Consider the following 55828-nt stretch of genomic DNA (forward strand, 5'->3'; position numbering starts at 1 on the left):
TGTGGCGGCCCGCGGCGCGGCTAGACTCCACCTCTCCACCCCCCCCGCCGCCCGCCCGCCCCCGCCCCGCGGGGCGGCGCCCCCCCGCCCCCCCCCCCCGGCGCCGTGGCGGCCCCTCCCCCGGTGCGGCGTCGCCGGCTGCCCCCGGCCCGGCGACGCTCATGGATCAGCAGACCCGGACCGCCTCGATCCGCTGGTTCCAGTTCCCCCCGATCGCGGCCGAGTCGTACGCCAGGTTCGCCCGGTAGCCGTAGGCGTGCTGGTAGCCGAGCAGGCCCGTGGCGTTGGCGTTGTCCCAGAAGGTGGAGACGGTGCCGGACGGCCGGTTGTTGATGATCGACTGGGCCCGGTTGCGGAAGTACGAGGGCAGCGGGACGTCGTTGCATCCGTTGTACGGTCCGTCGAGCAGGAAGATGTCGCCGCTGAAGTTGGCACCGGCGTACAGGCAGAGCAGGCCCGACGGGCAGGCATAGTTCGCTTGGGCCGGGCTCGGGGCGACGCCGATCACGGCGGCCAGGGCGACCGTACCGAGCAGGGCGGACGCGAACCTTCGCAGAGCACTTCGCACGATGATGACCTCCGGTGTCGTCACGACCGGGTCCGGCCGCGAGTCGAGTTGCCGACATCACGTTGATCGATGTCCTTGTGCCAACGATGATCTGCGCGGAAGGTCGACGAATTCCTGCCGGAACCTCAATCCGGCTGTCCCGGGGGTGCCGGTGGGGCGACCGGCGGTGCAGCGAGTGGCGGTTCATGGAGATTCGGGTCCTCGGGCCGGTCGAGGTCTGGGCGGACGGCCGTCCGGTCGATGCCGGAGCGGCCCGTCAGCGCGCCGTTCTGGCTGCGCTGGCGGTCGACGTGGGTCGACCGGTGCACCTGGACGCTCTGGTGGACCGGGTCTGGGGCGACGCGTCGCCGCCCAGGGTTCGCCACAACCTGCACGTCTACCTCGCCCGGCTCCGCCGCGTGCTGGCCGACGCGGGCGCACCGGACGTGCTGGCGCGACGGTCGGGCGGTTACCTGCTGGACCTGCCACCGGAGACAGTGGACGGCCCGCACTTCGACGCGCTGCGGCAGCGTGCCGACGGGCTGCCCGACGGGGACCCCGAACGGGTGGAACTGCTGCGCAGGGCGCTTGAGCTGTGGCGTGGCGAGCCGCTGGCCGGGCTGCCGGGCGAATGGGCGGCGCGGGTCCGGCAGGACTGGCACCGCCGGCACACCGACACCGCCGTGCAGTGGGCCCGTGGGCTGTTGCGACGGGGCGAGCCGGATGCGGTGATCGATCCGCTGACCCGGCTCGCCGACGAGCATCCGCTCGACGAACCGGTCGCCGCGGTGCTGCTGCACGCGTTGGCCGCGGCTGGTCGCGGGGCGCAGGCACTGACGTACTACGCCCGACTGCGGGACCGGCTCGCCGACGCGCTCGGGGTGGACCCGGGCATCGAGCTTCGCCAGCTGCACGAGGCCATCCTGCGCGGCGAGGTCACCTCGCCGACCCCGGAGGTGTCCCCCGTGCCGGCCGGCGCGGTCATCGTCGCCCCGTCGCGGCCGGACCGCCTGGTCCCCGCGCAGTTGCCGTCGGATGTCCGGGGCTTCGCCGGGCGGCGTGCGGAGCTGGCCCGTCTGGACGCGCTGCGGGCGTCCGCCGAGGAACGACCCGGGGCCGTCCCCCTGGCCGTGCTCTCCGGAGCGGGCGGGGTCGGCAAGACGGCCCTCGCCGTGCACTGGGCGCACCGGGTCGTCGGGCACTTTCCGGACGGGCAGCTCTACGCCAACCTGGAGGGCTACGGCCACAGCGGCGTCGTCCGAAGCGCGGAACAGGTCGTCCGGGGCTTCCTGGCCGCGCTCGGGGTGCCGCCGCGCGAGGTGCCGGCGGACGAGCAGGCGCAGACCGCGTTGTACCGCAGCCTGCTCGCCGGTCGGCGGGTACTGGTGCTGCTCGACAACGCCCGTGATGCCGCGCAGGTGCGGCCGCTGCTGCCGGGCGCGGCCGGCTGCCTGGTGCTGGTGACGAGCCGGGACCGGCTCACCGGTCTGGTGGCCACCGAGGGCGCCGAGGCGGTCGTGCTGGACCTGCTCAGCGCCGAGGACGCCCAGGCCCTGCTGTACGCGCGGATCGGGGCGCGGGCGGAGGCGGAGCGGGCCGCGGTCGACGATCTGGTGCGACTCTGTGACCGGCTACCGCTGGCCCTGGTCGTGGTGGCGGCCCGGGCGGTGGTCCGGCCACAACTGCCGCTGGCCGAGTTGGGCGCGCAGCTGCGGGCCGGCGGCCGGCTGGACGGGCTCGACACGGGCGACCACGACAGCAGCGTGCGGGCGGCGCTGTCCTGGTCGTACCGGCTGCTGTCGGCGCCGACCGCGCGGCTGTTCCGGCTCGTCGGGGGCAGCACCGACGTGACGGTGAGCACGGCGGCCGGCGTCAGTCTCGTCGGTGCCGGACGCCGGGCCGTCCAGGCGGCGTTCGCCGAGCTGGCGGACGCGCACCTGATGCTGGAGCGCGCCCCGGACCGGTACGCCATGCACGACCTGTTGCGGGCGTTCGCGGCCGAGCTGTCCGCCGAACACGATCCGGCCGGTGACCGGGCCGAGGCGCGCGGCCGGCTCTTCGACCACTACCTGCACAGCGCGCACGCCGCGGCGGTGCTGCTGCATCCGCACTGGGATCCGATCATCCTCGCCCCGGCCGTCGCGGGCGTACGGCCGGAGAAGTTCGGCGACCACGACGAGGCGGTGGCGTGGTTCACGCGCGAGCGCGACGTGCTGATCGCGCTCGTGGAGCGGTGCGCCGCCAGCGGCGCCGACCGGCATGCCTGGCAACTGGCGTGGAGCCTGACCAGTTTCCTGGACCGTCAGGGCGGCTGGCACGACCAGTTGGCGGTGCAGCGCTCGGCGCTGGCGGCAGCGCGACGCGCCGGGGCGGCGGTCGGGCAGGCGTACGCGCACCGCAGCCTGGCGCGGGCGCAGGCCCGGCTGGGCCGGCTCGACGAGGCCCCCGGTCAGCTCCGGCGGGCGCTGGAGCTGTTCCGCGAGCTGGGTGACCCCGCCAACCAGGCACACACCTACCTCGATCTCGCCGAGGTGGCCGACCGGGAGGGCCGGCGAGCCGAGGTGGTCCGGCATGCCGAGGCGGCGTTGGCGCTGTACCGGGAGGCGGGGCATCGCTACGGGCAGGCGATGGCCCTGAACGCGGTCGGCTGGTACCGGGCCCAACTCGGCGAGCACGACGCCGCCGTTGAGGCGTGCCAGCAGGCGCTGGAGCTGCTGGGCGAGTTCGACGACCGGCAGGGCCAGGCGCCCACCTGGGACACCCTCGGCTACGCGCAGCACCGCGCCGGACGACCAGCGGAGGCGGTCATCGCCTACCGGCACGCGCTGGCGCTGTACCGGGAGTTCCGGGACCGGTACTACGAGGCGGACACGCTGACGCACCTGGCGGAGGCGTTGGTCGACGCCGGCGATCCGGCGGAAGCGGCGCGGAGTTGGCGGACGGCGCTAAGCATCCTGGACGAGCTCGGCCATCCGGACGCGGAGCGGATCCGTCAACGACTCACGGCAGCCGACGGGTCGTGACGGCGGGACCGCCCGGCCGCTGACCGGTGACGACGTCAGGCCTGCCGACCTCGTCGATCATGGAGTCATGGTGCCCGCCAGGCACCGTGATGGGCGCTTTGTCACCCACCACAACTCCATGATCGACGAGGCGAGGCAGTTCGCGAGAAGGCTTACAGGGTGCGCGCCAGCCGGTCCGCCAGCGTACGGGTGAACCGGGCCGGGTCGGCCAGCTCGCCGCCCTCGGCGAGGACCGCAAGGCCGTACAGCAGCTCGGCGGTCTCGGTCAGGGCCGGGCCGGAGTCGCCCTGCTCGTGGGCCTTGCGCAGCCCGGCGACCAGCGGGTGACCCGGATTGATCTCCAGGATCCGCTTGGTCGAGGGGACCTCGTGCCCCATCGCCCGGTACATTTTCTCCAGCGTCGGCGTGAGGTCGTGCGCGTCACCGACCACACAGGCCGGTGAGGTGGTCAGCCGCGAGGACAGGCGGACCTCGCGGACGCTGTCGGCCAGGGTCGTGCCCAGCCAGTCCACCAGTGCGGCGAACTCCTGCCGCTGCTGCTCACGCTCGGCCTCGGCCTGCTGCTTCTCCTCGTCGGTGTCCAGGTCGACCTGGCCCTTGGCGATCGAGCGCAACGGCCGGCCGTCGTACTCGCCGACGCGCTCGACCCACACCTCGTCGACCGGGTCGGTGAGCAGTAGCACCTCGTGGCCCTTGGCGCGGAACGCCTCCAGGTGCGGGGAGTTCTCGATGGTGGTCCGGGAGTCGCCGGTGGCGTACCAGATGTCGGTCTGGCCGTCCTTCATCCGCGACACGTAGCCGGCCAGGTCGGTGGGCTCCGCCGCGTCGTGGGTGGACGCGACCGACAGGATCTCCAGCAGGGTGTCGCGGTTGTCGGCGTCGTCGATCAGCCCTTCCTTGACCACCGCGCCGAACTCGGTCCAGAAGGTGCGGTAGCGCTCGGCGTGGTTGGCCTTGAGGTCCTTGACGGTGGCGAGGACCTTCTTGACCAGGCGGCGGCGGACGATCTGGATCTGCCGGTCCTGCTGGAGGATCTCGCGGGAGATGTTCAGCGACAGGTCGTGGGCGTCGACGACACCCTTGACGAAGCGCAGGTAGGTGGGGACCAGCGCCTCGCAGTCGTCCATGATGAACACGCGCTTGACGTAGAGCTGCACGCCACGGCGGCCCTGCGGGGAGAACATGTCCAGCGGGGCGTGGCTGGGCAGGAAGAGCAGCGCCTCGTACTCGAAGGTGCCCTCGCCCTTCATGTGCACGACCTCGAGCGGGTCGGCCCAGTCGTGGCTGACGTGCTTGTAGAACTCGTTGTACTCGGCGGCGTCGACCTCGTCGCGGGGACGTGCCCACAGCGCCTTCATCGAGTTGAGGGTCTGCACCTCGCTGGTGGGCGGCTCGCCCTCGGCGCCCGAGCGCTCGACGCTCATGCGGATCGGCCACGCGATGAAGTCGGAGTAGCGCTTGACGATCTCGCGGATCGTCCACTCGGCGGTGTAGTCGTGCAGGTTGTCCTCGGTGTCGGCCGGCTTGAGGTGCAGGGTCACCGAGGTGCCCGCCGGCGCCTCGTCGACGGACTCGATCGAGTAGGTGCCCTCGCCGGTGGACTCCCAGCGGGTGCCACCGGTCTCGCCGGCCTTACGCGTCAGCAGGGTGACCCGGTCGGCGACCATGAACGCGGCGTAGAAGCCGACGCCGAACTGCCCGATCAGTTCCTGCGAGGCGCGGGCGTCGGCGGATTCGCGTAGCTGGCGCAGCAGCTCGGCGGTGCCGGACTTGGCGATCGTGCCGATCAGCCGGACCACCTCGTCACGGGTCATCCCGATGCCGTTGTCCCGCACGGTCAGCGTGCGCGCGTCCCGGTCGACCTCGATGGTGACGTGCAGGTCGTCGGTGTCGGCGACGAGGTCCTTGTCGACGAGCGTCGCCAGCCGCAGCTTGTCCAGTGCGTCGGACGCGTTCGAGATGAGTTCCCGCAGGAAGACGTCCTTGTTCGAGTAGATCGAGTGGACGACCAGCTGGAGGAGCTGACGCGCCTCGGCCTGGAACTCCAACGTCTCGGCCTGGTTGCTCACACCGTCTCCCTTCTCGGCTCGTACGGAGGTTCGCGCAAAGGATACGAGCCGTCACGGGCGCAGGTGTGTGCGCCTCCGGGTCGTATTCCCGATTCCCGTGCGCCCGTCGCGTGACCTACCTGACTTTGCCTAACAGAAGTCAGCCGGATAGCGTTCCTGTCCAGAAGCCGCCACGAACCCTGGAGCACTCCATGAAGATCGCTGGAAGCACCGCCCTCGTCACCGGCGCCAACCGGGGCTTCGGCCGGCACCTGGCCGCCGAGCTCGTCGCTCGCGGAGCGACGGTCTACGCCGGCGCGCGCAACCCGGACAGCGTCGACCTGCCCGGCGTGACGCCCGTCCGGCTGGACATCACCGACCCCGCCTCGGTGGCCGCCGCCGCGAAGCTGACCGGCGACGTGAACCTGCTGGTCAACAACGCCGGCATCGACAGCCGGGCGGACCTGCTCGAGGGAGACCTCGACCTGATCCGGCTGGAGCTGGAGACGCACTACCTCGGCAACCTGTCGATGATCCGGTCCTTCGCGCCGGTCATCGCCGGCAACGGCGGCGGAACCATCCTCAACGTCCTGTCCGTGCTGTCCTGGGTGAATTTCCCCCTGCACGGGTCGTACGGCGCGGCGAAGTCGGCCGAGTGGGCGATGACCAACGCGCTGCGCCTCCAGCTCGCCGAGCGGGGCGTCCGGGTCGCCGGCCTGCACGTCGGCTACATGGACACCGACATGGCCGCGACGGTCACCGGCCCCAAGTCCGACCCGGCGGAGATCGCCCGGATCGGCGTCGACGGCATCGAGGCCGACGCGTACGAGATCGTCACCGACGACATCAGCCGGCAGGTGCAGGCCGGGCTCGCGGGCGGGGTCGCCGCCCTCTACCCGCAGCTTCCCTGACCGCTTCGGAATCGAGCGGGCGACGGGCCGCCGCCGGCAAGCACCGGCGGCGGCCCACCCCTTTCGGGTACGCGGTCAGCTCCCGCCGCGTACCCCGTCACACTCGCGGTCAGCAGCCACCGCAGGTGTAGAAGAGGATGTCCCAGTGGCTCCCCTCCTTGGTGTAGAGGTTGCCCGACGGCGCCCGGTACTGGTAGCCGAAGCCGGAGATGTAGCCGACATAGGCGTAGTTCGCGGAGATGTAGTTCTGGATGCACGTGCTCAGCGCGATGTCGAGCTTGTAGCCGTTCCAGTGGCTGTACGTGCCCCCGGCGTGCCCGACCTCGGTTCCCGCGGTGATGGTGACCGCGCAGCCGCTGGCCCGCTTGAAGGTGATGATGCCGTCGATGGTGGCCTGCCGGACCCCGTCGAACGAGGTGCAGGTGGACACGTTGCGGTCGCTGCAGTTGCCACTGGAGGTCCAGGAGATGCCGGCGGCGCGCAGCTGCGAGGTGGCGCTGGAATGGCTGATGGCGAAGGCCGGGGCGGCCAGGCCGAACGTGACGCAGACCGTCGCCAGGGTGGCCACGAGCAGCGTGAGCACGCGGCGGCGCAGGGTGGATCGAGTGGGTGACATGGCACTCCCGTTCGCGTGCGGGGCGGAATTCTGCGAATCAGGGGCCGGCCTTGGAGGATTTCTACCAGAGATGGACGGGCGTGAACAGATGTCGGGTGGGAGCGCGCGACGCACGCCCCCACCCGACGCTCCTCAGCTGGCCTGCAGCGTCACGTCGTCGATCACGAAGCTGGTCTGCAACGACGAGTCCTCGGTGCCGGTGAACTTGAGGGTCACCGTCTGCCCGGCGAACCCGGCCACGTTGAACGTGCGCTGGGTGTAGCCCGAGGCGGCGTTCAGGTTCGAGTACGTCGCCAGGGTGGTCGAGCCCACCTGCACGGTGAGCTTGTCGTACGCCGTGGAGGTGGTCGTCTCGGCGGTGTCGATGTGCAGCCAGAACGACAGCGTGTAGCTGGCGCAACCGGCCGGCACGGTCACCGACTGGGACAGGGTGTCGGTGTGGGTGCTGCCGTACCCGTCGAGCCACGCCTTGTACGACCCGGTCCGGGCCGCCTGGCCGCTGGAATTGGTGATCACGCCGGAGGAGGCGGTCCACGGCGTACTGCCGCTCTCGAAGCCACCATTGCCGACCACCTGCCCACCGGCGCAACCGCCGCTACCGGTCACCGTCAGGGTGAGACTGGCGGTCCGGGTGACCGAGCCGGTGCCGGTGACCGTGACGGTGACCGTGCCGGTGGTGGCGCTCGACGACGCCGTCAGCGTCACCGTGGCCGAGCCGCCGGAGGTCACCGACGACGGGCTGAACGAGACGCTCACCCCGCTGGGCGCGCCGGACGCGCTGAGGCTGACCGTCTGCGCCGAGCCGGAGGTGGTCGCGGTGCTGACCGTGGCGCTGGTGCTGGCGCCCCGGGCCACGCTGAGCGCGGTGGGGCTGACCGCGACCGAGAAGTCGTTGGTCGGGGTGCCGCTGCCTACGGCGAGCTGCCACAGCGCGTACGCGACACCGTCCGCGGCCCGGTTCAGCACGGTGGCGCTGACGTTGGCGGTGGTGTCACAGGACCGGTGGTAGCAGGAGTCGTACGCCGCGTTGGCGGTGCCGCCCCACTTGGCCGCCTGGCTGCTGGTCTTGCGGGCGCTCGCGCCCGCGGCGTACCCGGAGGTGGGGATGCCGGCCTGCTGGAAGTAGTAGTCGTCGGACCGGCCCTGGCCCTCGACGTTCTCCTCCGGTTGCAGCCCCAGCGAGTCCCAGTACGCCTTCAGCGGCGCCGCCGTGGTGGAGCTGACCCGGTTGATGAAGTAGCCGCCGTTGGTGGAGCCGACCATGTCGAAGTTGTAGTAGCCCTTGATGTAGCCGCGCTGGGTGGAGTTGAGCGAGTTGACGTAGAAGCGGGAGCCGTTGAGCCCCTGCTCCTCGTCGGTCCACCAGGCGAACCGGACCTTCTTCGTCACGGTCGGGTTCTGCGCGGCGAGGACCAGGGCGTTCTCCAGCAGCGTGGCCGAGCCGGAGCCGTTGTCGTTGATTCCCGGACCGGCCGAGACGCTGTCCAGGTGGGCGCCGAACATGACCACCTGGTCGGCCGGGCCGCCGGGCCACTCGGCGATGAGGTTGTTCGACGGGTACGTGCAGCTGGAGCAGTACTGCTCGCTGACGGTGTAGCCGGCCGCCTGGAGCTTGCCCTTGACGTAGCTGAGCGAGGCGGTGTAGCCGGCGGACCCGGCCCGCCGGTTGCCGCCGTTGCTGCTGGCGATGGAGTTGAACTGGGTCAGGTGCGCCTGGACGTTGGTGACGGAGATGTCCGGCGCCGCCAGGACGGCGGCGGACGCGGCGATCGGCCGGCCCGCTGTCGTCGCGGCGGTGGGTGACGCGGTCGCCGGCTGGGCGGCCAGCGTCACCGTCATCCCGGTGAACACGGCGAGCGCGATTCCCGCGCTCAGCGTTCTACCTCTCATGGGGGCTCCTCGGGGTCGGAGAGATAACCGAGACACTTACAGATATCTATGTGTGTGACATCGGTCGTTCGTCCCGAACCCCCGCCCGTTAGACGGTGGGTACCGGCGTCGGCACAGGTGAGTAGAGGTGCCAGGATGGGTAGGTAACGCCAGCAGGGGTCGTCGGGCCCGGAACGGGGGGCTAGCGATGAGGCCGGGTCGAGCGTGACACGACCCCGCAGCGACCTGTTCGACGGCGGCGGGGCCACCGGACGGCTGATGGCGGAGCTGGACTGGGCCGACACACCGCTCGGCGCGGTGTCCGACTGGCCGCAGAGCCTGCGCTCCGCCGTACGGATGGTGCTCTCCTCCCGCTACCCGATGCTGCTGCTCTGGGGCGACCGCCTCTCGCAGCTCTACAACGACGCGTACTCGGCGCTGATCGGCGACAAGCATCCCGGCGCGCTGGGCGACGACGTACGGGTGACCCTGGCCGAGGGCTGGGACGTCCTCGCCCCCCTGATCGAGCAGGCCATGGTGACCGGGGTGGCCAGTTGGGTACCCGCCCTCCAGCTCCTGCTGGAGCGCGCGGGCTACCGCGAGGAGGCCTACTTCAGCGTCTCGCACGCACCGGCCCGCGACGACGACGGTCGCACCGTGGGTGTGCTGACGGTGTGCAGCGAGGTCACCGAACAGGTCGTCGGCGAACGGCGACTGCGGCTGCTGCGCGACCTGTCCCTGCGCGGCGACGGGCGCACCGTCGACGTGGACGCGACCTGCGCGCGGCTGATCGACGCGATCGGTGGCCACCCGCTGGACGTGCCGTTCGCCGCGATCTACCTGCGCGACGGTGGAACCCTGCGGCGGATCGCCCACGCGGGCGGCGACCCGCGCGACGCGACCATCAACGGGTCGCTGCCGACCGTCGTCGACCTGGCCGACCCGGGCCCGACGGCCCGCGCCTGGGGGCTACCGTACGCGACGGCGGGGCGGCCCACCGACGTGACCGGCCTCGACGGGCGGCTGTCGCTGCCCGCCGGCCCGTGGGGCGATCCGGTCCGCGCCGCGCTGGCGCTGCCGCTGCCGTCGGGTGCCGAGGACCGGCCGCTCGGCGTCCTGCTGGTCGGCGTCAGCCCCAACCGCTCGCTGGACGAGGCGTACCGCTCGTTCTACCAACTGTTGACGCAGCAGGTCTCGACGGCGGTGCGCAACGCCCAGGCGTACGAGCGGGAGCGACGCCGGGCCGAGACGCTGGCCGAGCTGGACCGGGTGAAGACCACCTTCTTCACCAACGTCAGCCACGAGTTCCGTACCCCATTGACCCTCATGCTCGGGCCGTTGGCCGACGCCCTCGCCGACACCGCCGCGCCCCTGACACCCCCGCAGCGCGAGCGGGTCGAGACCGCCTGGCGCAGCGCGACCCGGCTGTTGACCCTGGTCAACAGCCTGCTCACCTTCTCCAGCCTGGAGGCCGGCCGGGCTCGCAGCGACGCCCACCAGGTCGACCTGCCGGCGCTCACCGCCGAGCTGGCCAGCGTCTTCCGCGCCGCCGTCGAGCGGGCCGGGCTGACCCTGGACGTCGACTGCCCACCGCTCCCCCACCCGGTCACCGTCGATCCGGTCAACTGGGAACGCATCGTCACCAACCTGCTGTCCAACGCCCTGAAGTACACGTTCATCGGTGGCATCCGCGTCGCCGTGGACGCCGACCACGACGAGGTACGCCTGACCGTCGCCGACACCGGCATCGGGATCGCCGAGGCGGACCTGCCGAAGCTCTTCGAACGCTTCCACCGGGTGCAGGGCGCGCGGTCGCGCAGCCACGAGGGCACCGGGATCGGCCTGGCTTTGGTCAACGAGCTGACCCGGCTGGAGGGCGGCGAGGTGCGGGTGGCCAGCCAGGTGGGCGCCGGCACCACCTTCACCGTGGCCCTGCCCTGGTCGGCGGCGCGGCGCGCGGCGACGACCGGTCTCTCCCCCGAAGGGCGGGGCGACGCGGCACGCGCCGCCGTCCAGGAGGCGACGGGCTGGCTGACCGACCCGGCCGGAGAGGTCGCCGAGCCCGCCCCGGCGCCCGGTCCGGCCGCCGACGAGCTGGCCGGCGCACGGATCCTGCTCGCCGACGACAACAGCGACATGCGCGCGTACCTGAGTCGGCTGCTCGCCGCGCAGGGCTGGCGGGTGCGGTCGGTCACCGACGGCCGGCAGTCCCTGGACGCGATCCGCCGGGAGCCACCGGACCTGGTGCTCACCGACGTGATGATGCCCGTGCTGGACGGCTTCGAGCTGGTCCGCCGATTGCGCGCGGACCCCGCGACCCGGTCGCTGCCGGTGCTCGTGCTCTCCGCGCGAGCGGGCGAGGAGGCCAGCGTGGCGGGTCTGAGCCTGGGCGCCGACGACTACCTGGTGAAGCCGTTCGCCGCCGCCGAGCTGATCGCCCGGATCCGGACCGCCATCCGCCGCGCCCGCAGCGGCGCGTCCGACCACGACGGCCCCGCACCGGCAACCGTCGGCGACCCGGCCGACGCCGACGCCCCGACAGCGACGCGATCCGCCACGCCCGCGGAGGCCGAGGCCCCGCCCGGACCCGCCGGGGACCAGCCCGCGCCAGCCGAAGCCGCACCGACGGAGAGCGCGGCACTCGGGGACCGCGCCGACGACCCGACCGGCGCGCCCTCGATCGCCGTGCCCGACGGCGACGGATTCGTCGGCGGGCTGGACAGCCAGTGGACGTACCCGTCGGTGCCCACCTCGGCGGCCGCCATGCGCCAGGACGTCCGGCTGGCGTTGGACGACCTGGACGTCGACGGAGAGGTGGCGGAGGATCTGCTGCTCGCCGCCTCCGAGGCCATGAACAATGCGGTCGAGCACGCGCAACGACCCAGCCGCCCCGAGGTGCGGGTCCGGCTCCAGGTGGGTGACACGCTGGTCCGGATCTCGGTACGCGACTTCGGCACCTGGCGGGACCGTCGACCGGCCATGGACCGGGGCCGGGGCGCGCTGTTGATGAACGCCTACGGCGACGTACGGCTCGTCTCCACCGGCGAGGGAACGACCGTCACCATCGAACACCGACTGGACTGAAACCGGGCGACCGTCTCAGCACCCTCTCGCGTCGATCATGGACTTGTGGTGGGCGTTATGCACCCGCTCACACCCTTCGTTCCCACCACAACTTCATGATCGACGGGGGCGGGGGGCGGGAGTTGTGGGGGGTGCCGGTGGACGCCAAACCTAAGCGTGCGTGCGCCCGGCTGGATACGAACGGCGCATGGGCTGCGCCAACGGCCGTCAAGCAGGCACTGCGCTAACGGCGTAAGCAGTCACAGGCGAACGGTCCCATCCCTGCTCGGGATGGGCCGTTTCAGCTTTCGCCCAGCCGGACCTGCCCATTTATGGGAGGTAGAGCCGTGTCGATGGACGACGGACCCGTAACGCCCGCACTGCTGTTGTGGTCGGCCATGCGTGTGATCAACCAGCACGCGGAACCGACCAGCCCGCACCGGGAGACCGGGCGGTGTGCTCAGTGCGGTGAGGGCGCGTGCGGGATGCTCGCGTGGGCTATCGGGGAGGTCAAGCGCCAGCGGATGGCCGGCAACAGGGCTGCCCGGTACGGCATGACCGGTACCCGCCGATGATCGAGCGGGAGTTGCCCCCGTCGGTGTGGGTGCCGATGGCGGCTCGGCAAATCATCAGGCAGCACCAGGCGCACGGATTGTGTGGGCGCTGCCGGCCGGACGGGTGCCCGGCGCTGCGGTGGGCGCGGGACCGGATCAAGGCGCACCGGCTGGCCGGTAACCGGCCGCAGCGGTACTGACCGGTTTCCCTGTCGCGCAATGGCGTGTTTCACGGCTGTCCCAGGGATCAGAGCTGGCGACCCGCGCCGTCGCGGGCGGCGATGGCGTCCAGCCGCTTCCCGGGAGGGAGCGTGGTCGGATCGAACCAGAAGATCACGACCTGCTTGTCCAGACTCCACCGCGCGACCGTGGCCTCGACCTGCCGACCGTCGACGGTGCCGATGATTCGCGTCGCCGGGCCGACGAAGTAGCCGAAGGTGGGCACCGGAGAGGCCGACTCGCTCTCGTCGTACCCGATCTGGTGGAAGCCGGGGCTGCGGTCGGCGCCCTCGACGTCGTTGACCAGGATGTCCGTGCTCACCGTGCCGTCCGCGGCACGACGACCGGCGGCCAAACCGATGGTCACCTCGGGTACGCCCGGAATCGTCACCGCGACGAAGAAGTAGACCCGCCGGTCGGTGCCGTGCACTGTTCCGGAGTCGACGACCTGACCCAGGGGCTTCGGATCCGGCACGCCGCGAGGATTCGCCGGCGGTAGCGTCGGCTCGTTCGACGTCGGCGCGACACCGACCGAGGGCGAGGCGACGGCGGCCGGGGACGCGGGCTCAGCCGGCGCGGGATCGCGCGACGCGCTCGGGTCGACCACCACCGTGGTCACGGCGACCAGCCCGGCCGCGAGCGTCGCCGCCGCCGCCCCGCCGAACCGTCGACGGGTACGCAACCGTCGCCCGTCGCGCATCACGCTGACCAGGTCGAGGACGACGTCAGCGCGTTCGGTCGCCCGCATGGCGTCCCGCAGCCGATCCAGCTCGCTCATCGGCGCGCCCCCTCGTCGGTGGTGTGCGGGGCGGCGGTGCGCAGCTTCTCCAGGGCCCGTGAGCTGGTGCTCTTGACGGTGCCCACGGACACGGCGAGTTCTCGGGCCACCTGCGCCTCCGGCAGGTCGAAGTAGTACCGCAGCACGACGATGGCCCGCTCCCGAGGGCTCAGCACGCCGAGGATGGCGACCAACCAGCGCCGGGTGGCCACGTCGTCGGCCACGTCACCGCGTCGCTGCTCCGGCACCTCGTCGGTCGGGTACTCCCGCATCGGCCGTCGCCACCGGTCCACCAGGTGGTTCACCAACGTGCGACGCGCGTACCCGTAGGCGTCGTCGTCGTGGATCCGCGACCACGACGCGTACGTGCGGACCAGGGCGGTCTGCGCGGCGTCCTCGGCCTGGTGGTGGTCGCCGGTCATCAGGAACGCGGCGTGCACCAGCCGCGCGGACGCCGCCCGCGCGAACTCGACGAACTCCGCGTCACCCCGCGCCACCGTGAACCCTCTCCCGTGCCACATCTCCTTAGACGGATGCGGCCGCCGAAAGGTTGAGATCCGGATCACTTCAACTTTTCGTCGCCCTGACCCGTCTTCTTCTCTGCGCGCGCCTCCAGGCGACGCGCGAGGGGAGAGACATGTCGACGAAGGGTACCCGCCGGTGGCATCTGGCCTCGGCGGCGTCACTGCTGGCGGTGGCGCTGCTCGCCGGATGCACGGGGCCAGCGGCCGGAGACCCTGCCACCGGACCGCGGCCCGGTGACCACGCCACGGCCTCGCACCGGCCGACCGGCGTCGGCATCCTCGGCACCCGCAGCACGCCCAACCGCCCGGTCAGCTATCCCGCCACCGGCGGGAACCGCTGGACGATCGCCGCCGCCGAGACGACGCGTGGCGGCGCGGAGAGCGGCACCCTGCTGCGCTACCGGGTCGCCGTGGAACGCGACATCCATGGTCTCGCGGCGGGTGACATCGCCACCGCGATCACCGCGACGTTGAACGACCCGCGCGGATGGACGGCGGGCGGAGACTGGCGGCTGCGGCGGGTGGGCGCCGACGACCCGGCGGACTTCACCATCTACCTGGCGACGCCCGGCACCCGCGACACTCTCTGCCAGGACGTGCCGGACGGCTACACGTCCTGCCGCAGCGGCAACAAGGTGGTGCTGAACGTGGCGCGCTGGGTGTCCGCTGTGCCGGACTACGGCGCGAGCCTGACGGCCTACCGGCAGTACATGGTCAACCACGAGGTGGGGCACCGGCTCGGGTTCGGCCACGAACGCTGCCCGGGATCGGGCCGGCCGGCGCCGGTGATGCAGCAGCAGACGTTGGGCCTGCACGGTTGCCGTGCCAACGCGTGGCCGTACCCGAACGGCGCGACCCGCTACCACGGCCCGTCCGGGGCGTACGACGACGCGATCCCCCGACGCGAGGGCGCGTACCCGAAGCACTGAGACCGCCGGTCAGGGTCGGCGGCGGCGCTCCTGCTCGAGTCGCTCGTCCAGCCGACCCAGCTCGTAGATGGCGTTGAGGCTGGTCGGCAGGCGGCGGACGTTGTCCGGCCCGGGATCGGGATTGGGAGGTGGCGTCGGGTCGGGAGTCGGTGCGGGAACGGTCGAGGGACCGGCACTGCCACGGCGGCGCAGCAGCAGCACCGCCAGCCCGACCAGGACCGCCGCCACCAGGAGATAGGACACGGGCGGCCAGCCGTCGCGGACGGGGTCGGCGATGGCCGGCGCGACGATCGGCGCCGGAGTGTCGCCGCCGCGCACGGGCACGGCCGGGTCGCGTCCGTTGGTGCCCGCACGCCCGCCGGGGCGATCGGGCGGGACCGTCGCCCGGGCACCGACCGAAGACTCGGCGGGCCCGGGGTTCGCCCCGGGCCTCGACGGGCGGGACGGCTCGGTCGCCGGTGGTCGGCTCGGCCCCGAGGTCGGGGCACGGGTGCCGCTCGGCGTCGGGACCGGTGTGGGCGTACCGCGGCCGCCCAGCAGGTCGCCGACGATCCGGCCGACACCGCCGACCAGTTCGCCGAGCGGACCCGGTGTGGCGGACACCGTCGGCGCGGGCGTGGGCGTGGGCGTGGGCGCGAGGGCGAGCGTCAGCGCGAGGACGACGACGGCAGGCATCCATCCACCTCCGATGTGCCGATGCGAGGCACCGTATCGCAAGGTGGGATGCCGTGGGGTGCCACGCCACGCCACGGTGCGCCACGGCGCGGCTGACGCCGATCGCGGCCGGGGCGTCGGCTGTTACCCAGCGGTTACCCGGCGGCGAGGTGCCCGTGTCGGGGCGGGACGACGGTGACGACTGAGGGTCACCGGCAGGGCCGCCGCGACGTGACCCCGGGACACCGAACGGAGAACCACGATGAGGATCAGGAGCGCGCTGACCGCGACGGCGGTCATCCTCGCCGGAGTGCTCGCCACGGCGGGCACCAGCGCGGCGGGCGCCAGCAGCGCGACCGGCACCGGCTCGGCGCGCGCCGCCACCGAGGCGGCGTACTGCGGGATCACCTGGGGCAGCGGGGAGAAGTCGGCCGGCGCGCTGAGCGACGCTCCCCTGGTCGACGTCCGCACGGGCCGGCACGACTGCTACGACCGGGTGGTGTTCGAGTTCGCCGGCCCGGTCGACGGGTACACGATCGGCTACGGCGAGACCTGGACCGAGGGCGAAGGGCTCGCGCTGTCGCCGTACACGGCCGGAGGCGCGCTGCTGCGGGTCTCGCTGCGGGCACCGGCGTACGACGCCGACCACCTCGGCACGGTGCCGTACCCGGTCGGCACGCACGTCACGAACCTGCTGCGCTACCCGACGCTGCGCGACGTCGTGTTCGGCGGCAGCTTCGAGGGCTACACCACCTTCGCCGTCGGCGTACGGGCCCGGCTGCCGTTCCGCGCCGTCGTGCTGGCCGGTCCGGGCACCCACAGTCGGATCGTGCTCGACGTCGCCCACCAGTGGTGACCGCCGCCGGTCGGCCTCCGCCATGATCCAGGCGGAAGCCGGCCGGCGTCGACCGGCTAGCCCTGCGGGCCCGCCTCGTCGGCCAGGTGCCAGACCTCGCGCATCGGGGCCCACCAGTCCCCCGAGCCGGGCTCGGCCAGCGACTCCTGGCACGGGTCGGTCAGCTTCCACCACTCCTGGGTCTGCGGGTCCGCGGCGATCAGCCGCAGGTCGGCCTCGTAGTCGTCGCCGACGTACTCGTAGTAGCCGAAGAGCAGGTCGTCGTGGAGGAAGATCGTGTAGTTGCGGAAGTTCGCCTCGCGCAGCGTCTGCTCGACGCTTGGCCAGACGGCGGCGTGTAACCGCAGGTAGGTCTCCCGCTGCTCGGGGCGGAGTCGGATCACGCAGCCATGACGTTGCACGTCGTGCCCTTTCGTGTGAGGGGGATGCCCGGAGGCACCTGACCGTAGCGGGTGGACGGTGCTCAGATGAGGACCCGACCGGCCGCCGATGACGACCGTTCCGCCAGGGTTACGCACAGTGGTCACGGGTCTACCCTCGACTGATGGAGGGCCGCGTACTGGTGGTCGAGGACGACGTCTCCATCCGGGAGGTCACCGCCCTCGGTCTGCGCCGCGCCGGCTTCCGGGTCGACACCGCCACCGACGGACGAGCGGCGCTCGTGACCTGGCGAGCGCACCCGGTCGACCTGATCGTGCTCGACGTCATGCTGCCCGAACTGGACGGCCTGGAGGTGTGCCGGGAGATCCGGCGCACCAGCCAGGTGCCGATCCTCATGCTGACCGCGCGCACCGACACCCTCGACGTGGTGGTCGGCCTGGAGTGCGGCGCGGACGACTACCTGCGCAAGCCCTTCGACCTGCCGGAGCTGGTGGCCCGGGTCCGCTCGGTGCTGCGGCGGGTGAGCGCGCCGACGCCGTCGCGCACCATCGCCGTCGGCGACCTGGAGATCGACCCGGGCGCATTCGTGGTACGCCGCGACGGCCGGGAGGTGGAGCTGACCGCGACCGAGTTCCGGCTCCTGCTGGAGCTGGCCCGACGCCCCGGCCAGGTCTTCACCCGGGACCTGTTGCTGGACCTGGTCTGGAACCACCGCTTCCTGGGTGACTCACGGCTCGTCGACGTGGCGGTGCAGAGGCTGCGCGCGAAGGTCGAGGACGATCCGGCGCACCCGCGACGCATCCGCACGGTACGCGGCGCGGGCTACAAACTGTCCGGCGGTTGACGGGAGGTCGGCGATGGCCGTACGCCCGGTGCCGCCCGGCCGGCTGCGGCACCGACTGACGATCGCGTTCGTGCTGGTCGCCGGGGTGTCCGCCGGACTGCTCGCCGGCGGGACCGGGCTGCTGCTGCGGCAGTCCTGGTGGGACGCGTCGCTGCGCCAGGCCGCCGCCGACGCCCGCTACCAGCTCGTGCTCGCCGGACAGTTCCCGCCGTTGACCGAACAGCGCGACGCCGAACTGCTCACCAGCTTCGAGGGCAGCGGTCGGCACGTGATCCTCGTCGACGGCGTCACCCGTCCCTCCCACCCCGGGTACGCCCCCACCCTGGGCGCGCGCCTGCGGGCGTCGGTCGCGGACGGGCAGCTCGCGTACCAGCGGTCGACGTCGGCGCAGCGCCCTCGGCTGCTCGTGGTCGGCGGGCGTATCCCCGGTTCGACCGCTGAGCTGTACGTGATCACCGTGGAGGACGACATCGCGGCCGACCTGAACCAGGTGTACGCCGCGCTGCTGGCCGGCTGGGTGGTGGTCGTCCTGGTCGCCGCCGCGGTGGGCAACCTCCTGGCCCGCCGCACCCTGGAGCCGGTGGGCCGGGCCAGCCGCGCCGCCCGCGCGCTCACCGAAGGGCTGCTCGCCACCCGTCTGCCGGTACGCGGGCGGGACGAGTTCAGCGCGTGGGCGGCGTCGTTCAACGAGATGGCCGAGGCGCTGGAGGCGAAGATCGCCGCCCTGTCGGCCGCGCAGGCCCGGGAACGGCGGTTCACCGCCGACGTCGCGCACGAGCTGCGTACCCCGGTGACCGCCCTGGTGGCGGCGGCCTCGCTGCTGCGCGAGCAGCTGGACCGGCTGCCCGACGACGCCCGGCCGGCCGCACGGCTGCTCGTCGGGGACGTGGTCCGGCTGCGCCGCCTGGTCGAGGACCTGATGGAGATCTCGCGGCTGGACGCCGGGCGGGACCGCCCGAGCGTCGAGCCGGTGGACGCGCTGGCGCTGTTACGCGCGATCGTCGCGGCGCGCGGCTGGTCGGACCGGGTGCTGGTCACCGGCGATCCCGTCGCGCTGCGTACGGACCCTCGCCATCTGGAGCGTGTCCTGGCCAACCTGGTCGCCAACGCGGTCGAGCACGGCGGTGGTGAGATCTCCGCGAGCGTGCGCGCGGCGGGCCGTGGCGTCGTGTTCGAGGTGGCCGACCAGGGACCCGGCATCCCGGACGCGCACCTGCCGCTGGTGTTCGACCGGTTCCACAAGGTCGACGCCGCGCGCTCGGCCTCGGGCAGCGGCCTCGGTCTGGCGATCGCCCGGGAACACGCGGCGGTGCTGGGCGGGGTGCTGAGCGTGCGCAGCGCGCCGGGTGTCGGCACGCGGTTCCGCCTGGAACTGCCCGCGCGGGAGCCGGACGGCGGCGCGCGGGAGGGGGTGCGGGATGAGCGGCCGTGACGGGGCACGCGCGGCAGGCGTGGCACTGGTCGCCGCGCTCGTCCTCGGCGGCTGCGGCACCCCCCGCTCCGGCGCCCTGGGCGCGGCGCCGACCGCACCGCCGCCCAGCACTTCACCGCCGACCGTCGCGCCCGCCACGACCGCGCCGGCCGCATCGACGCCGCCGACGCCGCAGGCCACCGGCACCCCGCCGCGTCCGCCGACGCCGACGGTCACCGGGACCCGGCGGCCGGAGACGGTGACGATCGAGCTGTGGTACGTCCGCTCCGGTCGACTCGTGCCCACCCGGCGCACCCGACCGGCCACCGTCGCGACGTCCCGGCTCGCCCTGAGTGAGCTGTCCGCCGGACCGACGCCGGCCGAGGCCGCCACGGGGATGGTGACCCTGCTGCCGGCCGGCGTCGAGGTCACCCGGATCGCCGACGGGGTGGCGACCCTCGGCCCCGTCCCGTCCGCCGACGACCCGGCGGACCGTCGGCGGCTGCGCGAGGCGCAGGTGGTGTGGACGCTCACCCAGTTCCCCACCGTCCGGCGGGTCCGCTTCGCCGGTGGCGGCGCACCGGTCGGTCGGGCCGACTATCCCGGACTGCTCGCGCCGATCGTGGTCACCGGACCGAGCGTCGGCGAGAAGGTCACCTCCCCGCTCACCGTCAGCGGCACGGCGGACGTGTTCGAGGCCACGGTGAGCGTCCGAGTGCTGGACGACGCCGGCCGCCAGGTGGCCGCCGCCTTCGCCACGGCGAGCTGCGGCAGTGGCTGCCGGGGCGACTACCGGGTGGTGGTGAACTGGCGTACGACCAGGGAGCAGCACGGCACCATCGAGGTGTACGAGGTGTCGGCCCGCGACGGCACACGGATCAACACCGTGACCGTGCCGGTGCTCCTCGCGCCGCCCGACAGCTGAGCGCGAAACGTCACCGTTTCGCTCGCTCGATGCGACGCACCTCATAAAAGCCTGCAGGAACGGTCCCGAGCGAACTATGGTCAGTACGACATCGTTTCACGGGGGGTGCCAGTGCTTGAGGGTCAGCAGGTGAGCGCGGGCGTCGGCGTGCCGGCCGCACGGTCGGCCCGGTGCACGAGCACCGACCTGTTCAGCGTGGTGATCGACCTGCTGCGCGAAGTCGGCTACGACCGGATGACCATCGACGCCGTGGCCGCCCGCGCCCACGTGAGCAAGGCCACCATCTACCGGCGGTGGGACGGCAAGGCCGAGCTGGTCGTCGCCGCCCTGAGCGATCGCCAGGTCGGCGTGCTCAACCCACCCGACACCGGCTCGCTGCGGGGTGACCTGCTCGAGCTGCTCCGGGCCACCGCCGCCATCTGCGTCGCCGACTGCGACCTGATGCAGGCGCTGACCTTCGCCATGCGGACCAGTCCGGAGCTGGAACGTCTGGTACGCCACCAGGTGCTGCCCGCCGGTCGGGTGGCCAGCACCGCCGTCCTCGTCCGCGCCGCCGCCCGTGGGGAGATCCCCCCGGAGGCCGGCGAACGGGACCTGTTCCACGATCTCGCGCCCGCGCTCCTCATGTCCCGACTCGTCGCGCACGGTCTACCCGCCGACGACGCGTTCCTCACCCAGGTCGTCGACCAGGTGCTGATCCCGGTCCTGACCTACCGCCACGACCGCCCGTCCCAGGCCTGATCCATCAACATCCGCACCACGGAAGGCTTCACCATGCCCGGAACCACCTCGACCTCCCCCGGCGCCCCCGGCGCCGGAACGTCGACAGGCGCCCCGCACCCGCGGCGCTGGATCGCCCTGGGGGTCATCGCGGTCTCGCAGCTGATGGTCGTCCTCGACGCCACCATCGTGAACATCGCGCTCCCCCAGGCCCAGGCCGACCTGGGCATCACCGACGCGAACCGGCAGTGGGTGATCACCGCCTACACGCTGGCCTTCGGCGGTCTGCTCCTGCTCGGCGGCCGGATCGCCGACTACTGGGGGCGCAAGCGCACCTTCATCGTCGGCATGACCGGTTTCGCGCTGGCCTCCGCGCTGGGTGGCCTCGCCACCACCGGTGGGATGCTCTTCGCCGCCCGCGCGTTGCAGGGCGCGTTCGGCGCGCTGCTCGCGCCGGCCGCGCTGGCGCTGCTCACCGTGCTGTTCACCGAGGCCACCGAGCGCGCCAAGGCGTTCGCCGTGTACGGCGCGATCGCCGGTGGCGGCTCCGCCGTCGGGCTGCTGCTCGGCGGGGTGCTGACCGAGTACGCCGACTGGCGCTGGTGCCTGCTGGTCAACATCCCGGTCGCCGCCGTCGCGATCGCCTTCGCCCTCCCGCTCGTGCCGGAGAGCCGGGCGCACGGCAACACCCGCTACGACGTGCCCGGCGCGGTCGTCGTCACCGCCGGCCTGGTCTCCCTCGTCTACGGCTTCACCAAGGCCGCCGAGGACGGTTGGGACGCGACCGCCACGCTCGGCTTCATCGCCGCCGGTGTGGTGCTGCTGGCCGCCTTCGTGGTGATCGAGCTGCGCACCAACCACCCGCTGCTGCCGCTGCGGATCATCCTGGACCGCAACCGGGGCGGGGCGTACCTCACCTCGACGCTGATCGGCGCGGGCCTGTTCGGGGCGTTCCTCTTCCTGACCTTCTACTTCCAGGTGGTCCTTCAGTACAAGCCCCTGGAGGCCGGCCTCGCGTCGCTGCCGGTCACCGCCGGTGTGCTGATCGCCGCCGGTGGCGCCAGCCAGCTCATGCCGCGACTGGGCGCCAAGCCGCTGATGGTCGCCGGTGCGGTGCTCGCCGCCGCAGGCATGCTGGTGCTGACCCAGATCGACGTCGACACCTCGTTCCTCACCCACCTGCTGCCCGCCCAGGTCATCCTGGGCCTGGGGCTCGGCTTCACCTTCGTCCCGCTCTCCAGCCTCGCGCTGGTCGGGGTGCCGGAGCACGACGCCGGCGCAGCCAGCGCGACGCTCAACGCCACCCAGCAGGTCGGTGGCTCACTCGGCACCGCGCTGCTGAACACCTTCTACACCAGCGCGGTCACCGCGTACCTGGTCGGCCGGGCGCCGAACCCGGCGACGCAGGTGGAGGCGCTGGTGCACGGGTACCGCGTCGCGTTCGCCTGGGGCGCGGTCCTGATCGTGCTCGCCGGGCTGGTCACCCTGGTCCTGGTGAAGGTGCGCAAGGAAGACATCCCGGCCGGCAACGCCGTGCACATGGGATGAGTCGGGTAGCGTCCCGACCATCGTCGAAGATCCGTTGAGGAGACACATGTCCACGGCTGCCGACCAGATCATCCACGCACTACGGGCGGGCCACGAGGAGCTCGCCGCACTCGTGCGCGACCTGAAGGACGACGACCTGCGCCAGCCCTCCGGGGCCAGCGAATGGCAGGTCTCCCAGGTGCTCAGCCACCTGGGCAGCGGCGCCGAGATCGGCCTCGCGGGCCTGAACGCCTCCATCGAGGGCACGCCCACCCCGGACGGCGACTTCAACCGCAGCGTGTGGCAGCGCTGGGACGCCATGTCCCCCGAGGAGCACGCCGCCGGCTTCCTGGCGTCCAACGAGCGTCTGGTCGAGGCGTACGAGGCGCTGGACGCCGAGACCCGCGAGACGCTGCGGATCAACCTCGGCTTCCTGCCCGAGCCGGTCGATGTCGCCACCGCCGCCCGGTTCCGACTCAGCGAGTTCGCTTTTCACCAGTGGGACGCCGAGGTGGCGTTCAACCCGTTCGCGGCGGTGACGCCGGAGGCGGTGCCGCTGCTCCTCGATCAGATCGGCGGCATGCTGAGCTGGACCAGCCGACCCAAGGAGCTGGCCGGCCGCGAGGCGACCCTGCTGGTACGGCTGCGGGACCCGGAGCGGACGTTCGGGCTGCGGCTGGGCGAGCCGATCACGCTCACCGACGCGCCGGAGCAGCCCGACGGCGAGTTGTCCCTGCCGGCCGAGGCGTGGCTGCGGCTGGTGGTCGGCCGGCTCGGGTCCCGCTACACGCCGGACAGTGTGCAGGTGAACGGCCCGGTGACCCTGGACGACCTGCGTCGGGTCTTCGTCGGCTTCTGAGGAGGACGCGCGGGCCGGTCCTCCCGGCCCGCGCGTACCCTCGTCAGCCCTTGACGCAGACGACCTGCTTGAGGTGCGCGACCACCTCCACCAGGTCTTCCTGCTGCGCCATCACGGCGGTGATGTCCTTGTACGCGCCGGGGATCTCGTCGACCACCCCGGCATCCTTGCGGCACTCCACGCCCGCGGTCTGCGCGGCCAGGTCGGCGGTGCTGAACGTCCGCTTCGCCTGCGCCCGCGACATCCGCCGCCCGGCACCGTGCGACGCCGAGCAGTACGCGTCCGGGTTACCCCGGCCCCGCACGATGTACGACCCGGTCCCCATCGACCCGGGGATGATGCCCAGGTCACCCCGGCCGGCCCGGATGGCGCCCTTGCGGGTGACCAGCACGTCGACGCCGTCGTAGCTCTCCTCGGAGACGTAGTTGTGGTGGCAGGAGATCGGCTCGTCGTAGCCGACCTGCGGGAACTGCTCGCGCACCACATTGCAGAGCAGCGCCAGCATGACGGCCCGGTTGCGCCGCGCGTACTCCTGCGCCCACCACAGGTCCCGCCGGTACGCGTCCATCTCCGGCGTGCCGGCGAGGAACACGGCGAGGTCCCGGTCGGGCAGGTCGGCGTTGTGCGGCAGCCGCCGGGCCACGCCGATGTGCCGCTCGGCCAGTTCCTTGCCGATGTTGCGGGACCCCGAGTGCAGCATCAGCCAGACCCGGCCCTCGTCGTCGCCGCCCTGCTCGAGGCAGACCTCGATGAAGTGGTTACCGCCGCCGAGCGTCCCGAGCTGCCGCTGTGCCCGCGTCTCGAGCGGCGCCACCCGAGGGTCCAGACCGGCGAAGCGAACCCAGAAGTCGTCCCAGCCGGCCTGCTCAAGCCCACGGACCCGACGCGTGTTGACGGCCTCGGGCCGCTGGGCGAAGCCGACCGGGATGGTGGCCTCGATCGCGGACCGCAGCCCGCCCAGGTCGTCGGGCAGGTCGACGGCGGTCAGCGACGTGCGCACCGCCGACATGCCGCAACCGATGTCGACGCCGACGGCTGCCGGCGAGACGGCCTGTCGCATGGCGATCACCGAGCCGACCGTCGCGCCCTTGCCGAAGTGCACGTCCGGCATCACGGCGACACCCTGCACCCAGGGCAGCGCGCCGATGTTCCGCAGCTGCTTCGCGGCCTGCGGCTCGATGGCGTACGGGTCGGTCCAGACCCGGACCGGCGCCCGGGTCCCGGCGAGCGGGGTGAATCCCATGATGGTCTCCTTCTGTCGTGCGGGTGACCGATATCGATCATGCGCCGGCCGGCGGCGGTACGGCGGCGGGACGGGGACACAAGAAGGCCGCCCGATCCCGGTGGGGAGGGGCGGCCGGCGGACGCGTCAGCGTCGGCGTCAGGCGCGCCACCCCGGCCCGGTGCCCCGCAAGGGGTTACCGGCAGTGGTCGTGGCTGGGGTGAGCAGATAACCGCCGGCAGGAAGCAGACGCCGGGCGGCGTCGGTGTGGACGCGTTGCGACACGGCGTACTCCCCTCGTGGTTGCTCTGGTGGTTGCTCTCGACCTTGCACCGGTGACAGTACGAGGGCGACGGCACGTCCGCAATGGATATCCCCATCGGCGCGGCAGCGGCGTGCCTGGCGTGCCTGGCGTGCCTGGCGGGCCTGCCGTGCCTGCCGTGCCTGCCGTGCCTGTCACCCGCAGAGCCTGTCGAGCTGCCCCAGATATGGGGCGGCATTCAGCGGGCGGCGCTCACGCTCCCCGCCGGCAGCCAGTCCACCGGGCGGGCTCACCAAGCAGCCGGCGCCCGGCACGCACAGCGGCGCTCGGCAAGCACACCGGGCCCGGCACGCACAGCGGCGCTCACCAAGCAGCCCGGCACCGAGACGGGCGCCGCCCCGGCTGCGCGGAGCGCGCCCCATTTCTGGGGCAGCTCGACAGGGACACAACACAGCACGCGACCCGCCGGGCCCGGCCTTCGACGAGACGCCCGCGAAGGTGCGGAGCGCGCCCCATTTCTGGGGCAGCTCGACAGGGGCACAACACAGCACGCGACCCGCCGGGCCCGGCCTTCGACGAGACGCCCGCTCAGGTGTCGTAGTAGCCGTCCCACGGCGGGTCGAACGCGAGGTCGTCGGGGAGGAACTCCGCGTGGTCGTCGCCGTCGTACTCCTCGGACCAGTCGACCAACCCGAACACGTGCCCGTCGACCTCGACCTGGAACAGGCGGATGGCGATGTCGGCGAAGACCCGACCGGGCAGCGCGTCCAGCCACTCGCTGAGGCCGGCCTGCGCGGTACCAGTCGTCTTCGGCTCCGGCACCGTCGGTGAGGGTGGCGGTGACGGAGCCGAAGCGCCATGGCCGCGAGGCTATAGCGGACCTACGACGTGGACACCAGCCGGAACGACTGCGCCGCGGTGCCGTTGCAGGTGTACTGGATGAGCTGGACGCTGTCCGCCGTCGATGCTGCCGGCACGTCCAGGCACTTGCCGCTGCTGCGGTTGACCAGGCGGTAGTAGCCACCGCCCTCGGACTCCGCGCGCCACTGCTGGTTGACGCCGCCGCTGTAGGACCAGAGCTGGATGGGGGCCGAGTCGGCGGTCGACCGGTCGGTCACGTCGAGCACCTGCGCGCTGTTGTTGCGGTTGTTGACCCGCAGGTAGCCGTCGCTGGTCGGGACGAACTGGTACTGCTGGGCGGTGCTGTTGTTGCAGGCGTACTGCTGGATCGCGGTGCCGTTCGCGGTGCCGGCGGCCCGCGCGTCCACGCACTTGCCGCTGCCCCGGTTGACGACGGTGTGCCAGGCGGTCGGCGAGATCGGGCCCGCGCTGCCGGTCGGGGTGGGCGTCGGGGTTGGGGTCGGGGTCGGCGACGTGCCGACGCCGGCGAGCCAGTGCAGCCCGTCGATCAGCAGCTTGTTCTGCTGGGCGCTGTCGAAGGTGGACGACAGGCCGGTCTTGGTGCCGTAGTCCATCCTGTTGTGCCCGAAGTTGGCGTAGATCATCTTGTACTGCCGATTGCTCCAGACCAGCGGGTAGTAGCCGCTGTACCAGGACTGGTTGGGGTCGGTGCCGACCGGGAAGCTCGACGGGTCGACCGAGGCCAGGATGTCGATGTTGGAGTTCTGCCGCAGGTCGTTGCTCCACGAGTACCACTCGCTGAACGACGACGAGAACGTCGCCGGCAGGTTCCGGGTGGCCGCGTGGGTGCGGTTGTCGACGCGCATGGTGACCCGGGTCGGGAGCCAGGTGTTGGTTCGGAACGAGCCCGAGCCGAGGAACGTGTTGTAGTACCAGCTCCAGCTCGACGGGTTGTCGGTCCACGCGCTCACGTGGAAGCCCATCCACGCGCCGCCGTTCTGCATGTACTGCTGGAAGGCGGGGCGCTGGGCGGCGGGCGGCGCGTCGTCCAGGAACATGACGACCTTGTACTGGGCCAGGTTGGACGCGTTCAGCAGACTCCAGTTGTTGGTGGCCTCCCAGGAGAAGCCGTACTGCGCGGCGGCCTGCGGGAACCAGGCGCGTGCGTCCTTGATGAAGTCGATGTGCGCGTCGTCCCAGGTGCCGTTGTAGAAGGCCAGGACCTTGAACGTCGGCGCGGCCTGCGCGCTGCGCGCGACGCCGAGGCCGACGCCGGCGCTCACGGCCACGACGAGGGCGACGAACACGGACAAGATCCTTCTGGTACGAACGGAGAGTTCTGCGATCACCTGATCGTCCCTTCGGTCGGGACGCGCGCCGCCGCGTCAGACGTATATCTGTTCACAAGGTTTACAGATAGACGAAAGATTATGCGTTCCCGACGTCCGGCGTCAATCGCCAGGACGGCGATCGGGTGGGATTCCTGCGGCAACGGGTACTCCGGCCCGATGACCAGCCCGGATGCCGTCGACGTCGACACGCCGCTGGCCGTGGACGTACCCGCCGCGCCGCACGACGCCAGCGGCGAGCGGGTGCCAATCCGCGACCTGGCCGCCCTCGCTCCGGCGGCGCGACCCGCGCGTCGGTGGACGCCGGGTCGGGTGGTGGCCACCTCCGCCGCCCTGGACCACCCACACGGACAGCGAATCGTCGACCGGGTGCAGGCGCTCGGCATCGAGGTGGAACGGCTCCGCTCCAACCGACTCAGCGGAGTACGCGGGCAGACCGACCGCGAGACGTACGCCCGAGCCAAGGCGACCATGGCGATCGTGGTGAGCCCGCCGTCCCGGCGCGACCTGCAACCCATCGCGCCCAGCGCCGACTGGCGGGTCGACCTCGCCGAGGGCTGCCCCGCGCACTGCCAGTACTGCTATCTGGCCGGATCGCTCTCCGGCCCGCCGGTGACCCGGGTGTACGCGGACCTCGACGACATCCTCGCCGGACTGACTCCGTACGCCGGGCGTGGCACGGTGACGAGCCGCGACGCGCGTCGCGCCGACGAGGGCACCACGTTCGAGGCGTCCTGCTACACCGACCCCCTGGCGCTGGAGCACCTGACCGGCAGTTGGGAACGGGCGGTGCGGCACTTCGCCGACTGGGACGCCCCCGTGCAGTTGCGCTGGACCACCAAGTACGCCGACGTGGACAGCTTCGTCGGCCTGCCCCACCACGGGCGCACCCGGGTCCGGTTCAGCGTCAACTGCGCGCCGGTCAGCCAGCGGTTCGAGGGCGGCACCGCCCGCGTGCCGGACCGGCTCGCCGCCCTGCGCCGGCTCGCGCTCGACGGCTATCCCGTCGGGCTGACCATCGCGCCCATCATCGCGCTGCCCGACTGGCGCGAGGCGTACGGCGACCTGCTGGACCAGGTCCGCGCGGCGGTCGACGGGGTACCGGAGCTGGACCTGACCGCCGAGCTGATCACCCACCGGTTCACGCCCGGCAGCCGGGAGGTGCTGCTCGGCTGGTACCCGCGTACCCGGTTGGAGATGGACGTGGCGGCGCGCAGCCGCAAGCACGGCAAATTCGGCGCGGTGAAGTACGTCTACCCCCGGGACACCATGGTCGAGCTGCGACGGTGGTTCACCGACGAGCTGGCCGCGCGGATACCCGCCTGCCGTGTCCTCTACTGGACCTGACCGCCGGGACTCAGCCGACCGACGAACGGGCGACCGGCGCGGCGAAGAACGTGTCCGGGTACGGCTCGTCACGCAGGCGGTAGTGCCACCACTCCCGGTCGTAGTTGACGAATCCGGCGTCGGTCATCAGCCGCCGCAGCAACCGCCGGTTGTCCCGGGCGGTCCCGGTGATCCGGGAGTCGTCGGTGTGCGCTCGGGCGTCGAAGCAGTCGAAGCCCGTACCCATGTCGATGCTGTTGTCCGGGAAGCGTTGCGAGCGCGGCGCGGTGCAGGCCACCAGCGACTGGCCGGGCCGGTACGGGGGCTGGCTGGCGGCGGGCTCGTCGACGAGGGTCAGGTCCATCGTGCTGCCCCGGCTGTGCGCGGTCGGCGCGCCGATGTAGCCGTCGGCGAAGAGCCGGTTCTTCGCCAGGTGCGGGTAGAACTCGGCCTTGGTCTGCTGCTCACCGGGACGCTTCGCCCAGGCGACGAAGTCGGCTACCGCCGGTTTCGGGCGGTAGCAGTCGTACACCTTGAGGCTGTGGCCCCCGGCGAGCGCGGCGTCCTGGACCCGGCGCAGCGCCTCGGCCGCCGACCGGGTGAGCAGGCACAGCGGTTCGCGGTAGCCGGCGATCGGCCGGCCCACGAAGTTGTGCGCCGTGGCGTACCGGATGTCGACGTGGATGCGCGGGTCGACGTCGGTCAGCACCACGAAGCGCGGCAACCCACCCGCGCGCGGCGGGGTCGCGGTCGGCGGGGTCGCGCTCGGGCGGGTGGTAGGGCCGTCAGGCGTCGGTCGAGGGCTCGCCGAGACCGGGGTGGCGACCGTCGGCGTGGGGCGTGGCGGCGAGGAGCAGCCGCCGAGCGCCGCGGCGAGCGCGAGCACGGCCACGCCACCCAATCGTCCTGACCTGCGCACAGGTCCTGTCTACCAAAGCCGGTCGGTGACGCGCGGCAGGTCGGTCGGCGCGTCCCGCGCTGGTTCAGCGGGTCCGCTCACGCGCCGGGCGTCAGCGGAACCGGGTGGACGGCGGTCTTCGTCGCCTCGGGCGTCTCGACCAACTGCGCGGCGAGGAAGCGCAGGGCCGCCTCGTCGTCGTCGATACCCCCGGCCTCGTGGCCGTTGTAGCGCCACACCGACAGCTCCGTCGGCCCGGCGTGCGAGTTGTGGGCGGCGTAGACACCCGAGGGCGGCACAATGTCGTCCATCAACGCCACCGAGTAGCGGGTGGGCCGGCGACAGCGCCGCGCGAAGTTGACCCCGTCGACGTACGACAGGGTCGTCAGCGTCCGTTCCTCGGCGTCGCGGTGGATCGCCAGGTAGTCACGGATCTCCCGGTACGGGTGCGCGTCGGTGACCACCACGGCGCGGGGGATGTCGCACAGGAACGGCACGAGGGCCACCACCGCCCGCACACCGGGCGCCAACGCGCCGGCCGCCAGCGCCATGGCCCCGCCCTGGCTGTGCCCGAGCACCGCCAGTCGGGTCGGGTCGACCATGGGCAGGGTACGGGCGGCGTCCACGGCCCGTACCGCGTCGGTGATCAACCGTCGGTAGTAGTACGTGCGTGGGTCGGCGATGCCCCGCGTCGCCACGCCGGGCGCCTGCGCGCCTGTCGCGCCCAGGTCCGCGGTGTCGCCCCGGCTCCAGCCGGAACCCTGCCCACGGGTATCCATCTGTAGGTGGGTGAACCCGGCGGTCGCCCAGAGCAGGTTCTCCAGTGGGTGCCCGCGCCCGCCGCCGTAGCCCACGTACTGCACGACGGTCGGCAGGGCGGTGCCGGTGCCGTGGGGAACCCGGAGCCAGGCCCGTACGGGCTGTCCGGCGAAGCCGGGGAACGTCACGTCGTACACGTCGATGGCGGTCAGACCGGTCACCACGGGTTCGAGCCGGACCGGCCACGCCGCCTCGCGCGCCTGCACCAGAGTGCGCGCCCAGAAATCGTCGAAGTCGGCGGGCTCGCGCACCACGCCGCGGTACTCGCGTAGCTGCTCCTCGGGCAGGTCCGTGTACATGGCGTCCTTGTCTGTCACGCGGGACGGTACGGCGAGACGCATCCGACAAATTACCGGAACATTTCCGCAACTCTGCCGAACGCTATGACCGACCTGGCGTGTCGTCAACCCCCCTCGGTGAGGCAAGATGACCCGAGGAGCGGGCGCGCCGTTCCGGGACACGGGACGGGCGACGCGGGCGGTGGCCCCTCCCGGAGCGGTGAAGGAGACACGGGTGGACGCGGACGACGGACGCAGGGTGACCATCACCGCGATCGCACGGGAGGCCGGCGTCTCGGTGCCGACCGTGTCACGGGTGCTCAACGGCCGGTCCGATGTGGCCCCGGACACCCGGGAACGCGTCGAGGAGTTGTTGCGCCACCACGGCTACCGACGGCGCAGCAGCCGCAGCGTCCGCCGCGCGGGCCTCGTCGACCTGGTCTTCAACGACCTGGACAGCCCCTGGGCGGTGGAGATCATCCGGGGCGTCGAGGACGTCGGGCACGGCGCGGGTGTCGGCACCGTCGTCTCCGCGATCCACCGGCAGCCCACCGCGGCCCGGCAGTGGTTGCAGAACCTGCGCACCCGGGCCACCGACGGGGTCATCTTCGTGACGTCGCACCTGAGCCCGCCGCTGCACGCACAGCTACGCCGCCTCAACGTGCCGGTGGTGGTCGTCGACCCGGCCGGCGTGCCGTCCATGGATGTGCCGACCATCGGCGCCACCAACTGGGCGGGCGGGCTCGCCGCGACCGAGCACCTGCTGGCGGTCGGCCACCGCCGGATCGGATTCGTGGCCGGACCGACACATCTGCTGTGCAGTCGGGCCCGCCTCGACGGCTACCGGGCCGGGCTGGAGGCCGCCGGAGTGCCGGTGGACGACGCGCTGATCTACCCGGGCGACTTCTACCACGCCTCCGGCTTCGCGGGCGGCACGGCGCTGCTCGACCTGGCCGATCCGCCGACCGGCATCTTCGCGGCCAGCGACCAGATGGCGTTCGGCGTCTACGAGGCCATCCGCCGCCGAGGGCTGCGGGTTCCCGACGACGTCAGCGTGGTGGGATTCGACGACCTGCCGGAGGCCCGCTGGGCGTCCCCGCCGCTGACCACCGTCCGGCAGCCCCTGGTGGAGATGGGCCGCCTCGCGGCGCGGACGGTACTGCGGCTGGCCCAGGGTGAGGGCATCGACTCCCCCCGGGTGGAACTCGCCACCGAACTGGTCGTCCGGGACAGCACCACCGCGCGGTCGACCGGGTGACCCTCGTCGTCCCAACGGCCTGAACCGGGTCGGATACCCGGTTCCGCCGCTACCGGTCGGGCTCCCGGAAATTCCGGCAACCGGCGTCGCGGTGAGCGGCCCTCGCCGCCCACCGCGCGCAGCGGATCAGTGGTGGTGTGCGCGTACGGCCCGACAGATGGTCACCGGCAGCGCGGGTGCGCCGTCGACCGGCGCGGGATCCTCGGCCGTGGGCGCGACGCCTCCGGCGGCGATCCGGTCCAGCGTGTCCAGCCCGGCCGCGTCGACCGTTCCGAAGATCGTGTAGTTGGGGCGCAGCGCCGAGTCGGCGTACACCAGGAAGAACTGGCTGCCGTTGGTGTCCGGACCGGCGTTGGCCATCGCCAGCACGCCCCGCGCGTAGAGCCGGCGTACGCCGGTCGGGTCGGTGGGCGCGGGCGGTAGGTCGGTGGGCAGCTCGTCGCGGTACCGGTAGCCCGGTCCGCCCTCGCCGGTGCCGGACGGGTCGCCGCACTGCAACACGCTCAGCGTGGGGTACGCGGTGAGCCGGTGACACGGGGTGCGGTCGTAGAACCGCTTACCGACCAGGTGCAGGAAGCTCTGCACCGTGCACGGCGCGGCGGCCCGGTCCAGGGTCAACCCGATCGGCCCCTGGTTGGTGGAGAGCGTCACGCGGACGGTGCCCCGGTCCGGCGTGCGGCGCGGGTCGGGTGGCAGCGGCACGGGCCGGGCGGCCGGCTCGTCGGGCGTCTCGGTGTATGCGCACGGGCCGTGCGTGGTGCGCGGCGGACGGTCAGCGGCGGGCGGCGCCGGAGCGTGCGCCACGCTGGCGACGCCGGACGCGTCGACGGTCGCGCCCGGCGCGGCCAGCGCGGTGACCGAAGAGCCGACGACCAGCGCCGCGGCGATCGCCGTCACGCCCGCGAGGCGGGTCAGCGCACGTACCGACGGGCGGGGTGCCGCCGCGCCGGAGGGCGTTTCGCGTTCACTCGACACAGGGATCCTCCTGGGACTCGCGCTGCCAGAAAGACCGGAGTCTATGGATGCCGGAGCCGGTTGTCGATCGCCCCGGCCGGTTGCCGACCCGTCAGGACAACCGGCGGCGGCGGTGCCACAGCAGCCCGCCCAGTAGCACCAGCACCCCCGCGCCGCTGAGCGCGGAGACCGACCAGAGCCAGCCGGAACCGGTGTGCGCCGGACCGCTGGCCGCCGCCGGGCGGGGCGGACCGGGCGCGGCCAGCACGGACGGGGTGGCCGACGGCGGGGCGGTCAGCTCTCCCGGATCGACCAGGCGACCGACGCCGGCGTCGCGGGGCAGCGAGAAACCCCAGTCCAACAGGGCCGCGCCCTGCTCCCAGCCCCGCTTCGGCGTCGGCTCGGCACCCAGCAACGTCACCACCAGCCGGCGACCGTTGCGTTGCGCCGCACCGACGTACGTGTGCCGCGCCAGGTCGGTGAAGCCCGTCTTGCCGCCCAACGCGCCCGGGTACCGGTAGATGAGCTGGTTCTCGTTCTGGATCTGGAAGCCCTTCGTCCGCTGTGCCGGCTGGGCGGGGATCGTCGCCAGGTCGGTGAGCGCGTACCGGCGGAACGTCGGCTGCGCGAAGCAGGCCCGGGCGATCAGCGCCAGGTCGTACGCGCTGGTGAACTGGCCCTTGCCGTCCAGACCGGACGGGGTGACGGCGTGTGTCTGGAGCGCGCCGAGGTGGTGCGCCTGCTCGTTCATGGCGCGCACTCCCCCGGCCGCGCCGTCCGGGCCGCCGCCGAGGCGGGCCAGCGCGTTCGCCGCCTCGTTGCCGGAGTTCAGCAGCAGCCCCAGCCAGATCGTCTCGATCGTGTAGCGGCCACCCTCGACCAGACCGACGGCGGACGAGCCGGGCTCGATGTTCATGTCCGCCGCGGTGACGGTCACCGTCTGGGCGGGGTCGAGTCGGGGCATCATCGTGGCCGCCAGCAACAGCTTCTGGACGCTGGCCGGGGTGCCGTACTCGTGTGGGCCGCAGCCGCCGAGCACCTGGCCGGAGTCGAGGTCCGCGACCAGCCACGACGTGGCAGTGATCGCCGGTGGGGCGTCCACGCCGGCCGGCACGACCAGGCCGCTGGTCGCCAGTGCGACGCCGCCGACCACCCGAGCCTCGGGCACGGCGGGCGGAGGCGACGGGCGCGGCGGCCGGGACACCGTCGGCGCCGACGCCCGCGGACACCGCACGGCCGGCGGGGCGGCAGCGGTACGCGTGGCCGCAGCCGCGGTGCCGACAGCCGGCGCGGGAGCGAGCAGGACGGCGGACGCCGTGACCGCCAGCAGCGCAGCAGCTCTCATGTGCCCGACCCTAGTCAACAAGATCGCCCGGCGGGGGCGGTTGGCGGGTCGGCGGTGCCGTGCTCAGGCGACGTTGCGTAGCCACCGCCGCTGCCAGGGTGTCTCGACCGCCTTCGGGTGGTAGCCGGCTCGGACCCAGGCCACCGCCCGCTCGGCCGGTAGCCCGTCGAGGATCGCCAGCGCGGCCAGCGCCGTACCGGTGCGGCCGATCCCGCCCCGGCAGGCCACCTCGACGCGTTCGCCGTCGTGTGCCCTCCGCAGCGCCTCGCGCAGCGCGTCGAGCGCGTCCGTTCGGTCGACCGGTACCCAGAAGTCGGGCCAGCGGATCCGCCGGTGTGGCCAGGCCGGTTCCGGACCGGGCGCCAGCAACAGCGCGAAGTCGGCCGGCGAAGCGGTCGCGGCGATGCGGCGTCCTCGTACCCGCGTCCCGCTGGGCAGTACGAGCACACCGGGCTCCTCCGGCCAGGTCTGCGCGGCGTCCATCGGCACATTGTGCCGCGACCGAGGGCGCGTCGTCGCGCCCGCTGGGCACAGCAACGCGCCGATGGCCGGCGCCCCGGGGGCGCCGGCCATCGGTCGGGTCGTCGTGCGGTGGGTCAGCTGTTCCAGTACTGGCCGACCAGGTCGGCGGCCTGCTGCTCCCACTGGGCGTACGCGTCCGGGTAGGCGGAAACCTGCACGGTCTGCGCGGCCTCGGTCAGCGGCATGTCCTGCCAGCCGTCGACCTGGCGCAGGCCCTTGAGGAACGCCGTCGTCGAGTACTCCGGGTCGGTGATCTGCTCCGGCGTGCCCCAACCGCTCGAAGGGCGCTGCTGGAACAGACCCAGCGAGTCGTGGTCGTTGGCGTCGCCGAGGTGGCCCAGGTTCTCCAGCTTCGACTCCTGCAGGCTCGTCGCGATCGAGATGACCGCCGCCCGCTCGGGCAGGCCCGCCTTCTTGGTGGCCGCGATGATGGCCTTGGCATTGGCGGTCTGCTCGTCGTTCAGGTCGATGTGGGACTGGTCGCCCTGGGTGCCGTGCGGGATCAGCTTGCTCGGGTCGGGCTTGTCGGCCTGGACCACGGCGACCGGCCGGGCGTCGGTGCTCGGGGCGGCGACGTGGGCGATCGGGCCGGCGAAGACACCACCGGCGAACGCGAGACCGGCCACGGACAGCATGCTCTTACGGAAGATCGTGTTCATGGGGGTAGCTCCTTCGGGGGTAGGAAACACCCGCCTCACCAAGGGGAACGGCGACGCGGATGTGAGCACCTCGTCCGGCGCTGCACAAACGGGGAAAGGTCTTGGGGTGCGGCACCCATCAAGGGGTGCCGGCGGTCGTTCGGGGGTCTGCAACGACCGGGTCCGGCCGGCCATTCCCGGGCGGGGTGGCCGTGGTCCTGCGATCGTCAGGGTGTGTAACGACCCCGGGGCGGCCACGATTCAGGCCCGCGAATGCACCCGGTCACACCCCGCCGCCGTCGGAACCGGACATCACGCCCAGAATGCACCATTCGGCATCCCGTTCCGCTGTTCCGCTGTCCGTCGGACGGCTGCGGCGGGGCATGGCCGTTGCGGCGGTGGCCGCCCCCTGGCATCAGAGAGCTGCCGGGTCGACTGCGGGTGCCGCGCGAGATCGGGTCCGCCACCCGAGGGGCGTCGCGCGGCAGGCGGCGGGTTAGCGCTCGTCCGAGGCCCAGGAGGCGCCCCGGTAGAGGGTGCCCCGACCGTCGGGATCCGGCGTTCTCGCCGGGGGCGCACCGCGGCGAGAGAGATCCGGGTCCGATTCGGGGTCTCGGGCGGCACGGCGGGCCTTCAGCACCCGCGAGCCGACGAACCAGGCGACAGCCGCGACGCACGCGACGATCACCACGTTCTGGAGCGTGCCGACGTAGCCCTCGACGAGGTGCCAGTTGTCACCCAGCAGGTACCCGGCGAGCACGAAGGCGCTGTTCCAGATCAGGCTGCCCAGCGTGGTGTAGAGCAGGAAGGTCCGCACCGGCATCCGCTCCACCCCGGCCGGGATGGAGATCAGGCTTCGGAAGATCGGGATCATCCGGCCGAAGAACACCGCCTTCACGCCGTGCCGCAGGAACCACGCCTCGGTCCGGTCGACGTCGCTGAGCTTCACCAGCGGCAGTCGGGCCACGATGGCACGCATCCGGTCGCGGCCAAGGGAGGCGCCGATCAGGTAGAGCGCCAGCGCGCCGAGCACCGAACCCAGGGTGGTCCAGAAGATCGCGCCGACCAGGCTGATCCGACCCTGCGCGGCCACGAAGCCGGCCAGCGGCAGGATGACCTCGCTGGGGATCGGCGGAAACAGGTTCTCCAACGCCACCGCCAGACCGGCCCCCGGCCCGCCGAGCCGTTCCACCAGATCGCTGACGTACCCGACGATCCCGCCCTGCGGCGGTTCGGCCGCGGCGGCGGGGGTTCCGGTGGCGAGGACGGCGTGCGACGTTCGAAGCATGCCCACACGTTACGAAGCGATCCTGAGAGTCAACCGTGAGGCGGAGACCGCGCAGACCGCCACGGACGGGCCGGCCCGTGGTCCGCTGCGGCTCGCGGTGGCGCAGCCGCCGTGCGTACCCCTGGACGTCGCGGAGAACGCGCGGGCGCACGCCGACGCGGTCCGCGCGGCGCGCGCCCGGGTGGTGGTCTTCCCGGAGCTGTCCCTGACGGGGTACGAGTTGCAGGGGCCGGTCGTGCCGATTGACGACCGGCGGTTGACGCCGCTTGTCGACGCGTGCGCCGAGGTGGGCACGGTGGCGCTGGCCGGCGCGCCGGTGACCGGTGACCACATCGGAGTGCTGGCGGTGACCGGTGACGGGGTGACGGTGGCATACCGGAAGATGTGGCTGGGCGGCGTGGAGCCGCAGCGGTTCCGGCCGGGCGACGCACCGGGCGTGCTCGACGTCGACGGATGGCGGATCGGGCTGGCGGTCTGCAAGGACACCGGGGTCGCCGCCCACGCGCGGGCGACGGCGGCCCTGGGGATCGACGTGTACGCGGCGGGCGTGCTGGAGTCGGCCCGGGATGCCGCCGTGCCGGACGAGCGGGCGCAGCGGATCGTCACGACGCACCGGGTCTGGGTGGCGATGGCGAGCTTCGCCGGGTCGACCGGCGGCGGTTACCGCGAGGCGGCCGGCCGCTCGGCCATCTGGACACCGCACGGTGACGTGGCCGCCCGGGTCGGCACGACACCGGGCGAGTGGGCGGCGACCTCGATCCACTGAGGACGCCGCCGTTTCCTGTCGTACCGGTGCGGCAGGATCGGGCGATGAGCGCAATCCCTGCTCGACTGTCCGTGGTCACCCTGGGCGCCCGCGACCTGGGCCGGCTGCGATCCTTCTACCTGTCCCTGGGCTGGCCGGAGCTGCCCGCCAGCGACGACGGCTGGTCGGCCTTCCAGCTCGGAGGCGTTCTGCTCGCTCTCTACCCGCTGCCCGAGCTGGCGGCCGAGGCGGCACCGGATGTCGCCGATCCGGCCGGTGGCTGGTCCGGCGTGACGCTGGCCTGCAACGTCGACGACCGCGGGGAGGTCGACGCGGCCTTCGAGGCGGCTGTCGCGGTGGGGGCGACGGTCGTGGCGGCGCCGACCGACCGTTCGTGGGGTGGCCGCTCGGCGTACATCGCCGACCCGGAGGGCAACCGGTGGGAGATCGCCTGGGCGGGTACGGCGGTCTTCGACGAACGCGGCGCACTCGTCTCGTTCGGCGGGTGAGCCGTGCCGTGGTTGATCCCGGGCGACGCCCTTGACATGCTTCGGTCCATGACCGTCTTCCCGCCCACCTTCGCCGACGACGTCATCGACCAGCCAGCCCAGGCGCAGATCGAGGCCTTCATCGACGAGCACCGCCGCGCGCTCAACGAGGCCCTGGACGGGCTGACCGAGGAGCAGGCGCGACGCTCGCTGGTGCCGTCCCGGACGACAATGCTGGGTCTGGTAAAGCACGCGGCCTTCGTGGAGAAGGTCTGGTTCGACGAGGCGATCACGTGCCGGTCACGCGCCGAGATCGGCATCCCGGCGACGCCGGACGAGTCGTTCATCCTCGACGACGGCGACACCATCGCCAGCATCCAGCAGGCCCACCACGAAGCGTGCGAGGCGTCGCGCCGCGCGACGGCGTCGCTGGGTCTGGACGACGTGCTGCACGGCAACCGGCGCGGCCCGCTGCCACTGCGCTGGATGTACCTGCACGTCCTGCGCGAGTTGGCGCAGCACTGTGGGCACGCGGAGATCCTGCGCGAGCAGATCCTCAGCGGGCAGGGCTAACCGATTCGGGCGGTGTCCCCGAAGCGCCGCAGGGTCCAGCGGGCCGGCGGCCAGCCGCCGGTGTCGTGGTCGGTGACCCACTCGCTGATCGATGCCGGGGGCACCTCCAGGTCGAACGCCCGGAAGATCGGCTGCGCGGCGAGCGCGTGGAAGGCGCCCTCCACAGTCTCGCTGTGGCCGACCAGGACCACGGTGCCGCCCCGGTGCCGGTGCGCGATCTCCATGACGGCGCGGCTGACGCGGACGACCAACTCGGCCCAGCTCTCGTTGCCGTCCTCGAACGGGCGGAACACTCCCCCACCGGCCACCGCGTGCTCGGTGCGGAAGCGGGTGACCGGCAGCCCGTCGGCGTACGGCGGGGTGTGCCAGGTGCAGAGGCCGCAGTCGGCCAGCGGCCGGACGCCGAACGCCGCCGCGATGGGCTGCGCGGTCTCGACGGCGCGACGCAGCACCGACGAGTACACCGCCACCGACCCCTCGACGGCGTAGTCGTCGACGAGCCGCTGGGCCAGCCGGTGGGCCTGGTCGTGGCCGAGCGACGTCAACCCTCGGCACCCGTGCGGTCCGCCCACGATCCCGTCGACCTGGTGGACCGACTCACCGTGACGCACGAAGATCAGCCGTGTTCGCATCGGCCCATCATGCCAGCGACCCCGGCGGATGGATCAGCCGTCCGGATCGACGACGGCGTCAGTCGGCGTCCAGAACCTCGCGCAGCCGCGCGGCGAACTCCTCCGGCCTGCCCGCGTATCCGTGCTCGCTGCCGAGGAAGCCACCGTGGTGGCTCGGGAACACCGTGGCCTCCTGGCCGAGCAGCGCCGCCATGCCGAGGGCCGTCCGTGCGGTGTACGTGCCCGTCGACTCCGCGCCGACCGCGATCACGATCCGGCTCGACGCGGCAGTGAGGACGGCCGCGTCGGGGCGGTAGTCGGTGATGGCCCATGAGCTGTTGGACAGCAGCGGATCGTCGCGGCTGCCGTCGTCCTCGGTCGGCAGACCGAACATCGCGGGGTCGGGCGCGGGCTGGGCGAAGTAGGTGTCGGTGAACTCGCCCTGCCACGATGTCATCACGATGAACGCGGCCATGCCGGCCCCGGCCCCCTTCGCCTGGTACGCATCGTGAACGGCGTTGCGGGCGCGCTCGGCGCCCGCGTCGTCGGGGAGCACCGCGTTGATCGGCGGCTCGTGCGCCACCAGCGTGGCGACGTCGCCGGGGTGGGTCGCGACGAGTTCGAGCGCGGTCACCGCGCCTCCGCTGCTGGCGAACACGTCCACCGGACCCGCGCCGAGGGCCTCGATGAGCAGGTGCAGATCGGCCGCCTGCCGCTGTGGCGTGTGGTCGGACCGACCGTCGCTCCGGGTGCTGCGGCCGAGACCGCGCGGGTCGTACGTGATGACGGTCCGGTCCGTGAGGTGCGGGACGAGCGCGCTGAAGCCCTCCGCCGCCATCGGCTGACCGATCAGAAGCAACGCGCGACGCCCGCCGGTCGGAGGCAGTGGACCTCGGACGTCGTAGACCAGGTCAGCGCCGGGTACGGCGAGGCGGTGCGTCTGCGTCGTCGTCATGCCGGTGAGACTAGTCAGTCGTTGGCACGATCGACGGGTAGCTCACGGGTCTGGGCCAGCAGCGCGTCGAGCTGAACGGCGGTCTGCCGGGGCAGCCGGCCACGGTCCACCAGCTCGCCGATGGTGTCCCGCAGGTCGGCGATGCGCCGCTCGCGGTCCCGGGTCCGTCGGTTCACGTCGGCGAGGTCGTCGCGCAGCTCCTCGGCGGTTCTGCGGTCGACGTCGCCACGGGCCACCGCCGCGGCGAGCACCTGGTCGAACTCGTCGCTGACCTGGCGGAAGCTGACCGGCAACCCCTGCCCGACGGCCGACGGCACGGCGCTGCTGGGGCGGGGCGACGGGGAGGTCGACGTCGCGGGCTTCGGCGACGGCGACTGCGTCCGGGGCGGGGGCGCCGTGGTGGAGGGGGACGACGGGGCGGCCACCGGCCCGGGGCCGGACGTGTCGGGTGCGCCGAGACCCTGGGTGAGCAGCGCGCCGAGGCCGACCAGCACGGCGAGACCGGCCGCGACGGCGAGCGCCAGGGGCCGGCGCGAACGGCGTCGGACCGGCGCGGACACGACCGGCGCGGGCCGGGCGGCCGAGCGGTCGATCAGGGTGGGCGGGTGGGCGGCCGGGACGATCCGGAGCAGCTCGGTGGGAGGCTCGACCGGCTGGCCGGCGCCGAACCGGCGGGCGAGCTGTGCGGCGCTGGGCCGACGGGCCGGGTCGGCGGCGAGGCAGGCGAGGGTCAGCTCGGCGATGTCGGCGGGTAGGCCGGGCACTCGCAGCGGCGGCACCGGCGTGCCCCGCCGGTGCACCTCGATCGCGTCTTCCCAGGTCTGCACGGGCAGCGGCGCCTCGCCGGTGAGCATCCGGTAGAGCAGCGCCCCGAGGGCGTACACGTCGCTGGCCGGGTCGGGTGGGCCGGCGGCGAGGCGTTCCGGGGCGAAGTACGCAGGCGTTCCCATCACCGGCTCGCCGGACTGGCTGTCGAGCCCACCGAGGGCGGCGATGCCGAAGTCGAGCACCTTGGCCCCGGTGTCGGTGAGCATGACGTTGCCCGGCTTCACGTCGCGGTGCACCACCCCGATGCGGTGCGCGGCGGCCAACGCGGCGGCGATGTGCCCGGCCACCCGGACCGCCTCCGGCCAGGGCAGCGGGCCGGAGCGCAGCCGGTCGGCCAGGTTGTGGCCCTCGACCAGCTCCATCACGAGGTACGGGACGACGACACCATCGGCCAGGGTCGCCTCGGCGTAGTCGTACACCTGGGTGACGTGCGGGTGGGTCAGCCGGGCGGCCGCGCGGGCCTCGCGCTGGATGGTGGCCCGCAGGTGCGGGTCGGTGGCGAGCTGGCCGGCGAGTACCTTGATCGCCACCGGCCGGCCGAGCACGTCGTCGTCGGCCCGCCACACCTCGGACATGCCGCCGAGACCGATCCGCTCGTGCAGCACGTAGCGGTCGTGGAGGCGGAGGGTGGGCGTGAAGGGTGACATGGCCAGACCAGTCTGCCCGGCGAGTGCGCGATCGACCACCCTACGTGTCCGCACCGGCACTGTTCGTCCCCGGAGTGCCGGAATGGGCGGCGATCAAGAGCAGCGGGGCACCGGTCGGGGCTGGATCCGGTCGGCGAGTCGACGCAGGGCGACGGCGGTCAGCTGCCGGGTCGGGGCCAGCAGCGGCCGGCGGGCGCGCTCGATGACGACCGGGGCGTCCGGTCGGGCCGAGGTGACGTGGCGGTTCATCGCGTCGAGGGCGGTGACGTATCCGGTCGGGAATTCCATGGTCAACTCCTCACGTGGGGTCCGGTGGAGGCCCGGACGACGAGTTCGGTGGGTAGCAGCACGTGACCTGCGGCAGCGTCCGTGGGTGGATCGAGCAGCAGTTCGGCGGCGATCCGGCCCTTCTCCTGCGCCGGCTGCCGGACGGTGGTGAGGCCGGCCGCCGCCGCCTCGGGGACGTCGTCGAACCCGGTCACCGAGACCGGCGGGCGGGTGCCGTTCGGTCGCCGGGCCAGGGCGTCGAGCACGCCGAGGGCGAGCACGTCGGAGCCGGCCAGCACGGCGGTGGGCGGCTCGGGCCGGTCGAACAGCCCGGCGACGGCGGCCGACGCGGCATGGCCGCTGTTGCCGGGGGCGTTGAGCAGTGTCAGCTCCGACCAGGCGACGCCGACCTCGGCGAACGCGTCGGCGAAGCCGGCGAGCCGGCCCCGGGTCGTCGGGTGCGGGGCGCGCTCGAACCCGGACAGGGTCACCGGACCGGTGGGCGCGTCGGGCAGGACGGAGTCCACGAGCAGGGCGACCCTCCGGTGGCCGAGACCGGCCACGTGCGCGGCGACGCTGCGCGCGGCGGCCCGCTCGTCGATGCCGACGAACCGCTCGTCAGCGGCGGCGTCGTCGCGGGCGGCCGTGCTGACGTACGGCAGGCCGCGCGCCCGGATGACGTCCAGCGCCCACTCCTCGTCGGCCACGCAGTACACGCAGAAGCCGTCGACGGCGGCGTTCTCCACGGCCCGCCGGGCGTCGGCCTGCGAGTGTGGCAGGGGCACGAGCAGCATGCTGGTGCCGTGTCGCTCGGTCGCGGCGCCCACCCCGGCGAGGAAGCGGACGGCGAAGGGGTCGGTGAAGGCGTACGACAGTTGGGACGTGAACAGCACCCCGATCGAGCCGACGAAGCCACGGCGCAGGGAGCGGGCGGTCGGGTTGGGTCCCGGGTAGCCGAGCTGGCGCGCGGCGGCGAGGATCCGCTCGCGCAGGGCCGAGGAGAGCTGGTCGGGGCGACTGTAGGCATTGGACACGGTGCTGCGGGAGACACCGACGGCGTCCGCCACGGCTTGCAGTGTCGGCTTCACTCGACGCCCCTCTGTATCGATTCAGACTGGATCGATACAGAGGGTAGCTCGACACGTCGGCAACGGTCAACGCAAAAGAACCCGCGCGTGCCCTCAGGGCACCGTCACTGCGGGTAGGTCTCCTCCAACAACCGGCCCAGGATCTCCGGCGTACGCTCCGGCGGCTCCGCCTCGACGCAGAGCCGTTCCATGGCCACGGCGTAGTAGTCGAGGTCGTCGCGCTTGTCCAGGTAGAGGGCGCTGGTCAACTGTTCGATGTAAACGATGTCGGGCAGCTCCTGGTCACCGAAGCGCAGGATGGTGAAGGCGCCACCGGCCGCCGCGTGACCACCGGCGGCGAAGGGGATGACCTGAAGTCGGACGGTGGGCGACTTGGTCGCCTCGATGAGCGCGGTGAGTTGGCCCCGCATCACCTCGGGACCGCCGATCGGGCGGCGCAGCGCCGCCTCGTCCACCACGGCCCAGAGCAGCGGCGGCTTGTCCCGGAGCAGCAGTTGCTGACGCTGCATCCGCAGATCCACCCGACGGTCGATCTCGGCGACGCCGGCGCCGCCGTGCCCGAGCAGCACGACCGCCCGGGCGTACTCCCGGGTCTGCAACAGGCCGGGGACGAACTGCACCTCGTAGCTGCGGATCAGCGCCGCCGCCTCCAGGCCCAGGTAGGACTGGAACCAACTGGGCAGTACGTCGCCGTAACGGTGCCACCAACCGGGACTGTTGGCGTCCCGCGCGAGCTTGAGCAGCGCCTCGCGCTCCCCCTCGTCGCTGACGCCGTAGAGGGTGAGCAGGTCGGAGACGTCACGTTCCTTGAAGCCGACCCGGCCCAGCTCCATCCGGCTGATCTTCGACTCAGAGGAGCGGATCTCCCACCCGGCGCCCTCCCGGGTCACCCCGCTGGACTCCCGCAGCCGACGAAGCTGGGCGCCGAGCAGCATGCGCAGCACGGTTGGCCCGGTTGTCGGGCCGCCCTCGGCGGGAACCATCGTCACGTGCGGACCTCCGGATACCGACCACGTGATCGGGCACCGAGCCCGACCGACGTGTAAGCATGCCATGGACCGACAGTGAGGTGAACTCCTCCGGACCGGCGATTCAGTCCCATCGCTGAGACCGCCCCGCGCGGCCGGTCAGTTGATCAGATGGTCGAAGTCCCCGTCGCGGGCGCCGAGCACGAAGGCGGCGATCTCGTCCACTGTGTAGATCAGCGCCGGCCCTTCCGGGTGACGCGAGTTGCGGACGGCGATGCCGGCCCCTCCGGGCAGTTCGGCGAGTTCGACGCAGTTGCCGCTCGGGTTGCTACGGCGACTCTTCTGCCAGGTCAAATGGGGCAACTGAGGAATCGGAACGCCATTGGGTGGCTGCTGCATGAGAGGCGTCTTTCTGCTCACGAGCCCGCCGGTGCCCGTGGGAGGAGCGGTGACGCGGCGAGGGTGCGGTATCGGGGTCGGGCCGTTATGCACGTGCATCTGCTATTGCATCTGCACCGGATGGCGAGCATGATAACGCACGTGATCGGTGCTTATCCGTTCACTTTGAGTTACCCCGAGCGGGGTGATGACCAGGGAAAACTGGCCCCGACGCGGCAGGCGCGCCGCGCAGACCGAAGGCGGGAGGCGGTCGCGGCGATGGGAGGTCTCCTGCCGGATCCGATGAGCGTCGCCTCCGGCGTCTGTGCGGCGGGTGCCCTGCTCTCCTCCTGGCAACTGCGCCGCCGCGCCGTACGCGCCGAGGCCGAGATCGAGCACCTTCAGGCCGAGCTGGCCGCCGAACGCCACGCCGCCAGCCACGACCCGCTCACCGGGCTGCCCAACCGCCGCGCCTTCTACCGTCTCGCGGCCGCCCTGCTCACCAACGCCGACGGCCAGCCGCTGATCGCCATCGTGCTCGACCTCGACGACTTCAAGCAGATCAACGACCGGTACGGGCACGCCGCCGGCGACCAGGTGCTGATCAGCGTCGCGGAACGACTGGCCGGGTTCGCGGGCGACAACCTCGTCGCCCGACTCGGCGGCGACGAGTTCGCGGGGCTGCTCGCCAGCCCGACCGTCGACCGACGCTGGATCGAGCACGCCACCCGACGCCTCAGCGAGACCGTCGCCGCGCCGATCCGGCTGACCGGGTGCAGTGTCCGGGTCACCGCGTCGGTGGGGCTCGCCCCGGTGACCTGTCCGGCCCAGCTCACCGACGCGCTCAGCCGCGCCGACGCGGCCATGTACCAGGCGAAGAGCCTCTCCGGCCCGCGGGCGCCGCGACAGCTCGTCGACAGCTCCCTCTTCCGCGACTAGGGCGTGTGTCAGGTGGCGCTCGCGCCGAACCACCGGCGCAGCTGGCCCACCAGGTCGCTCTGATCGTCACCGACCCACGCCACGTGGCCGTCCGGACGCAGCAGCACACCGGGTACGTCGAGCCCGTCACCGACGTCGACGACGTGGTCGACCCGGTCCGCCCACCCGGCGACCGAGAGGCGACCGGTCGCGTCGAGCAGCAGCCCGCGGCCGGCGCGCATCAGTTCGTAGAGGCGTCCCCGGGTCAGTCGGACGTCCCGCAGGTGCCGCCCGAGCAGCTCGTGGCCCGCGCCGAAGTCGTAGTGGACGCCGATCGCGGTGACCTTCTCGATCAGGTACCGGTTCACGTCCTCGAAGTCCATCAGCTCCGACAACAGGTGGCGTACCGCCTGCGGCCCCGGGTCCGGTGACAGCAGGAACATCTGCGCACGGGTGTTGACGAGGACGTCCGCGGCCACCGGGTGCCGCTCGGCGTGGTAGCTGTCCAGCAGCCCGTCAGGCGCCCAGCCGGCGACCTCGGCGGCCAGTTTCCAACCGAGGTTGACCGCGTCCTGGATGCCGAGGTTGAGGCCCTGCCCGCCGGTCGGTGGGTGGATGTGCGCGGCGTCGCCGGCCAGCAGCACCCGGCCGACCCGGTACCGCTCGGCCAACCGGGTGGCGTCGCCGAAGCGGGACAGCCAGCGCGGCGAGTGCACGCCGAAGTCGGTGCCCGCGTACGCCCGCAGTTGCTGTTGGAACTCCCCGATCGTCGGCGGGACGTCGCGGTCCTCGGCCACTCCCTCGGCGGGCACGAGCACCCGGTACACACCGTCTCCGAGTGGCCCGAGACCGAAGCGGAGGTGGGTCCTGCGCACCTCGGCGACCACCTCCGCCACCGTCTGCGGGGGTACCCCCACCTCCATCTCGCCCAGCAGCGAGTCGACCCGGCTGGGTTCACCGGGGAAGTCGACGCCGAGCAGCCGCCGGACGGTGCTCCGGCCGCCGTCGCAGCCGACGAGAAACCGCGACGTCAACCGCGTGCCGTCGGCCAGCTCCACCGTCACCGCGTCGTCGTCCTGGCTCAGCCCGACGACCGCACAGCCGCGCCGGACCTCGACGCCGACCTTTACGGCGTGCTCCGCCAGCAGGCGGTCCGTGATGGTCTGCGGGATGCCGAGGACGTACGCGTGGGCACTGTCGAGGCCGCCCGGCGGCGGCTTGGGGATCGCCGCGAAGTAGCCCCCGAGCGGATGGCGCGTACCCAGGGCGAGGAAGCGCTCCAGCAGTCCGCGCTGATCCATGATCTCGATGCTGCGCGCGTGCAGGCCGAGTGAACGGACGAAACGGGTCGGCTCGGCATCCCTCTCCAGCACCACGACGCGTACGTCGTGCAGCCGCAACTCACTGGCGAGCATCAGACCGGTCGGTCCGCCGCCGGCAATGATGACATCGATCACGATTCCCCCGATTTTCCCAGGTTTGGGCTTCGGGTGACGATTCTGCGGCACGACGGGGGTCTTGCCGCAAGACCCCGGGTGCGATATACGTTAGAGGTGGCAGGGAGCTGGATCTCCCTGCCGTTTCGCGTTTCCGGGCCTCAGCGCCGCCCGTCGAGCTCACGCAGTGCCACGTCGGCGAGGGTGACCAGGCCGACCGGCGATACGAGCCCACGGACGATCCGGCCGGCCGTCGCGCGATCGTCGGGGCTGGCGGAGGGGTCCAACGCCTGACGGGTCCAGTCGCTGAAGTCGTCGAGCGCGCGTACCGCGAGGAACCAGGCCAGCCGCGCCGCGTCGATGCCGACCGCGCCGTACCCGGCGAGCACGGCCCTCTCCTGCCCGGGGGTGATCGGCGCGAAGGCGAGCACCCCGCCCACGACGAACATCAGGTCACACTCGCGCGGGGCGAGCACCGCGTCGTCCCAGTCGATCAACCAGACCTGGCTGTCCGGGCCGAGCAGCAGGTTGCCCAGATGAGGATCGCCGTGGCAGACAACCGCCGACCCCGACCGGTGGGCAGCGAGTCGCTCGACCCCAGCGAGCAGCGCGGACACCCGGTCGGCGTTCGCCGCCCAGCGCGCCGCCAGGTCGGCGACCAGCGGGTCGCCCGAGTCGGCCTGGTCACGGAGCCGTCCGGCCACGTCCCTGCTCGCGGCCAGAATCGAGGGGTACGCGTCACCGCCGCCCGGTAGCAGCCGTTCCAGTTCACCGGTCACCGGGACCGCGTGCACGGCGGCCAGCAGTTCCCCGTACGCACGCCAGTGCGCCTCGCTCATCGGGCCGTCCAGCGCCCGCAGGTCGGACACCCACGGGACCACGGAGAGGCGTACCCCGTCACGCTCGGCGTACAGACGCCCGTCACGGGTGCGGACCGGCGCCGCGACACCGGGCACGCCCCGCTCGGCCAGGTGCGCGGCCACGATCAGGCCGGCCGGCGTACCACCACCGCTGACCTTGACGGCATACCGCCCACCGTCCTTTGTCCCACCCCGCCACAACCGAGCCCGCACATCGGCCCCGTACGGAACCGAATCCACCGTGGACAGCCGAAGCCCGAACGCCTCCCCAACCCACCCCCCAACCTCCACACCCCACACCCCCACCCCGCACCCGTGTCGATCAAGAGGTTCGCGTCACGATCGGCTCGTATTCTGACGCGAACCTCTTGATCAACGTGGTCCCGTCCGTCAGCGCAGGGTGGACAGGTGCCGGTCGAGGGCCGCGTACGACTCGGCGGTGCCCTGCGCCATGCCGGTCTCGACCATGCCGTCGCGCTGGGCGGCGGTGTCGAAGCGAGTGGTGCTGGTGAGCAGCGTGCCGCCGCCCTGCTCGGTGAAGACAAGCGTCTCCACCGCCACCTGGCCGGGCATGCCCTCGAACTCGAAGGTCTGCACGATCCGCTCCGGCGCGGTGATCTGCCGGAACTCACCCCGGAAGGCGTAGTCGTTGCCGTCCGGTGCGTGCTCGACGATGCGATAGCGGCCACCCTCGCGGAAGTCGATCTCGACGTCGGCCGGATTGCCCCGGCACCACCATTTCTCGAGGTGCTCGGCCTGGGTGTGCGCGGCGAAGACGAGGTTTCGCGGGGCGTCGAACGAACGGACCATCGTGATGTCCCGCTCGGAGGACACGTCGACCGTCAGGTCACGGGTCTCGGTCATGGCTGGTCTCCTTCAGGTCGTGTAGATAGTCGTCGAGGGCGTCGTAGCGTTCGGCCCAGAGCCGGCGGTACTGGTCGACCCACTCGGCGACGGTGCGCAGCGGCGTCGGGTCGAGGCGGCACCGCCGCCACTGGGCGTCACGGGTCCGCACGATCAGCCCGGCGCGCTCCAGCACGCCCAGGTGCTTGGAGATGGCCTGGACGCTGATCGGGAACGGCGCGGCCAGTTCGTTGACCGTCGCCTCACCGGTGGCGAGCCGGGCCAGGATGGCGCGGCGGGTCGGGTCGGCGAGCGCGCCGAACACGGCGCTGACCGGGTCCGCTGTCATGTCGCTTTCAACCACCTAGTTAATTAACCGACGGGTTGAATCTACAGCTCGACCGCTGACTGTCAACGGTTTCAGCGCAACAAGACCGTGATTCGACCCGACACACGGGTACGGGGAGAAGAGCCCGATACGACCGACGAGAGGAACCCCTCGTGGTGAGCGTCCGCGCCCTGGTACTCAACTGCACCCTCAAACCGTCGCCGGCCCCCTCCAGCTCCGAGCAACTGGGCCGGGAGGTGTTGGCCGAACTGGCCCGTCAGGGCGTGGACGGAGAGATCGTCCGGGTGGTCGACCACGAAGTGCGCTTCGGGGTGTCGACCGACGAGGGCAACGGCGACGGTTGGCCCGCCATCCGCGCCAAGCTGCTCGCCGCCCAGATCCTCATCATCGCCACCCCCATCTGGCTGGGCCAGCCCGCGAGCGTCACCAAGATGGTCCTCGAACGACTCGACGCCGAACTGTCCGAGACCGACGACGAGGGTCGGCTGCTCACCTACGGCAAGGTGGCCGGCGTCGCGGTCGTCGGCAACGAGGACGGCGCGCACCACACCATCGCCGAGGTCCAGGGGGCGCTCAACGAGGTGGGCTTCACCGTCGCCGCCGCCGGAGCGACCTACTGGGTCGGTGAGGCGCTGCACAAGGTGGACTACCGCGATGCCGGCCCCAAAACCGACACCACCGGCCGCACCACCAAGGCCCTGGCGCTCAACAGCGCCCACCTGGCCCGGTTGCTCGCCGAGCAGCCGTACCCGCCGCCGGAGGCGCAGGGCGCCGCGGTCGGTCCGAGCCGCGAGCCGGCCTGACGGTTCGTCCGATGGCCGAGGGGTACGGTCAGCGCCAGCCGTAACCGGCGCGCAGCGCCTGCCCGACCCGGTCGAACCGGGGTCGGTCGAGCACGGCACCCTCGCGGCGGATGCTGTCCTCGCGCATGGTGAGCACGCGGTCGAGCCGGACCCAGCTCGGCCGATTGTCCCGGTCCCACTCGCCGGGGCCGAGCGCGAACCAGTGCCGCTGCCCGTCCCGCTCGCTCTGACTGGACAGCATCAGCCCGAACAGCGTCCGGCTGTGCCGCCCCACCACCAGCACCGGGCGGTCCTTGCCCTGACGGGGGTCGTCCTCGTACGGCACCCACGTCCAGACGATCTCACCCGGGTCGGCCTGGCCGTCGACCTCCGGCGCGTAGCTCAGCTCGCGCCGCTGCAACGCGTTCACCTGACGGGGGCGGGCCACCCGCGCCGGAGACGGCCCGGTACGCCGGGGCGACGGAATTGCCGCGCCCACCCGGGAGATGCGTTGCGCCACGTTCCTCAACAGACCAGCCACGGCGGGCAGCCTACCGGCCCCCGCGCGGACCCCCGGAGCCGGAGCGCTGCGGCAGACTGAGCCGATGGACCAACTGCCCGACGACCTGCCGATCCTCGAACGGCGCGCGGTGCGCGTGGTCGTCATCGACGACTCCGACCGGGTGCTGCTGTTCCACACCCGCGACCCGGACCACCCTCGGCTCGGCACCTGGTGGGAGCTGCCCGGCGGCGGCATGGACCCGGGCGAGACGTACCGCGAGACCGCGGTGCGGGAGCTGCGCGAGGAGACCGGCATCGTCGTCACCGCCGACCAGGTGGGCGCGCCGACCTGGCGACGGCGGGCCAGCTTCCTGCACCGCCAGTTGCGCCACGTCCAGGACGAGGTGATCGTCGCCGTACGACTGACCGGTCCCGGCCCGGACGTGGACGAGACGGACCGGCTCGACTACGAGCGGGAGGACTACTTCGGCTTCCGCTGGTGGCCACTGGCCGACGTGGTGACCAGCGCCGAACGCTTCTATCCCGGTCAGCTCCCCCGGCTGATCACGCCCTTCCTTGCCGGTGAGCGGATCGACGAGCCGTTCGAGCGGTGGTCGTGACCGGGCCGGTGCGGATGCCGGACCGGGGCGCGCCGGGCAGAGTGGAGGCATGACGACCGACCTGCACGGCCCGCTGTCCGCGTACGCCGAACGGCTGCACGCCGCCATCGGCGATCGGCACCACGTCGCCTCCCCGCTCGGCGCCTGGCTGCTGCTCGCCCTCAGCGCCGCGACGACCGAAGCCGGCCCGCACACGGCCGACGCGGACGCGGCGAGCGGGCCAGAAGCGGTAGCCGGGTCGGAAGCGGCGGCCCGCCGGGACGCGGCGGGCGAGGGGCTGGCGGCCGCCCTGGGCACCGACCTGGCCAGCGCAGCCGGCGTGGCGCGCGTCCTGCTGGACGCACCGCACCCGCTGGTCGCGTCGGCCACGGCGTTGTGGCTCCGAGCGGTTCGAGGAGTCGACGAATCGGCCGGATGGCGGGCCGCGCTCCCCGCGACGACCGAGGTCGGGGCGCTCCCCGACCAGGCCGGCCTGGACGCGTGGGCGCGTGAGCACACCGACGGCCTGATCGAGACGTTCCCCCTGAAGGTCCGCCCCGACGTGGTGTTCGCCCTGGCCAGCGCGCTCGCCACCCGGATCTCGTGGGCCGAGCCGTTCGACGTCACCGACGCCCGCGCGCTCGGTCCCGGTAGCGCCTGGGCAGGCGACCTCCGTCAGGCGTTGCGCAGCCCGAGCCACGGGCACAGGGGCGCCATCGTCACGACGGAGCGGGCGGGTGACGTGATCGTGCACGCCGCCCGCGCCCAGGCGAGCGAGGGCGCGGGGCTGGTGGTCCTCTCGGTGGCCGCCGCGCCGGACGTGCCGGCGGGCGATGTGCTCGCCGCCGCGTACCGTCTCAGTGCCGGCGCGGCCGACGGCGCGCAACCGGCGGGTCGGCGGTCACTGTTCGACCTGCCGCTCGGCGAGACCCCGCTGTGGACACTGCGCGAAGAGCGGGTACGGACCCACGCCCGCGACGGCCGCGAGGAGCGGCATCAGGCGGTCCTCCCCTGCTGGTCGGCGCGGAGCGAGCACGATCTCACGGCCGAGACGCTGGGCTTCGAGGCCGCGGCCGTCACACTGGCTCGGGCACTCGGCCAACCGGTTCAGGGCTTCGAGGCGGGTCAGGTGGCGATGGCCCGGTACGGCCGGTACGGGTTCGAGGCGGCGGCGGTGACCGGGATGTTCGGCACGGTCAGCCTGCCACCGGAGGGGGTCGCCCGCACCGCCGAGCTGCGCTTCGGCCACCCGTACGCCGTGGTGGCCGTCGCCACCGACCGCAGGGCGGACGGGACCACCGGGCCCTGGCACGGGGTGCCGGTCTTCTCCGCCTGGGTCAGCGAGCCCGAGGAGCCGTCCGACGCCGAAGGGTGATGCCCGTGATCCGCTCGCCCGGACGCGCCCCCTGACCCCAGCGACGTCTCGCAGCTACGCGATCGGCGGACCGGGGCAGGTGTAGAACACCCTCGCCTCCCATCCGGGGACCAGGTGACCGTGGCCGTCGTCGACAGTCGTCCGCTGGAACTCGGTGGTGTGGATCGTCGGCAGGCCGGCGTCCATGCCGCACGCCTCGCGGGCGGTCTGCTGCGCGATCGTCAGCGCCAGGTACCGGTCGACGTTCTGCCCGCTCGCCATCCGCGAGCCCGGTGGGGGTGGTGTGTAGGTGCCGGTCTCCACTCGGCCGGGGTCGACCAGACCGCTGTCCACCGCCGACGCGTCGAACCCGCCACCACCGCCACCACCGCCGGACAATTCCGGCGGCGGGTGGTGGACGGTGACGTCAGGTCCCCAGTCCGGCCGGCTCTTGCGCGTGACGAGTTTCTTGAGCTTGTCCCAGATGGTCATCTCGCTCCGATCCCGCGGGGAGCGCTGTCCGCCGTACCCTGACGGCGGCGATGTCTCTGGATGGTAGTCGTCAGCGTCGATCGACTCGAGATGCGGGAAGTCGCGCTATCCGAGCGTCCGGGACACCGCGACTGCGCCGAACACGAGTAAATCACGCGGGATCGGGCTCGCTCCCGTCGCGGGGCAGTCGGGCCACCATCTCGTGGAACTCCCGTACGGTCACCGCCTCGCGCAGGGTCGCTAAGACGGCGCCCGTGCCCAGCCGTGCCGTGGCCGCGTCGACTCCGGCACGCTGGCTCACCCGGCGCAGGAAGTCCACCGGACCGGCGTCCATGGGTGGCGGCGCGGCCGGCTCACCGACGTCGAGGCCCACACCGGTGTCGAGCCCGTGGCCGCCGGTCGTGGCGGCCGGGGTCGAGTCGGTCGGGTGGGCATCCGGTGCGAAGTCGTACAGGTAGCCGTCGACCTGGTCGGGGAGGTGCCCGGCGGGGTCGGGCGCGGCACCGGTGACGCGTTCCGCCATCGTGGTGAGCACCGCGCGGGCGACAGCGGCAGCCTGCCCGGTCGGTAGGCCGGAGCGCCGGGACACCGCATCGATGAAGTGCCCAAACCCGTCGCCGCCCGCGCTGTCGTTCACGCCCGGGCGGTTACCCGCGCCCGACGGGGGCAAACAGCGCCGGAAGCGGGCCAGCGACAGTCAGCGCAGCAGGCCGGCGGCCAACAGGTGGTCGAAGATGAGCTGGTCGACCGAGGAGGTGCGGTGCCGGTCGGCGTACCCGAGCCAGGCCATCTCGGCGATCTCGCTGGCCGGCTGCAACCGTCCCCGGTATCCGGCCTGGTAGCAGATCATGCGCACCACGACGCCGGGCACGTTCCCGTGCGCCTGCGCGGTGAACGTGCCCAGGTGCGTCGCCCCGTGCACCTCCACCTCGACGCTCAACTCCTCAGCGATCTCCCGGCGCAGGGTCTCCAGGTCGCTCTCCCCGGGCTCGCGCTTGCCGCCGGGCAGGTACCACACATCCTTGCCCTGCGACCGGGTGCTCAGCACCCGGCCGTCCTCGATCAGGATCCACGCCACCTTGTCGATCTCGCGCACGCCGCCTCCCGTCCCGCTGGGAGCAGGCACGCTACCACCTGACCCCGGCGCGAACACTCACGCGGCGAGCAGGTCGAGCAGGAGCGCGGCGGTCCAGCCGAACGACGGTGAGCCCAGCCCGGCCCCCGTGTCGGGGTGGAAGTACTCGTGGCAGCCCGCGCCGGCCACCAGATCGATCATCGAACGGCGCAGGCCGGCGGCCAGCTCCGGGTGGCCGTGGGTGGTCAGCCCGCGCCGCACCAGCCAGCCGATGTTCAGCCAGCTCGGCCCCCGCCAGTAGCGCAGCGGCTCGAAGTCGGACGCGGTGCGGTCGTAGCTGGGCAGCGGCCGGTCCATCCACCGGGCCACCCCGAAGCGCGCCGACGTCGCCTCGGCGACGAGCGCGTCGACCTGCCGGGCCGGCAGGTTGGGCAGGAGCAACGGCGCGAGCCCGAGCACGGTACGCGCGCCGACGAGCCGGCCGGCGCGCAGGTCGCGGGGCTGGAACGTGCCGGTGACCGGGTCGTAGAGCCGTCGTACCAACGCCTCGGTGACGCGGTCCGCGCGGACCCGGTGTGGGCCCGGGTCGACGCCGATCAGCGTGGCGATGTCGGCCAGCGCGTGCTCGGCGGAGCCGAACGCGGCGTTGAACAGCGGGCACTCCACCAGGAACGGATGGTCGTCGGCCAGGTCGCGGTCGGCGTAGCCGTGGTCGCGGTAGGCCGCGACGATCGCCAGGTAGCGCGCGTAGTCCAGGTCCGTGGGGCGGTGCGCGGCGTCGGCGTGCGCGGTGTCGTGGCGACGGTACGCGCGCATGACGGCCGCCTCGGCGTCGACCGCGGCCATCGGCTCGTCCCAGGCGGGGCTGTTGTCCAGTCCGGACTCCCACGGGTGTACGACGCACACCAGCCCGTCGCCGGCCACATCCCGCCGCTCGGCCAGATAGCGCTGCTGGGCGACCAACGCCGGGTAGAGCCGGCGCAGGGCGGCCAGGCTGCCCTGGTCGGGCGCCCGCCGATAGGCCAGCAGCGCGGCGAGCGCGTGCACCGGCGGCTGGACGAGGCCGGAGGTGTCGACCCCCGGGGCGCCCGGCACGTCGGCCGAGCGCCACAGATCCGGGCCGGGGAAGTACGCGCCGACCCGCAGCGCCGGGTTGAACACGATGTGCGGCACTCGCCCGTCGGCCCACTGCGCCCGGAACAGGCTCGCCAGTTCCCGCCAGGCCCGCCCGGGCCGGACGTGGGCCAGCCCGATCGCGATGAACGCCGAGTCCCAGCTCCACTGGTGCGGGTACAGCGTGCGCGACGGCACCGTGTGGTCGTGCTCCCAGTTCGCGTCGAGGGTGGCGACGGCCAGCCGGCTCAGCCCGGCCGGCTCGGCCGTACCACCGATGCGGGCCGGTACGGCGTCGGCGGTCATGCCGCGGCCCGGCGGGGCAGCGCGTGCCGCAACACCGTGACGGCCTCGGCGAGGGCGCGAACGGGGTCGCCGCGCAGCCGGCACTCGAGGGACAACCAGCCCCGGTAGTCCAGCTCCAGCAGGGTCCGTACGAGCCCGGTCCAGTCGAGGTGCCCGGCGCCGGGCTGGTACCGGTTGGAGTCGCTGACCTGCACGTGCCCGAGGTACGGCGCGGCGGCGCGCAGCGCCCGGTGCGGGTCGTCCTCCTCGATGTTCATGTGGAAGGTGTCGGCGACCACCCGGACCGAGGGCAGCCCGAGGGCGGCGCAGAGGGCGACCGCCTCGTCGAGCCGGTTGACCATGTGGTCCTCGTACCGGTTGAGGGGTTCGAGGAACAGGGTGACCCCCTCGGCCCGGGCGTGTTCGCCCAGCTCGCCGAGGGCGTCCAGGAGCACCTGCCGGTCGCCGGCCGGCGGGCGTGGCGGTTCGAAGGGCGGCAGCCGCCGGGAGAACATCCCCCAGGCGGCCGGGGTCATCACCCCGATGCCGCCCAGCTCGGCGATGACCGAGAGCTGGGAGCGCAGGTTGCGGACCGCGTCGGCGGACCGGTCGGGGTCGAAGTCGCCGATGAAGTGGGTCATCTCGACGCAGACGGTGGGCATCACCACGCCGGCGGCACGGGCCCGACGCAGCTCGGGCAGGCGGCGGGCGAACGCGAGGTCACCGCGACCGCGCAGCTCGATGCCCTGGTAGCCGAGCGCGGTGGCGAGGGCGTACTTCTGGATCAGGTTGGTGCCCGGCAGGAGTTGTTCCTGGCAGGCGAGCGCGATGGTGGTCATCTAGAACCTCAACACCACTTGGAGGACGTCACCGGCGCCGCGGTCGAGCAGCGCGAGGGCGTCGGCGACCGCGCTGGCGTCGACGATGTGGCTGACCAGCGGCAGCGGGTCGACGCTGCGGTCGGCCACCAGCTCCATGAAGGTCTGTGCCACCCGGTCACCGGTCCACCGGCCGGCCATGCCCGGCGCGGGGGTGGGCCCGGAGACCTGGGCGGCCACCAGCTGGATGCGGTTGTGGTGGAACTCCTCGCCGAGGCCGAGCCCGTCGGCCTGGCCCTGGTAGAAGCCGGCGGCCACGACCCGGCCGGCGTGCGCGGTGGAGCGGATCGCCTCGTGCAGCGCCGGGTACGCCCCGGACAGCTCCAGGCAGACGTCCGCGCCCCGGCCGCCGGTGGCCTCGCGCAGCACGGTGGCGGCGGACCGGACCTCGGCGTCCACGGTGGTCCGTGCGCCGTAGTGGGTGGCGTGGGCCAGCCGGCCGGGCACCCGGTCGACGGCCACCACCCGGGCGCCGGACAGCGCCGCGAGGCGGGTGGCGAGCAGCCCGATGACGCCC

56 protein-coding genes (1 of these 56 cut by a window edge) are annotated in these 55828 nt (G+C 72.6%); 20 read left to right on the forward strand and 36 right to left on the reverse strand.

Annotated features, from left to right (window positions below):
- Positions 1-166: 166 nt before the first annotated feature.
- A complete protein-coding gene (locus ACIA3K_RS06625) occupies positions 167-592 on the reverse strand; it encodes a peptidase inhibitor family I36 protein (protein WP_396799547.1) in 426 nt (141 codons plus the stop codon).
- 161 nt (positions 593-753) lie between these two features.
- On the opposite strand from ACIA3K_RS06625, the gene ACIA3K_RS06630 reads away from it, so the two are divergent.
- Positions 754-3570, forward strand: coding sequence for an AfsR/SARP family transcriptional regulator (locus ACIA3K_RS06630; protein ID WP_396799548.1), 2817 nt, complete (start codon positions 754-756; stop codon positions 3568-3570).
- 152 nt (positions 3571-3722) lie between these two features.
- Here ACIA3K_RS06630 and htpG read toward each other — a convergent pair whose 3' ends face one another.
- A complete protein-coding gene (htpG, locus tag ACIA3K_RS06635) occupies positions 3723-5639 on the reverse strand; it encodes a molecular chaperone HtpG (protein WP_396799549.1) in 1917 nt (638 codons plus the stop codon).
- Positions 5640-5830: 191 nt separating this feature from the next.
- Here htpG and ACIA3K_RS06640 point away from each other — a divergent pair, with 191 nt between their 5' ends.
- Positions 5831-6529 (forward strand): SDR family oxidoreductase, encoded by a 699-nt coding sequence (locus tag ACIA3K_RS06640; RefSeq protein WP_396799550.1) that lies wholly within the window; start codon positions 5831-5833, stop codon positions 6527-6529.
- A 109-nt stretch (positions 6530-6638) separates the two neighbouring features.
- Here ACIA3K_RS06640 and ACIA3K_RS06645 read toward each other — a convergent pair whose 3' ends face one another.
- Entirely contained in the window at positions 6639-7145 is a 507-nt protein-coding gene (locus ACIA3K_RS06645) for a hypothetical protein (protein ID WP_396799551.1), read from the reverse strand.
- 132 nt (positions 7146-7277) lie between these two features.
- Entirely contained in the window at positions 7278-9035 is a 1758-nt protein-coding gene (locus ACIA3K_RS06650; RefSeq protein ID WP_396799552.1) for a M28 family peptidase, read from the reverse strand.
- A gap of 204 nt (positions 9036-9239) precedes the next feature.
- On the opposite strand from ACIA3K_RS06650, the gene ACIA3K_RS06655 reads away from it, so the two are divergent.
- On the forward strand, positions 9240-12098 hold the full coding sequence (locus tag ACIA3K_RS06655; protein ID WP_396799553.1) for an ATP-binding protein: 2859 nt from the start codon (positions 9240-9242) through the stop codon (positions 12096-12098).
- A 780-nt stretch (positions 12099-12878) separates the two neighbouring features.
- Here ACIA3K_RS06655 and ACIA3K_RS06660 read toward each other — a convergent pair.
- Complete coding sequence (locus tag ACIA3K_RS06660) at positions 12879-13628, reverse strand: hypothetical protein (protein WP_396799554.1); 750 nt, start codon at positions 13626-13628, stop codon at positions 12879-12881.
- Complete coding sequence (locus tag ACIA3K_RS06665) at positions 13625-14149, reverse strand: SigE family RNA polymerase sigma factor (protein WP_396799555.1); 525 nt, start codon at positions 14147-14149, stop codon at positions 13625-13627. The genes ACIA3K_RS06660 and ACIA3K_RS06665 overlap by 4 nt, the downstream gene beginning before the upstream one ends.
- Positions 14150-14265: 116 nt before the next feature.
- Here ACIA3K_RS06665 and ACIA3K_RS06670 point away from each other — a divergent pair, with 116 nt between their 5' ends.
- The gene (locus ACIA3K_RS06670; RefSeq protein WP_396799556.1) at positions 14266-15081 is read left to right on the forward strand and encodes a DUF3152 domain-containing protein; all 816 of its coding nucleotides are present in this window, start codon (positions 14266-14268) and stop codon (positions 15079-15081) included.
- A gap of 9 nt (positions 15082-15090) precedes the next feature.
- Here the strand turns inward: ACIA3K_RS06670 and ACIA3K_RS06675 are convergent, their stop codons facing one another.
- The gene (locus ACIA3K_RS06675; RefSeq protein WP_396799557.1) at positions 15091-15756 is read right to left on the reverse strand and encodes a hypothetical protein; all 666 of its coding nucleotides are present in this window, start codon (positions 15754-15756) and stop codon (positions 15091-15093) included.
- A 241-nt stretch (positions 15757-15997) separates the two neighbouring features.
- Between ACIA3K_RS06675 and ACIA3K_RS06680 the strand changes: the two genes are divergently transcribed.
- Positions 15998-16591 (forward strand): hypothetical protein, encoded by a 594-nt coding sequence (locus ACIA3K_RS06680; RefSeq protein ID WP_396799558.1) that lies wholly within the window; start codon positions 15998-16000, stop codon positions 16589-16591.
- A 56-nt stretch (positions 16592-16647) separates the two neighbouring features.
- Here the strand turns inward: ACIA3K_RS06680 and ACIA3K_RS06685 are convergent, their stop codons facing one another.
- A complete protein-coding gene (locus ACIA3K_RS06685; RefSeq protein ID WP_396799559.1) occupies positions 16648-16974 on the reverse strand; it encodes an L-rhamnose mutarotase in 327 nt (108 codons plus the stop codon).
- Between the two features lie 161 nt (positions 16975-17135).
- On the opposite strand from ACIA3K_RS06685, the gene ACIA3K_RS06690 reads away from it, so the two are divergent.
- The 6 genes from ACIA3K_RS06690 to ACIA3K_RS06715 all read left to right on the forward strand — a co-directional run bounded on the left by ACIA3K_RS06690 (position 17136) and on the right by ACIA3K_RS06715 (position 23258).
- Positions 17136-17816, forward strand: a complete 681-nt coding sequence (locus ACIA3K_RS06690; RefSeq protein WP_396799560.1) for a response regulator — start codon at positions 17136-17138, stop codon at positions 17814-17816.
- 13 nt (positions 17817-17829) lie between these two features.
- Positions 17830-19248, forward strand: coding sequence for a sensor histidine kinase (locus ACIA3K_RS06695; protein ID WP_396799561.1), 1419 nt, complete (start codon positions 17830-17832; stop codon positions 19246-19248).
- Positions 19235-20152, forward strand: a complete 918-nt coding sequence (locus ACIA3K_RS06700) for a Gmad2 immunoglobulin-like domain-containing protein (protein ID WP_396799562.1) — start codon at positions 19235-19237, stop codon at positions 20150-20152. Before ACIA3K_RS06695 ends, ACIA3K_RS06700 begins: the two co-directional genes overlap by 14 nt.
- 105 nt (positions 20153-20257) lie before the next feature.
- A complete protein-coding gene (locus ACIA3K_RS06705; protein WP_357392779.1) occupies positions 20258-20893 on the forward strand; it encodes a TetR/AcrR family transcriptional regulator in 636 nt (211 codons plus the stop codon).
- 33 nt (positions 20894-20926) lie between these two features.
- Positions 20927-22420 (forward strand): MFS transporter, encoded by a 1494-nt coding sequence (locus ACIA3K_RS06710; protein WP_396799563.1) that lies wholly within the window; start codon positions 20927-20929, stop codon positions 22418-22420.
- A 46-nt stretch (positions 22421-22466) separates the two neighbouring features.
- A complete protein-coding gene (locus tag ACIA3K_RS06715) occupies positions 22467-23258 on the forward strand; it encodes a maleylpyruvate isomerase family mycothiol-dependent enzyme (RefSeq protein ID WP_396799564.1) in 792 nt (263 codons plus the stop codon).
- A gap of 43 nt (positions 23259-23301) precedes the next feature.
- Here ACIA3K_RS06715 and ACIA3K_RS06720 read toward each other — a convergent pair whose 3' ends face one another.
- From ACIA3K_RS06720 to ACIA3K_RS06730, 3 genes are all read right to left on the reverse strand, one after another.
- Entirely contained in the window at positions 23302-24501 is a 1200-nt protein-coding gene (locus ACIA3K_RS06720; protein ID WP_396799565.1) for an RtcB family protein, read from the reverse strand.
- A gap of 829 nt (positions 24502-25330) precedes the next feature.
- Positions 25331-25564, reverse strand: coding sequence for a hypothetical protein (locus tag ACIA3K_RS06725; RefSeq protein WP_396799566.1), 234 nt, complete (start codon positions 25562-25564; stop codon positions 25331-25333).
- 59 nt (positions 25565-25623) lie between these two features.
- A complete protein-coding gene (locus tag ACIA3K_RS06730; RefSeq protein ID WP_396799567.1) occupies positions 25624-26910 on the reverse strand; it encodes an RICIN domain-containing protein in 1287 nt (428 codons plus the stop codon).
- Between the two features lie 201 nt (positions 26911-27111).
- Here ACIA3K_RS06730 and ACIA3K_RS06735 point away from each other — a divergent pair, with 201 nt between their 5' ends.
- Complete coding sequence (locus ACIA3K_RS06735; RefSeq protein WP_396799568.1) at positions 27112-28299, forward strand: spore photoproduct lyase family protein; 1188 nt, start codon at positions 27112-27114, stop codon at positions 28297-28299.
- Between the two features lie 10 nt (positions 28300-28309).
- Here the strand turns inward: ACIA3K_RS06735 and ACIA3K_RS06740 are convergent, their stop codons facing one another.
- Both ACIA3K_RS06740 and ACIA3K_RS06745 read right to left on the reverse strand, forming a co-directional pair.
- Positions 28310-29179 carry a M15 family metallopeptidase gene (locus tag ACIA3K_RS06740; protein WP_396799776.1) on the reverse strand — a complete coding sequence of 290 codons (870 nt, stop codon included), beginning with the start codon at positions 29177-29179 and terminating at the stop codon, positions 28310-28312.
- A 95-nt stretch (positions 29180-29274) separates the two neighbouring features.
- Complete coding sequence (locus ACIA3K_RS06745; RefSeq protein WP_396799777.1) at positions 29275-30294, reverse strand: acetylxylan esterase; 1020 nt, start codon at positions 30292-30294, stop codon at positions 29275-29277.
- A gap of 214 nt (positions 30295-30508) precedes the next feature.
- Between ACIA3K_RS06745 and ACIA3K_RS06750 the strand changes: the two genes are divergently transcribed.
- The gene (locus tag ACIA3K_RS06750) at positions 30509-31531 is read left to right on the forward strand and encodes a LacI family DNA-binding transcriptional regulator (RefSeq protein ID WP_396799569.1); all 1023 of its coding nucleotides are present in this window, start codon (positions 30509-30511) and stop codon (positions 31529-31531) included.
- A 126-nt stretch (positions 31532-31657) separates the two neighbouring features.
- On the opposite strand, the gene ACIA3K_RS06755 is transcribed toward ACIA3K_RS06750, so the two are convergent.
- The 5 genes from ACIA3K_RS06755 to ACIA3K_RS06775 form a co-directional block, all read right to left on the reverse strand.
- Positions 31658-32506: a peptidylprolyl isomerase gene (locus ACIA3K_RS06755; RefSeq protein WP_396799570.1), complete on the reverse strand. Its 849-nt coding sequence runs from the start codon at positions 32504-32506 to the stop codon at positions 31658-31660.
- A gap of 91 nt (positions 32507-32597) precedes the next feature.
- The gene (locus ACIA3K_RS06760) at positions 32598-33830 is read right to left on the reverse strand and encodes a D-alanyl-D-alanine carboxypeptidase family protein (RefSeq protein WP_396799571.1); all 1233 of its coding nucleotides are present in this window, start codon (positions 33828-33830) and stop codon (positions 32598-32600) included.
- A gap of 63 nt (positions 33831-33893) precedes the next feature.
- Positions 33894-34313, reverse strand: a complete 420-nt coding sequence (locus ACIA3K_RS06765) for a protein-tyrosine phosphatase family protein (RefSeq protein ID WP_396799572.1) — start codon at positions 34311-34313, stop codon at positions 33894-33896.
- 113 nt (positions 34314-34426) lie between these two features.
- A complete protein-coding gene (locus tag ACIA3K_RS06770) occupies positions 34427-35011 on the reverse strand; it encodes a hypothetical protein (RefSeq protein ID WP_355049993.1) in 585 nt (194 codons plus the stop codon).
- A gap of 475 nt (positions 35012-35486) precedes the next feature.
- Positions 35487-36278 (reverse strand): DedA family protein, encoded by a 792-nt coding sequence (locus ACIA3K_RS06775; protein WP_396799573.1) that lies wholly within the window; start codon positions 36276-36278, stop codon positions 35487-35489.
- An 85-nt stretch (positions 36279-36363) separates the two neighbouring features.
- Here ACIA3K_RS06775 and ACIA3K_RS06780 point away from each other — a divergent pair, with 85 nt between their 5' ends.
- Genes ACIA3K_RS06780 through ACIA3K_RS06790 form a run of 3 tightly spaced genes read left to right on the forward strand, consistent with a single transcriptional unit; the run spans position 36364 to position 38084 of the window.
- Entirely contained in the window at positions 36364-37044 is a 681-nt protein-coding gene (locus ACIA3K_RS06780) for a carbon-nitrogen hydrolase family protein (protein ID WP_396799778.1), read from the forward strand.
- A 44-nt stretch (positions 37045-37088) separates the two neighbouring features.
- Positions 37089-37532: a VOC family protein gene (locus ACIA3K_RS06785; protein WP_396799574.1), complete on the forward strand. Its 444-nt coding sequence runs from the start codon at positions 37089-37091 to the stop codon at positions 37530-37532.
- 48 nt (positions 37533-37580) lie between these two features.
- Positions 37581-38084, forward strand: a complete 504-nt coding sequence (locus ACIA3K_RS06790) for a DinB family protein (protein ID WP_396799575.1) — start codon at positions 37581-37583, stop codon at positions 38082-38084.
- Here the strand turns inward: ACIA3K_RS06790 and ACIA3K_RS06795 are convergent.
- The 7 genes from ACIA3K_RS06795 to ACIA3K_RS06825 all read right to left on the reverse strand — a co-directional run bounded on the left by ACIA3K_RS06795 (position 38081) and on the right by ACIA3K_RS06825 (position 43847).
- On the reverse strand, positions 38081-38716 hold the full coding sequence (locus ACIA3K_RS06795) for a histidine phosphatase family protein (protein ID WP_396799576.1): 636 nt from the start codon (positions 38714-38716) through the stop codon (positions 38081-38083). The two genes, ACIA3K_RS06790 and ACIA3K_RS06795, sit on opposite strands and share 4 nt — an antisense overlap.
- A gap of 58 nt (positions 38717-38774) precedes the next feature.
- Positions 38775-39650 carry an alpha/beta fold hydrolase gene (locus ACIA3K_RS06800; RefSeq protein WP_396799577.1) on the reverse strand — a complete coding sequence of 292 codons (876 nt, stop codon included), beginning with the start codon at positions 39648-39650 and terminating at the stop codon, positions 38775-38777.
- Positions 39651-39664: 14 nt separating this feature from the next.
- Complete coding sequence (locus ACIA3K_RS06805) at positions 39665-41125, reverse strand: protein kinase (RefSeq protein ID WP_396799578.1); 1461 nt, start codon at positions 41123-41125, stop codon at positions 39665-39667.
- 93 nt (positions 41126-41218) lie between these two features.
- Positions 41219-41413 (reverse strand): hypothetical protein, encoded by a 195-nt coding sequence (locus ACIA3K_RS06810; protein WP_396799579.1) that lies wholly within the window; start codon positions 41411-41413, stop codon positions 41219-41221.
- A 2-nt stretch (positions 41414-41415) separates the two neighbouring features.
- Complete coding sequence (locus tag ACIA3K_RS06815) at positions 41416-42459, reverse strand: LacI family DNA-binding transcriptional regulator (protein ID WP_396799580.1); 1044 nt, start codon at positions 42457-42459, stop codon at positions 41416-41418.
- 125 nt (positions 42460-42584) lie between these two features.
- Complete coding sequence (locus ACIA3K_RS06820; protein ID WP_396799581.1) at positions 42585-43469, reverse strand: helix-turn-helix domain-containing protein; 885 nt, start codon at positions 43467-43469, stop codon at positions 42585-42587.
- A 138-nt stretch (positions 43470-43607) separates the two neighbouring features.
- The gene (locus tag ACIA3K_RS06825; RefSeq protein ID WP_355050003.1) at positions 43608-43847 is read right to left on the reverse strand and encodes a DUF397 domain-containing protein; all 240 of its coding nucleotides are present in this window, start codon (positions 43845-43847) and stop codon (positions 43608-43610) included.
- A gap of 270 nt (positions 43848-44117) precedes the next feature.
- Between ACIA3K_RS06825 and ACIA3K_RS06830 the strand changes: the two genes are divergently transcribed.
- Positions 44118-44765, forward strand: a complete 648-nt coding sequence (locus tag ACIA3K_RS06830; protein ID WP_396799779.1) for a GGDEF domain-containing protein — start codon at positions 44118-44120, stop codon at positions 44763-44765.
- An 8-nt stretch (positions 44766-44773) separates the two neighbouring features.
- On the opposite strand, the gene rox is transcribed toward ACIA3K_RS06830, so the two are convergent.
- The 4 genes from rox to ACIA3K_RS06850 all read right to left on the reverse strand — a co-directional run bounded on the left by rox (position 44774) and on the right by ACIA3K_RS06850 (position 48232).
- Positions 44774-46201 (reverse strand): rifampin monooxygenase, encoded by a 1428-nt coding sequence (gene rox, locus ACIA3K_RS06835; RefSeq protein WP_396799582.1) that lies wholly within the window; start codon positions 46199-46201, stop codon positions 44774-44776.
- A gap of 140 nt (positions 46202-46341) precedes the next feature.
- Positions 46342-47280 (reverse strand): phosphotransferase enzyme family protein, encoded by a 939-nt coding sequence (locus ACIA3K_RS06840; RefSeq protein ID WP_396799583.1) that lies wholly within the window; start codon positions 47278-47280, stop codon positions 46342-46344.
- Between the two features lie 150 nt (positions 47281-47430).
- Positions 47431-47904 (reverse strand): SRPBCC family protein, encoded by a 474-nt coding sequence (locus ACIA3K_RS06845; RefSeq protein WP_396799584.1) that lies wholly within the window; start codon positions 47902-47904, stop codon positions 47431-47433.
- Positions 47888-48232 carry a metalloregulator ArsR/SmtB family transcription factor gene (locus tag ACIA3K_RS06850; protein WP_355050007.1) on the reverse strand — a complete coding sequence of 115 codons (345 nt, stop codon included), beginning with the start codon at positions 48230-48232 and terminating at the stop codon, positions 47888-47890. The genes ACIA3K_RS06845 and ACIA3K_RS06850 overlap by 17 nt, the downstream gene beginning before the upstream one ends.
- A gap of 152 nt (positions 48233-48384) precedes the next feature.
- Between ACIA3K_RS06850 and ACIA3K_RS06855 the strand changes: the two genes are divergently transcribed.
- Entirely contained in the window at positions 48385-49035 is a 651-nt protein-coding gene (locus ACIA3K_RS06855; RefSeq protein ID WP_396799585.1) for a flavodoxin family protein, read from the forward strand.
- Between the two features lie 28 nt (positions 49036-49063).
- Here ACIA3K_RS06855 and ACIA3K_RS06860 read toward each other — a convergent pair whose 3' ends face one another.
- Positions 49064-49555 carry a type II toxin-antitoxin system PemK/MazF family toxin gene (locus ACIA3K_RS06860; RefSeq protein WP_396799586.1) on the reverse strand — a complete coding sequence of 164 codons (492 nt, stop codon included), beginning with the start codon at positions 49553-49555 and terminating at the stop codon, positions 49064-49066.
- Between the two features lie 64 nt (positions 49556-49619).
- Between ACIA3K_RS06860 and ACIA3K_RS06865 the strand changes: the two genes are divergently transcribed.
- Positions 49620-50135: an NUDIX hydrolase gene (locus ACIA3K_RS06865; RefSeq protein ID WP_396799587.1), complete on the forward strand. Its 516-nt coding sequence runs from the start codon at positions 49620-49622 to the stop codon at positions 50133-50135.
- Positions 50136-50184: 49 nt separating this feature from the next.
- Positions 50185-51489, forward strand: a complete 1305-nt coding sequence (locus ACIA3K_RS06870) for a hypothetical protein (protein ID WP_396799588.1) — start codon at positions 50185-50187, stop codon at positions 51487-51489.
- Between the two features lie 54 nt (positions 51490-51543).
- Here ACIA3K_RS06870 and ACIA3K_RS06875 read toward each other — a convergent pair whose 3' ends face one another.
- The 6 genes from ACIA3K_RS06875 to ACIA3K_RS06900 form a co-directional block, all read right to left on the reverse strand.
- Complete coding sequence (locus ACIA3K_RS06875; protein WP_396799589.1) at positions 51544-51960, reverse strand: hypothetical protein; 417 nt, start codon at positions 51958-51960, stop codon at positions 51544-51546.
- 151 nt (positions 51961-52111) lie between these two features.
- Positions 52112-52597, reverse strand: coding sequence for a DUF2267 domain-containing protein (locus tag ACIA3K_RS06880; protein ID WP_396799590.1), 486 nt, complete (start codon positions 52595-52597; stop codon positions 52112-52114).
- Between the two features lie 60 nt (positions 52598-52657).
- Complete coding sequence (locus ACIA3K_RS06885) at positions 52658-53056, reverse strand: NUDIX domain-containing protein (RefSeq protein WP_396799591.1); 399 nt, start codon at positions 53054-53056, stop codon at positions 52658-52660.
- Between the two features lie 57 nt (positions 53057-53113).
- Positions 53114-54454, reverse strand: coding sequence for an MGH1-like glycoside hydrolase domain-containing protein (locus ACIA3K_RS06890; protein ID WP_396799592.1), 1341 nt, complete (start codon positions 54452-54454; stop codon positions 53114-53116).
- Positions 54451-55272: a TIM barrel protein gene (locus ACIA3K_RS06895; RefSeq protein WP_396799593.1), complete on the reverse strand. Its 822-nt coding sequence runs from the start codon at positions 55270-55272 to the stop codon at positions 54451-54453. The genes ACIA3K_RS06890 and ACIA3K_RS06895 overlap by 4 nt, the downstream gene beginning before the upstream one ends.
- Positions 55273-55828, reverse strand: the 3' portion of a protein-coding gene (locus tag ACIA3K_RS06900; RefSeq protein ID WP_396799594.1) for a zinc-binding alcohol dehydrogenase. 482 nt of this gene lie beyond the right edge of the window; 556 of the gene's 1038 nt are visible here — the last part of the coding sequence; its start codon lies beyond the right edge, outside the window; its stop codon occupies positions 55273-55275.

Source organism: Micromonospora sp. NPDC051543 (genome assembly GCF_044454415.1).
Lineage (GTDB): Bacteria > Actinomycetota > Actinomycetes > Mycobacteriales > Micromonosporaceae > Micromonospora.

Coding starts and splice junctions, on each gene's coding strand:
- ACIA3K_RS06720 (WP_396799565.1), bottom strand. CDS start 24,501: ATGGGATTCACCCCGCTCGCCGGGACCCGGGCGCCGGTCCGGGTCTGG.
- ACIA3K_RS06810 (WP_396799579.1), bottom strand. CDS start 41,413: ATGGAATTCCCGACCGGATACGTCACCGCCCTCGACGCGATGAACCGC.
- ACIA3K_RS06695 (WP_396799561.1), top strand. CDS start 17,830: ATGGCCGTACGCCCGGTGCCGCCCGGCCGGCTGCGGCACCGACTGACG.
- ACIA3K_RS06700 (WP_396799562.1), top strand. CDS start 19,235: ATGAGCGGCCGTGACGGGGCACGCGCGGCAGGCGTGGCACTGGTCGCC.
- ACIA3K_RS06640 (WP_396799550.1), top strand. CDS start 5,831: ATGAAGATCGCTGGAAGCACCGCCCTCGTCACCGGCGCCAACCGGGGC.
- ACIA3K_RS06890 (WP_396799592.1), bottom strand. CDS start 54,454: ATGACCGCCGACGCCGTACCGGCCCGCATCGGTGGTACGGCCGAGCCG.
- ACIA3K_RS06645 (WP_396799551.1), bottom strand. CDS start 7,145: ATGTCACCCACTCGATCCACCCTGCGCCGCCGCGTGCTCACGCTGCTC.
- ACIA3K_RS06690 (WP_396799560.1), top strand. CDS start 17,136: ATGGAGGGCCGCGTACTGGTGGTCGAGGACGACGTCTCCATCCGGGAG.
- ACIA3K_RS06765 (WP_396799572.1), bottom strand. CDS start 34,313: ATGGACGCCGCGCAGACCTGGCCGGAGGAGCCCGGTGTGCTCGTACTG.
- ACIA3K_RS06775 (WP_396799573.1), bottom strand. CDS start 36,278: ATGCTTCGAACGTCGCACGCCGTCCTCGCCACCGGAACCCCCGCCGCC.
- ACIA3K_RS06785 (WP_396799574.1), top strand. CDS start 37,089: ATGAGCGCAATCCCTGCTCGACTGTCCGTGGTCACCCTGGGCGCCCGC.
- ACIA3K_RS06805 (WP_396799578.1), bottom strand. CDS start 41,125: ATGTCACCCTTCACGCCCACCCTCCGCCTCCACGACCGCTACGTGCTG.
- ACIA3K_RS06660 (WP_396799554.1), bottom strand. CDS start 13,628: ATGAGCGAGCTGGATCGGCTGCGGGACGCCATGCGGGCGACCGAACGC.
- ACIA3K_RS06760 (WP_396799571.1), bottom strand. CDS start 33,830: ATGAGAGCTGCTGCGCTGCTGGCGGTCACGGCGTCCGCCGTCCTGCTC.
- ACIA3K_RS06650 (WP_396799552.1), bottom strand. CDS start 9,035: ATGAGAGGTAGAACGCTGAGCGCGGGAATCGCGCTCGCCGTGTTCACC.
- ACIA3K_RS06745 (WP_396799777.1), bottom strand. CDS start 30,294: ATGTACACGGACCTGCCCGAGGAGCAGCTACGCGAGTACCGCGGCGTG.
- ACIA3K_RS06795 (WP_396799576.1), bottom strand. CDS start 38,716: ATGCGAACACGGCTGATCTTCGTGCGTCACGGTGAGTCGGTCCACCAG.
- ACIA3K_RS06790 (WP_396799575.1), top strand. CDS start 37,581: ATGACCGTCTTCCCGCCCACCTTCGCCGACGACGTCATCGACCAGCCA.
- ACIA3K_RS06680 (WP_396799558.1), top strand. CDS start 15,998: ATGAGGATCAGGAGCGCGCTGACCGCGACGGCGGTCATCCTCGCCGGA.
- ACIA3K_RS06630 (WP_396799548.1), top strand. CDS start 754: ATGGAGATTCGGGTCCTCGGGCCGGTCGAGGTCTGGGCGGACGGCCGT.
- ACIA3K_RS06735 (WP_396799568.1), top strand. CDS start 27,112: ATGACCAGCCCGGATGCCGTCGACGTCGACACGCCGCTGGCCGTGGAC.
- ACIA3K_RS06875 (WP_396799589.1), bottom strand. CDS start 51,960: ATGACCATCTGGGACAAGCTCAAGAAACTCGTCACGCGCAAGAGCCGG.
- ACIA3K_RS06715 (WP_396799564.1), top strand. CDS start 22,467: ATGTCCACGGCTGCCGACCAGATCATCCACGCACTACGGGCGGGCCAC.
- ACIA3K_RS06895 (WP_396799593.1), bottom strand. CDS start 55,272: ATGACCACCATCGCGCTCGCCTGCCAGGAACAACTCCTGCCGGGCACC.
- ACIA3K_RS06675 (WP_396799557.1), bottom strand. CDS start 15,756: ATGCCTGCCGTCGTCGTCCTCGCGCTGACGCTCGCCCTCGCGCCCACG.
- ACIA3K_RS06870 (WP_396799588.1), top strand. CDS start 50,185: ATGACGACCGACCTGCACGGCCCGCTGTCCGCGTACGCCGAACGGCTG.
- ACIA3K_RS06825 (WP_355050003.1), bottom strand. CDS start 43,847: ATGCAGCAGCCACCCAATGGCGTTCCGATTCCTCAGTTGCCCCATTTG.
- ACIA3K_RS06710 (WP_396799563.1), top strand. CDS start 20,927: ATGCCCGGAACCACCTCGACCTCCCCCGGCGCCCCCGGCGCCGGAACG.
- ACIA3K_RS06865 (WP_396799587.1), top strand. CDS start 49,620: ATGGACCAACTGCCCGACGACCTGCCGATCCTCGAACGGCGCGCGGTG.
- ACIA3K_RS06850 (WP_355050007.1), bottom strand. CDS start 48,232: ATGACAGCGGACCCGGTCAGCGCCGTGTTCGGCGCGCTCGCCGACCCG.
- ACIA3K_RS06845 (WP_396799584.1), bottom strand. CDS start 47,904: ATGACCGAGACCCGTGACCTGACGGTCGACGTGTCCTCCGAGCGGGAC.
- ACIA3K_RS06670 (WP_396799556.1), top strand. CDS start 14,266: ATGTCGACGAAGGGTACCCGCCGGTGGCATCTGGCCTCGGCGGCGTCA.
- ACIA3K_RS06665 (WP_396799555.1), bottom strand. CDS start 14,149: ATGTGGCACGGGAGAGGGTTCACGGTGGCGCGGGGTGACGCGGAGTTC.
- ACIA3K_RS06800 (WP_396799577.1), bottom strand. CDS start 39,650: ATGACGACGACGCAGACGCACCGCCTCGCCGTACCCGGCGCTGACCTG.
- ACIA3K_RS06770 (WP_355049993.1), bottom strand. CDS start 35,011: ATGAACACGATCTTCCGTAAGAGCATGCTGTCCGTGGCCGGTCTCGCG.